General features: G+C 48.0%; 60 protein-coding genes, 1 pseudogene and 1 riboswitch (2 of these 62 cut by a window edge). Of the genes and pseudogenes, 3 read left to right on the plus strand and 58 right to left on the minus strand.

Annotated features, from left to right (window positions below):
• The 34 genes from flgG to smc form a co-directional block, all read right to left on the minus strand.
• Positions 1 to 659, minus strand: the 5' portion of a protein-coding gene (gene flgG / locus ACY2IG_RS10925; protein WP_035406998.1) for a flagellar basal body rod protein FlgG. Its footprint begins 193 nt before the window's first position; only the first 659 of its 852 coding nucleotides appear in the window; it begins with the start codon at positions 657 to 659; its stop codon lies beyond the left edge, outside the window.
• Positions 659 to 1,129 carry a flagellar hook capping FlgD N-terminal domain-containing protein gene (locus tag ACY2IG_RS10930; protein ID WP_035406995.1) on the minus strand — a complete coding sequence of 157 codons (471 nt, stop codon included), beginning with the start codon at positions 1,127 to 1,129 and terminating at the stop codon, positions 659 to 661. The genes flgG and ACY2IG_RS10930 overlap by 1 nt, the downstream gene beginning before the upstream one ends.
• Entirely contained in the window at positions 1,122 to 2,240 is a 1,119-nt protein-coding gene (locus ACY2IG_RS10935) for a flagellar hook-length control protein FliK (RefSeq protein WP_462617922.1), read from the minus strand. Before ACY2IG_RS10935 ends, ACY2IG_RS10930 begins: the two co-directional genes overlap by 8 nt.
• Positions 2,241 to 2,253: 13 nt before the next feature.
• A complete protein-coding gene (locus ACY2IG_RS10940; protein ID WP_056062230.1) occupies positions 2,254 to 2,796 on the minus strand; it encodes a magnesium transporter MgtE N-terminal domain-containing protein in 543 nt (180 codons plus the stop codon).
• Positions 2,793 to 3,227: a flagellar export protein FliJ gene (locus tag ACY2IG_RS10945; RefSeq protein ID WP_035406985.1), complete on the minus strand. Its 435-nt coding sequence runs from the start codon at positions 3,225 to 3,227 to the stop codon at positions 2,793 to 2,795. Before ACY2IG_RS10945 ends, ACY2IG_RS10940 begins: the two co-directional genes overlap by 4 nt.
• 12 nt (positions 3,228 to 3,239) lie before the next feature.
• Positions 3,240 to 4,535 (minus strand): flagellar protein export ATPase FliI, encoded by a 1,296-nt coding sequence (fliI, locus tag ACY2IG_RS10950; protein WP_290753250.1) that lies wholly within the window; start codon positions 4,533 to 4,535, stop codon positions 3,240 to 3,242.
• 10 nt (positions 4,536 to 4,545) lie between these two features.
• On the minus strand, positions 4,546 to 5,271 hold the full coding sequence (locus ACY2IG_RS10955; RefSeq protein ID WP_035406981.1) for a FliH/SctL family protein: 726 nt from the start codon (positions 5,269 to 5,271) through the stop codon (positions 4,546 to 4,548).
• Complete coding sequence (gene fliG, locus ACY2IG_RS10960; protein WP_035406978.1) at positions 5,255 to 6,262, minus strand: flagellar motor switch protein FliG; 1,008 nt, start codon at positions 6,260 to 6,262, stop codon at positions 5,255 to 5,257. Before fliG ends, ACY2IG_RS10955 begins: the two co-directional genes overlap by 17 nt.
• 4 nt (positions 6,263 to 6,266) lie before the next feature.
• Positions 6,267 to 7,802: a flagellar basal-body MS-ring/collar protein FliF gene (fliF, locus tag ACY2IG_RS10965; protein WP_462617923.1), complete on the minus strand. Its 1,536-nt coding sequence runs from the start codon at positions 7,800 to 7,802 to the stop codon at positions 6,267 to 6,269.
• Positions 7,803 to 7,863: 61 nt separating this feature from the next.
• Positions 7,864 to 8,151 carry a flagellar hook-basal body complex protein FliE gene (gene fliE / locus ACY2IG_RS10970; RefSeq protein WP_035406973.1) on the minus strand — a complete coding sequence of 96 codons (288 nt, stop codon included), beginning with the start codon at positions 8,149 to 8,151 and terminating at the stop codon, positions 7,864 to 7,866.
• 17 nt (positions 8,152 to 8,168) lie between these two features.
• Positions 8,169 to 8,567, minus strand: coding sequence for a flagellar basal body rod protein FlgC (gene flgC, locus ACY2IG_RS10975; protein WP_462617924.1), 399 nt, complete (start codon positions 8,565 to 8,567; stop codon positions 8,169 to 8,171).
• A gap of 3 nt (positions 8,568 to 8,570) precedes the next feature.
• On the minus strand, positions 8,571 to 8,933 hold the full coding sequence (gene flgB, locus ACY2IG_RS10980; RefSeq protein ID WP_035406967.1) for a flagellar basal body rod protein FlgB: 363 nt from the start codon (positions 8,931 to 8,933) through the stop codon (positions 8,571 to 8,573).
• A 251-nt stretch (positions 8,934 to 9,184) separates the two neighbouring features.
• Positions 9,185 to 9,964 (minus strand): GTP-sensing pleiotropic transcriptional regulator CodY, encoded by a 780-nt coding sequence (gene codY / locus ACY2IG_RS10985; RefSeq protein ID WP_023468725.1) that lies wholly within the window; start codon positions 9,962 to 9,964, stop codon positions 9,185 to 9,187.
• Positions 9,965 to 9,980: 16 nt separating this feature from the next.
• A complete protein-coding gene (gene hslU / locus ACY2IG_RS10990) occupies positions 9,981 to 11,354 on the minus strand; it encodes an ATP-dependent protease ATPase subunit HslU (protein ID WP_035406964.1) in 1,374 nt (457 codons plus the stop codon).
• Positions 11,347 to 11,898 carry an ATP-dependent protease subunit HslV gene (hslV, locus tag ACY2IG_RS10995; RefSeq protein ID WP_023468727.1) on the minus strand — a complete coding sequence of 184 codons (552 nt, stop codon included), beginning with the start codon at positions 11,896 to 11,898 and terminating at the stop codon, positions 11,347 to 11,349. The genes hslU and hslV overlap by 8 nt, the downstream gene beginning before the upstream one ends.
• A 14-nt stretch (positions 11,899 to 11,912) precedes the next feature.
• Positions 11,913 to 12,791, minus strand: coding sequence for a tyrosine recombinase XerC (locus ACY2IG_RS11000; RefSeq protein WP_023468728.1), 879 nt, complete (start codon positions 12,789 to 12,791; stop codon positions 11,913 to 11,915).
• 172 nt (positions 12,792 to 12,963) lie between these two features.
• Entirely contained in the window at positions 12,964 to 14,268 is a 1,305-nt protein-coding gene (trmFO, locus tag ACY2IG_RS11005; RefSeq protein ID WP_462617925.1) for an FADH(2)-oxidizing methylenetetrahydrofolate--tRNA-(uracil(54)-C(5))-methyltransferase TrmFO, read from the minus strand.
• A gap of 3 nt (positions 14,269 to 14,271) precedes the next feature.
• The gene (gene topA, locus ACY2IG_RS11010; RefSeq protein ID WP_035406961.1) at positions 14,272 to 16,368 is read right to left on the minus strand and encodes a type I DNA topoisomerase; all 2,097 of its coding nucleotides are present in this window, start codon (positions 16,366 to 16,368) and stop codon (positions 14,272 to 14,274) included.
• A gap of 47 nt (positions 16,369 to 16,415) precedes the next feature.
• Entirely contained in the window at positions 16,416 to 17,243 is an 828-nt protein-coding gene (gene dprA / locus ACY2IG_RS11015) for a DNA-processing protein DprA (protein ID WP_035406959.1), read from the minus strand.
• Between the two features lie 82 nt (positions 17,244 to 17,325).
• A complete protein-coding gene (sucD, locus tag ACY2IG_RS11020; RefSeq protein ID WP_035406957.1) occupies positions 17,326 to 18,243 on the minus strand; it encodes a succinate--CoA ligase subunit alpha in 918 nt (305 codons plus the stop codon).
• 13 nt (positions 18,244 to 18,256) lie between these two features.
• Positions 18,257 to 19,417, minus strand: a complete 1,161-nt coding sequence (gene sucC / locus ACY2IG_RS11025; protein WP_023468732.1) for an ADP-forming succinate--CoA ligase subunit beta — start codon at positions 19,415 to 19,417, stop codon at positions 18,257 to 18,259.
• Positions 19,418 to 19,504: 87 nt separating this feature from the next.
• Positions 19,505 to 19,765: an EscU/YscU/HrcU family type III secretion system export apparatus switch protein gene (locus tag ACY2IG_RS11030; protein ID WP_035406955.1), complete on the minus strand. Its 261-nt coding sequence runs from the start codon at positions 19,763 to 19,765 to the stop codon at positions 19,505 to 19,507.
• Positions 19,762 to 20,628 (minus strand): flagellar hook-length control protein FliK, encoded by an 867-nt coding sequence (locus ACY2IG_RS11035; RefSeq protein WP_290775243.1) that lies wholly within the window; start codon positions 20,626 to 20,628, stop codon positions 19,762 to 19,764. Before ACY2IG_RS11035 ends, ACY2IG_RS11030 begins: the two co-directional genes overlap by 4 nt.
• A gap of 12 nt (positions 20,629 to 20,640) precedes the next feature.
• Positions 20,641 to 21,393, minus strand: a complete 753-nt coding sequence (locus ACY2IG_RS11040) for a ribonuclease HII (RefSeq protein WP_462617926.1) — start codon at positions 21,391 to 21,393, stop codon at positions 20,641 to 20,643.
• Positions 21,394 to 21,444: 51 nt separating this feature from the next.
• The gene (gene ylqF, locus ACY2IG_RS11045; RefSeq protein ID WP_035409511.1) at positions 21,445 to 22,308 is read right to left on the minus strand and encodes a ribosome biogenesis GTPase YlqF; all 864 of its coding nucleotides are present in this window, start codon (positions 22,306 to 22,308) and stop codon (positions 21,445 to 21,447) included.
• Between the two features lie 147 nt (positions 22,309 to 22,455).
• The gene (lepB, locus tag ACY2IG_RS11050; protein ID WP_035406947.1) at positions 22,456 to 22,995 is read right to left on the minus strand and encodes a signal peptidase I; all 540 of its coding nucleotides are present in this window, start codon (positions 22,993 to 22,995) and stop codon (positions 22,456 to 22,458) included.
• A gap of 104 nt (positions 22,996 to 23,099) precedes the next feature.
• Positions 23,100 to 23,453, minus strand: coding sequence for a 50S ribosomal protein L19 (gene rplS, locus ACY2IG_RS11055; protein WP_023468738.1), 354 nt, complete (start codon positions 23,451 to 23,453; stop codon positions 23,100 to 23,102).
• A 112-nt stretch (positions 23,454 to 23,565) separates the two neighbouring features.
• Complete coding sequence (gene trmD / locus ACY2IG_RS11060) at positions 23,566 to 24,294, minus strand: tRNA (guanosine(37)-N1)-methyltransferase TrmD (protein ID WP_462617927.1); 729 nt, start codon at positions 24,292 to 24,294, stop codon at positions 23,566 to 23,568.
• Positions 24,291 to 24,800 (minus strand): ribosome maturation factor RimM, encoded by a 510-nt coding sequence (gene rimM, locus ACY2IG_RS11065; protein WP_462617928.1) that lies wholly within the window; start codon positions 24,798 to 24,800, stop codon positions 24,291 to 24,293. The genes trmD and rimM overlap by 4 nt, the downstream gene beginning before the upstream one ends.
• A gap of 62 nt (positions 24,801 to 24,862) precedes the next feature.
• A complete protein-coding gene (rpsP, locus tag ACY2IG_RS11070) occupies positions 24,863 to 25,138 on the minus strand; it encodes a 30S ribosomal protein S16 (RefSeq protein WP_023468741.1) in 276 nt (91 codons plus the stop codon).
• A 93-nt stretch (positions 25,139 to 25,231) separates the two neighbouring features.
• Positions 25,232 to 26,581 (minus strand): signal recognition particle protein, encoded by a 1,350-nt coding sequence (ffh, locus tag ACY2IG_RS11075; protein WP_023468742.1) that lies wholly within the window; start codon positions 26,579 to 26,581, stop codon positions 25,232 to 25,234.
• Positions 26,582 to 26,593: 12 nt separating this feature from the next.
• A complete protein-coding gene (locus ACY2IG_RS11080; RefSeq protein WP_023468743.1) occupies positions 26,594 to 26,914 on the minus strand; it encodes a putative DNA-binding protein in 321 nt (106 codons plus the stop codon).
• Positions 26,915 to 27,013: 99 nt separating this feature from the next.
• Positions 27,014 to 28,018 carry a signal recognition particle-docking protein FtsY gene (gene ftsY, locus ACY2IG_RS11085; RefSeq protein WP_035406938.1) on the minus strand — a complete coding sequence of 335 codons (1,005 nt, stop codon included), beginning with the start codon at positions 28,016 to 28,018 and terminating at the stop codon, positions 27,014 to 27,016.
• The gene (gene smc / locus ACY2IG_RS11090) at positions 28,015 to 31,578 is read right to left on the minus strand and encodes a chromosome segregation protein SMC (protein ID WP_462617929.1); all 3,564 of its coding nucleotides are present in this window, start codon (positions 31,576 to 31,578) and stop codon (positions 28,015 to 28,017) included. The genes ftsY and smc overlap by 4 nt, the downstream gene beginning before the upstream one ends.
• Before the next feature lie 126 nt (positions 31,579 to 31,704).
• On the opposite strand from smc, the gene ACY2IG_RS11095 reads away from it, so the two are divergent.
• Positions 31,705 to 31,905, plus strand: a complete 201-nt coding sequence (locus tag ACY2IG_RS11095; protein ID WP_023468746.1) for a DUF1128 family protein — start codon at positions 31,705 to 31,707, stop codon at positions 31,903 to 31,905.
• A gap of 70 nt (positions 31,906 to 31,975) precedes the next feature.
• On the opposite strand, the gene rnc is transcribed toward ACY2IG_RS11095, so the two are convergent.
• The 11 genes from rnc to ACY2IG_RS11150 form a co-directional block, all read right to left on the minus strand.
• Complete coding sequence (gene rnc, locus ACY2IG_RS11100) at positions 31,976 to 32,746, minus strand: ribonuclease III (protein WP_035406932.1); 771 nt, start codon at positions 32,744 to 32,746, stop codon at positions 31,976 to 31,978.
• Positions 32,747 to 32,802: 56 nt separating this feature from the next.
• Positions 32,803 to 33,042 carry an acyl carrier protein gene (gene acpP / locus ACY2IG_RS11105; protein WP_029342095.1) on the minus strand — a complete coding sequence of 80 codons (240 nt, stop codon included), beginning with the start codon at positions 33,040 to 33,042 and terminating at the stop codon, positions 32,803 to 32,805.
• Between the two features lie 70 nt (positions 33,043 to 33,112).
• Positions 33,113 to 33,844 carry a 3-oxoacyl-[acyl-carrier-protein] reductase gene (gene fabG, locus ACY2IG_RS11110; RefSeq protein WP_056062260.1) on the minus strand — a complete coding sequence of 244 codons (732 nt, stop codon included), beginning with the start codon at positions 33,842 to 33,844 and terminating at the stop codon, positions 33,113 to 33,115.
• A complete protein-coding gene (fabD, locus tag ACY2IG_RS11115) occupies positions 33,841 to 34,761 on the minus strand; it encodes an ACP S-malonyltransferase (RefSeq protein ID WP_214854551.1) in 921 nt (306 codons plus the stop codon). Before fabD ends, fabG begins: the two co-directional genes overlap by 4 nt.
• Before the next feature lie 16 nt (positions 34,762 to 34,777).
• A complete protein-coding gene (gene plsX, locus ACY2IG_RS11120) occupies positions 34,778 to 35,773 on the minus strand; it encodes a phosphate acyltransferase PlsX (RefSeq protein ID WP_035406922.1) in 996 nt (331 codons plus the stop codon).
• The gene (gene fapR, locus ACY2IG_RS11125) at positions 35,770 to 36,339 is read right to left on the minus strand and encodes a transcription factor FapR (protein WP_035406919.1); all 570 of its coding nucleotides are present in this window, start codon (positions 36,337 to 36,339) and stop codon (positions 35,770 to 35,772) included. The genes plsX and fapR overlap by 4 nt, the downstream gene beginning before the upstream one ends.
• Before the next feature lie 85 nt (positions 36,340 to 36,424).
• On the minus strand, positions 36,425 to 38,455 hold the full coding sequence (recG, locus tag ACY2IG_RS11130) for an ATP-dependent DNA helicase RecG (RefSeq protein WP_290775257.1): 2,031 nt from the start codon (positions 38,453 to 38,455) through the stop codon (positions 36,425 to 36,427).
• Positions 38,439 to 39,335, minus strand: a complete 897-nt coding sequence (gene sdaAA / locus ACY2IG_RS11135) for an L-serine ammonia-lyase, iron-sulfur-dependent, subunit alpha (RefSeq protein ID WP_023468754.1) — start codon at positions 39,333 to 39,335, stop codon at positions 38,439 to 38,441. The genes recG and sdaAA overlap by 17 nt, the downstream gene beginning before the upstream one ends.
• A 4-nt stretch (positions 39,336 to 39,339) precedes the next feature.
• Entirely contained in the window at positions 39,340 to 40,002 is a 663-nt protein-coding gene (gene sdaAB, locus ACY2IG_RS11140) for an L-serine ammonia-lyase, iron-sulfur-dependent subunit beta (RefSeq protein WP_023468755.1), read from the minus strand.
• Positions 40,003 to 40,102: 100 nt separating this feature from the next.
• On the minus strand, positions 40,103 to 41,776 hold the full coding sequence (locus ACY2IG_RS11145; RefSeq protein WP_375091899.1) for a DAK2 domain-containing protein: 1,674 nt from the start codon (positions 41,774 to 41,776) through the stop codon (positions 40,103 to 40,105).
• Positions 41,777 to 41,801: 25 nt separating this feature from the next.
• Complete coding sequence (locus tag ACY2IG_RS11150; protein WP_462617930.1) at positions 41,802 to 42,164, minus strand: Asp23/Gls24 family envelope stress response protein; 363 nt, start codon at positions 42,162 to 42,164, stop codon at positions 41,802 to 41,804.
• Positions 42,165 to 42,447: 283 nt separating this feature from the next.
• Between ACY2IG_RS11150 and rpmB the strand changes: the two genes are divergently transcribed.
• Positions 42,448 to 42,636 (plus strand): 50S ribosomal protein L28, encoded by a 189-nt coding sequence (rpmB, locus tag ACY2IG_RS11155; RefSeq protein WP_023468758.1) that lies wholly within the window; start codon positions 42,448 to 42,450, stop codon positions 42,634 to 42,636.
• Between the two features lie 140 nt (positions 42,637 to 42,776).
• Positions 42,777 to 44,180, plus strand: a complete 1,404-nt coding sequence (locus ACY2IG_RS11160; RefSeq protein WP_462617931.1) for an amino acid permease — start codon at positions 42,777 to 42,779, stop codon at positions 44,178 to 44,180.
• A 55-nt stretch (positions 44,181 to 44,235) separates the two neighbouring features.
• On the opposite strand, the gene ACY2IG_RS11165 is transcribed toward ACY2IG_RS11160, so the two are convergent.
• From ACY2IG_RS11165 to gmk, 13 genes and pseudogenes are all read right to left on the minus strand, one after another.
• Positions 44,236 to 44,838, minus strand: a complete 603-nt coding sequence (locus ACY2IG_RS11165; protein ID WP_462617932.1) for a thiamine diphosphokinase — start codon at positions 44,836 to 44,838, stop codon at positions 44,236 to 44,238.
• Between the two features lies 1 nt (position 44,839).
• Positions 44,840 to 45,400 carry an energy-coupled thiamine transporter ThiT gene (gene thiT / locus ACY2IG_RS11170; protein WP_056062289.1) on the minus strand — a complete coding sequence of 187 codons (561 nt, stop codon included), beginning with the start codon at positions 45,398 to 45,400 and terminating at the stop codon, positions 44,840 to 44,842.
• 59 nt (positions 45,401 to 45,459) lie between these two features.
• Positions 45,460 to 45,569, minus strand: a riboswitch (TPP riboswitch).
• 22 nt (positions 45,570 to 45,591) lie between these two features.
• Complete coding sequence (rpe, locus tag ACY2IG_RS11175) at positions 45,592 to 46,248, minus strand: ribulose-phosphate 3-epimerase (protein WP_056062291.1); 657 nt, start codon at positions 46,246 to 46,248, stop codon at positions 45,592 to 45,594.
• A 2-nt stretch (positions 46,249 to 46,250) separates the two neighbouring features.
• The gene (gene rsgA, locus ACY2IG_RS11180) at positions 46,251 to 47,156 is read right to left on the minus strand and encodes a ribosome small subunit-dependent GTPase A (RefSeq protein WP_035406891.1); all 906 of its coding nucleotides are present in this window, start codon (positions 47,154 to 47,156) and stop codon (positions 46,251 to 46,253) included.
• A 25-nt stretch (positions 47,157 to 47,181) separates the two neighbouring features.
• Entirely contained in the window at positions 47,182 to 49,116 is a 1,935-nt protein-coding gene (pknB, locus tag ACY2IG_RS11185) for a Stk1 family PASTA domain-containing Ser/Thr kinase (protein ID WP_308101764.1), read from the minus strand.
• Between the two features lie 2 nt (positions 49,117 to 49,118).
• Positions 49,119 to 49,853, minus strand: coding sequence for a Stp1/IreP family PP2C-type Ser/Thr phosphatase (locus ACY2IG_RS11190; protein ID WP_462617933.1), 735 nt, complete (start codon positions 49,851 to 49,853; stop codon positions 49,119 to 49,121).
• Between the two features lie 18 nt (positions 49,854 to 49,871).
• The gene (rsmB, locus tag ACY2IG_RS11195) at positions 49,872 to 51,203 is read right to left on the minus strand and encodes a 16S rRNA (cytosine(967)-C(5))-methyltransferase RsmB (RefSeq protein ID WP_462617934.1); all 1,332 of its coding nucleotides are present in this window, start codon (positions 51,201 to 51,203) and stop codon (positions 49,872 to 49,874) included.
• The gene (fmt, locus tag ACY2IG_RS11200) at positions 51,200 to 52,120 is read right to left on the minus strand and encodes a methionyl-tRNA formyltransferase (protein ID WP_035409509.1); all 921 of its coding nucleotides are present in this window, start codon (positions 52,118 to 52,120) and stop codon (positions 51,200 to 51,202) included. The genes rsmB and fmt overlap by 4 nt, the downstream gene beginning before the upstream one ends.
• Positions 52,121 to 52,192: 72 nt before the next feature.
• Positions 52,193 to 52,582: pseudogene (gene def / locus ACY2IG_RS11205) on the minus strand (peptide deformylase); the annotation flags it as partial.
• Positions 52,583 to 52,591: 9 nt separating this feature from the next.
• On the minus strand, positions 52,592 to 54,916 hold the full coding sequence (gene priA / locus ACY2IG_RS11210) for a primosomal protein N' (RefSeq protein WP_462617935.1): 2,325 nt from the start codon (positions 54,914 to 54,916) through the stop codon (positions 52,592 to 52,594).
• Positions 54,913 to 56,103: a bifunctional phosphopantothenoylcysteine decarboxylase/phosphopantothenate--cysteine ligase CoaBC gene (coaBC, locus tag ACY2IG_RS11215; RefSeq protein WP_035406877.1), complete on the minus strand. Its 1,191-nt coding sequence runs from the start codon at positions 56,101 to 56,103 to the stop codon at positions 54,913 to 54,915. Before coaBC ends, priA begins: the two co-directional genes overlap by 4 nt.
• A gap of 56 nt (positions 56,104 to 56,159) precedes the next feature.
• On the minus strand, positions 56,160 to 56,363 hold the full coding sequence (rpoZ, locus tag ACY2IG_RS11220) for a DNA-directed RNA polymerase subunit omega (RefSeq protein ID WP_029342114.1): 204 nt from the start codon (positions 56,361 to 56,363) through the stop codon (positions 56,160 to 56,162).
• A 1-nt stretch (position 56,364) separates the two neighbouring features.
• Positions 56,365 to 56,972 carry the 3' portion of a guanylate kinase gene (gmk, locus tag ACY2IG_RS11225; RefSeq protein ID WP_174316772.1) on the minus strand. 10 nt of this gene lie beyond the right edge of the window, so the window shows 608 of its 618 coding nt (coding positions 11-618); its start codon lies off the right edge, out of view; it ends in the stop codon at positions 56,365 to 56,367.

Consider the following 56,972-nt stretch of genomic DNA (forward strand, 5'->3'; position numbering starts at 1 on the left):
CCTGAGTTCTGTGATGCGGCGAATACGTTGACACCTGATTTTTCTAGACCACCCGGGTTAGCAAAGTTCGCGATCGTGATATAACCGACGTTTTGCAATGCTCCCGTCGTATCGACGTAAGTGACGAGACCGTCTTTACCAATCGATAAGTTACGTGCATCCGTTGGTACTTTTAGTTTTTGGAATCCTGCACCACCTGCTTCCGGGAGTGGTACTGGCGGAGTACCGTTTGCAGCTGCTTGTGTCCCGGTACCGATTAAGTAGTTTCCGTCACCTGTAACTAAGTTTCCATCAAGATCCGTATAGAAGTTACCTGAACGGGTATAACGAATCCCTTCCGCCGTGACGACCTGGAAGAATCCTTCCCCAGAGATCCCGACATCGAGGACGCGACCTGTATTCTGAAGCGCACCTTGGTTATACACATTATCGACTGTTGACATCGATGCTCCAAGACCGACCTGTTTCGGGTTCGTCCCACCGACATTGCCGCCTGCACCAGATGATGAGCCGACCGATTGACTGACGAGGTCTTTAAACGTCACCCGTCCTTTTTTATAACCGAACGTGTTGACGTTCGCGATGTTATTCCCGACGACATCCAGTTTTGTCTGGAAGTTCTTAAGCCCACTGATTCCTGAATACATTGAACGTAACATTATTTTTCCTCCTTTGATTGAATCTGCGTCAACTCGTAAACACTGATCTGTTTTCCGTTCGATAGTTCGGCCATGATATCCAGCCCATCCCGTTTTACACTAACGACACTGGCTGTCTCTTCGACGGTGGTCGTCTGCTCAGCACCTGAAGCATCCGTCGTCTTCGACTCCGCTTCATAACTGACTTTTTTACCAATCAGATTGCTGTAGGACAGCAATGCTGTTGCATGTTGGTTCAAGACCATCGTATCCATCGTCTTCCCGATTGCTTGCATCTGTTCCAGCGAAGAAAACTGGGCCATTTGAGCGATGAAATCCTTGTCTTCCATCGGTGCTGTTGGATCCTGATTCGAAAGCTGGGCAATCAGAATTTTCATGAACATATCCTTATCCATCGCTTTATTCGTCGGTACCTGTGATTTTTCAGGAAGCTGGTATGAACTACTATCCGTTTTGATTGCGTCAGTCATCGTCTTCCTCCTCTTCTTCGTCTACTGGAACGGGTGTCTCTTGATACGGTGACTCATGCTCCTGCTGATCACGTGTGAAAGATTGTTGGAACTCCCGCGCACTCGAAGCAATCATCCCCGTCTCGATCTTTACGACTGGTGTCTGTTGATGCAAGACGGTTTGTAATTTCCCAAGTTGTTGCTCGATTGATTGTTTTGCTTGCTCGGTGCTCGCAAATAGTTTGACAGTCAATGCCCCTTCTTTACGATCGAGTTGAACGACAACCTCACCAAGTTGCTCTGGGTACAGGCGAATCGACAATCGTGTGGACCCATCCGCACCTTTTATGAATGGTGCTTGCTGCAGTGCGGCTTCAATCCGTTGTTGAATCTGTTCTGAGACAGGTAGCGGCACTGGACGAATCGTTTGCAACGGAGTGCCTCTGTAAATCGGCATACTCATCGGAGGCGGTGCGGCTTTTCCTTCTGGATCAACGGGCATGGTCGCTTTTCGCATGAGTGAAGCGAATGCTAACGGAAGCGGTGTTTTTCCTTTTGCCTGCTCGGCTACAGCTACAATGTCCGGCTTGATCGTTTCGACAACAGAACCAGTTTGCGGGAGTGTCTGTTTCACTGGCATCGCAGAAACCACTCCGTCCATTGTTGAAACTGGCGACTGCTTTAACATGTTCGTGTCATAATCTTTTACTTTGATCGTATCATTCGTCATTGTCTGCAAGACGAACTGTTGAAGTGATGGTGGCAATTGATCGAACTGACCTTTCGCCTGCTCCATATTTCCTTCGAGCAATTGTTTGACGAACGCTAGAAGTTGCTCCATTTTCTTTGGGTCTTGTTTTAACGCCTCTACTTCTGGTTGTTTCAGTAAGGAGAGAATCTCATCCGGCTGGTCTACAAGTTGTTGCATCCAGTCCGGTAAGGGTTGCGTCTCCGTTTCCGGCTCGAGTGTCATCGCATCCGCTGAGACTGATGACGGTAACGCCGTCGGCAGTTTTGTCAGATAATCAAGTAATGAGGCGAATTGACCACCAACCGTAGTCATCTCTCCTTTTTTTCCTGATCCTGTATTTAAGGTCGGGAAGGATGGTTGTGTTACTTCCGTCATGTTCATCAGGCTTCCCTCCTTACTTCGTCGCGAGTAACTGTGTCAAGGCGGCTGCTTTCTTAGCATCCATCTTGGCAATGATCGCCGCCTGTTGTTCCGCATCGATGTCCTCGATGATTGGTACGACTTCGGTCGGACTGAGTTCATTTAAAATCAGCGCAGCATCCTTTGGTGCCATTTCAGCATATACATCCGTCACGGATGCTGTTTTTTTCTTCGTCGTTTTTGTTTGATCCGTTGTTTGCGCAGGTGTCTGTTTTAACTGATCCCTCTCAGCAATCAAACGTTCAACTTCCTGCTCTTTCGCTTTTAAGGTATCCGATTGTTCCTTACTTTGATTGCGTAATTTTTTGATTTCTTGATTCGCTACTTTCAGACGACGTTCGAGTTCTGCTGATGGATTCGCCTGATTCGTAGTCGTTTTTTCGGTTGCGAACGGTAAGGATAGTAGTGGACGTCCATTCGCATAATTCAATACGAAATAAGCCGTCAACAAGATTAAAATCAAAGGAATGACCAATAAAGGTAAAATCCACCCTTTTGATGTTTTATTTTCACTCATATCATCCGTCCTCTTCCAAACTGTAACAATGCCAGTTCATCTAATTGATTTTGTTCCGTCAATGCTTCGATTCGTTTCGTTTCGACTGTATGATTCTCTTGGAGACGACTAAATTTCTTCTCTTCGATTAACGCTCGTTCGAGTGCTTCTTGTGTACGTTCGTAACGATTTTTCGATTGTGTCACGTACAATTGCTGTCGTTCGATTTCCTGCTTCACGACATCCCGAGCGCGTTCTCGATATTGCGAAGACGTCAGTTCCACGACGCCAATCTCATCTTGTGCCTTCAGAAAGGACTCATATCGAACGAGCAGATGATATAATTTTTCGACTTCAAGCTCATATTGCTTTTTATGAAGGCTCAGTTCTTTAGCGACGCGATCCTTCTCCGCTTCAGCTAAAGGAATGATTCGTTCATAGATCGTCTTCATCATTCGTCCTCCTTACTGAATCGTTGCCATGAGTTGATGACAAGCCGCTTCGAAATCACTGTCTTCATGAATTTGTTGTTTCAAGAAACGAATCAGCTCCGGATATGTATCGACGGCACGGTCAATTTCCGGGTTCGTTCCTGTTTTGTATGCTCCGATATTGATTAAGTCCTCCGAATCGAGATACGTCGATAACAATTGTCGAAATGCGACAGCAGCGGTCTTTTGTTCAGATGTCGTAATTTGATTCATGACACGGCTGATGGACCGTAAGACATGAATCGCTGGGAACTGCCCTTTGTTCGCAAGGTTACGATCCAGAACGAAGTGACCGTCTAAGATCCCTCGTACGGCGTCGGCGATTGGTTCATTCATGTCGTCTCCATCGACGAGGACTGTGTAGAAAGCAGTAATCGAACCGTCTTGTGTTTTCCCGCTCCGTTCAAGTAGCTGAGGAAGCAGAGCGAATACGCTTGGTGTATATCCTTTCGACGCAGGGGGTTCACCTGTTGCAAGACCGATTTCCCGCTGTGCCATCGCAAAACGAGTAACTGAGTCCATCATCAAGACCACATTTTTCCCTTGATCTCGAAAATATTCAGCGATTGCCGTTGCCGTATAGGCACCTTTTAGACGAACAAGTGGAGGTTGATCGCTCGTTGCTACGACTAAAATAGATCGTTTCATCCCCTCTTCACCAAGTTCTGCCTCTACAAATTCCTTGACTTCACGTCCTCGTTCACCAATCAAAGCGATGACATTGATGTCTGCTGTCGATCGTTTCGCGATCATCCCGAGTAATGTCGATTTTCCGACACCTGATCCTGCGAACAAACCCACACGTTGTCCTTGACCGACTGTCAACAGTCCATCAATGGCACGGATGCCAGTCGAGAGAACATCACTGATGCGAGGACGTTCGAGTGGACTAGGTGGTTTACGAACGATCGATGTCGTGCGTAAATTTTCTAATGACTCACCATCTAGTGGTCTTCCTAGACCATCAAGCACCTTACCAATCAGTTCGTTCCCTACTGGAACGTGGAGTGGTTTTCCTGTCGCAAGAACAATCGAGCCTGGAGCAATCGATGTCGTTTCACCGTATGGCATGAGTAGGACATGCCCTTCTCTAAATCCGACGACTTCTGCTTCGATTGTCTGACGTTGTTGGATTTGGATTAAACACCGCTCACCGATTGCCACTGCTGTCGGTCCTCGCGATTCGATCATCAACCCGATCACTTGGACGACCTTACCAGAGTGCTGTACAAGTTCTTCTGAGCGAATTTCTCGAACCGCGGCCTGCATCGCATTGAGATTAAACATGATGTAAAACCTCATTGATTTTGGTTTGCAATGCTTCAAAGCCACTGGTTAAACCGCCAGTGATCGCTCCATTCTCCGAATCAATCCGATAATCACGTGCCTTTAACGCTGGATCAAATCGCAATTGAATCGTTGCGTTGGCACCTAGAACGCCTTGTAGTCGTTCTTCAAGTAACACGACCCGTTCAAAATCCGCCGGTGACGCATAGATGATGATTTTTTCACGATCGCGGAACTGAATGATCAATTGATGTAACAATTGGTATAACGCTTCTTCCTCTTCATCATGTAACTGTTCTAAAAATTGATGTGTCACTTGGAGTCCGAGGACACATAATTCATGTTCTAGTCGCATCAATCGTTCTTGACTCTGCTCTTCTAGGCGATCAGCAAACGAATTCGTTTTGGCAATCTGCTCTTCAAACGTTGCTTGTCCTTCCGCATGTCCTGTTTCAAATCCAGCTTGATACCCTTGTTGACGTGCTTCTTCTAACGCTTGAAGGCGTTCTTGCTCGAACTGCTGTTGACGCTGTTCGAAATCTAGGAGCATCGCCTGTCGAAGGCGCTCTAACTCAGCGTGTCCTTCTGCCATCTTCTCTTCGTAGAATGTATCTGGAACGATCGTAGGCTCTTCCTGACTGGTCCGAACCTGCACGAGCGTTCGCTCCTGTCGTTCAATTACTGCTTGTCTCTTGATGACGTTAGACAACAATATCATCTCCTCCACCACGAGCAACGACGATCTCACCCATGTCCTCTAAGCGGCGGATGATTCCGACGATTCGACTTTGAGCTTCTTCGACGTCTCGGAGACGCACAGGACCCATGAATTCCATGTCCTCTTTGAACGACTCGACCATCCGTTGTGACATGTTGCGATAGACCATGTCTTTGACATCGTCTGACGATACTTTGAGTGCCAATAGTAAATCCTCGTTTGAGACTTCGCGAATGATTCGCTGTATCGCCCGCGCATCGAGTGTGACGATGTCTTCGAAGACGAACATCCGTTTTTTGATTTCTTCCGCAAGTTCTGGATCCTGAATCTCGAGCGTATCGAGAATCGTTCGTTCCGTTGTGCGGTCGACGCCATTTAATACTTGAACGACAGCCTCGATGCCTCCCGATTGAGCAAAATCTTGCATCCCTGCTTGTGATAGATTCCGTTCAAGAATTTGTTCTACCTCGCTGATGATTTCCGGATTCATCCGGTCCATCGTCGCAATCCGTCTTGCTACATCGGACTGTGCTTCTGCCGGGAGCTCCGAGAGAATCTGACCTGATTTTGCAGGATCGAGATGGGCAAGAACAAGTGCGATCGTTTGTGGATGTTCATTTTGAATGAAGTTCAGAAGCTGTTTCGGATCTGCCTTGCGTGCAAACTCAAACGGACGGACTTGTAACGTCGACGTCAGGCGATAGATGAGTTCCATCGCTTTTTCTTCGCCAAGTGCTTTTTCAAGGACAGATTTAGCAAATCCGATTCCACCTTGCGTGATATAGTTCTGCGCCATCGCTAGTTCATGAAACTCATCAAGGACGACTAACTTCTCTTCTGGATCAATCCGTTTCATGCTAGAGATTTGAAGGGTTAACCATTCCATCTCTTCTTCCGATAAATGTTTATATACACTGGCAGCGACTTCAGGACCTAACGAAATCATGAGAATCGCAGCCTTTTCACGACTGTTCATTTCTAGCTTCTTCATCTCATCAATCCTCCGCTAACCAAGTACGTAATAATTTTGCGAACTCATCCGGATTAGACGCGGCGAGTTTCTCAAGCTGTTTGCGTTTGACTGCACCATCGCTTGTATCTTCTGTTGAGAGTTCAGGAATTTCGGTTTCGATCGGCGTCCATTCCTCAAGTTCTTCGATTTCATTCGCTCTCCGTCGACGCATGAGGAGAATGACTGCTCCAATGACGAGGATTGCTGCACCACCAAGTGCGAACCATACCCACATCGGTGTCGCCGTCGTCGTTTTCGTCGCCGTCGTTGTTTTAGCGAACGGTCGAGACATGACAACGACTTTATTAGCAAGTTCTGCATCCGTCAGCGTCGTTTTCGCATCCGTCTTCGTTAACGACGTCCGGATGATGGAATACATCATCGTTTGTAAATCCGTCTGTAATTGCGGATCGATTTGATTTTGACCTTTTGGCGGCTCGACGATGATTTGAATTCCTAAATCCCGAATTTCATAAGGAGCACCTGTAATCTGTTTCGTGATGCGATTGACTTCATAGTTGATGATGTCGTGCGTCTTCTCACTCGTATCACCGGTCGTTCCAGTACCTGCTGGGAAGTTCGTCGTCTCATTTTGTCCCGTACCTGCTGTTCCGGCATTCGCAGACCCTGTATACGCCTCTGCTACTTTTTCTGCCGATGTGACAATCCCTTCGATTTTATCGGGATCTACTGGTTCAACAAGCTTTTGTTCTTCCTGACGTTTCGTGACATCGACATCTGCCGTAACCGAAACGAGCGCTTTTTGTGGACCGAGAACGACAGACAACATTTGTTGAATCTGTTTACGTAAATCGTTTTCCGTCGTTTTTTTCAGCGCCATCGGATCTGTCCCGCCCGCTGTTTGCGTAGCGTTACCTGGCTCGTAGTACGTAAAGTACTGATCCATGATCGTAATATTTTCTTCTTTTAAGTTCGGGATACTCTTTGCAATCAGATGGTAAAGACCTTGGACTGTTTGATTGTTCAGATTACTACCCGCACTAGAAGTCAAGACGACAGAAACCGTTGAAGATTCTTTTTCATCGGAGAGAAAGACGCTCTTTTCTGGAAGAGTAATCATGACTTTTGCAGACTCGATCCCGTTAACTTGTGTAATCAAGTTTTCAAGTTCTGTCTGCATCGTATCGCGTTCAAGAATATTCATTTCTTTATCTGTCGTACCAAATCCAGCATTCTCACTAAAGAAGGAATAATCAATCTGACCAGACTTCGGAATACCTGCCGTTGCTAATTCGACTTTCAAGTTTTCCACGTTTGCTTCCGGAACGAGAATCGTCACACCGTTTGCTGAGCTGACGACTTCCGACGCGATTCCATCCTCATTTAGCTTTTCTGTTACTTGCCCTGCCTCTTGAGGTGACAATTTCGAATAAAGTGGCGTCATCGTTGGTTTAGATAACCAGATAATGGCGACAATCAACGCTGCTAAAACGACGACGATGCTTCCAAGAATCATCGCTTTTTTCGCAAGTGACCACTCTTTCCATGTCGTATTCATAGCTCCGAATCGAGCTTTTATTCGTTCGTTCATTCAACATCTCCCACGCTTTCCTTAACAGTCACAGTTGCATACGCATCATTTCTTGGTATGCTTCGATGCCTTTGTTTCGGACTTCAAGGGCGAGTTGCATAGAAAGCGATGCCTCTTCTGTTTTAATCATGATGTTATGTAGATCCGTCGTCTTCCCTGTCGCTAGGTCGACACGCGCTTGAGATGAGGCTTGCTGTGTTGCATTCAGTCCGTTCATCGCCTCGCTGAGCACCTCACTGAAATCACTTGGTGTCGTCTTCGCGATTGTCTGAGTGGGTAAGACCATTTGCATGTTTTGAATAGGTTGAATTGCCATCCCGTCATCTCCTCTATTTATTTACCGATCTCCATCGCTTTGACGAGCATCGCTTTTGTTGCATTTAAGGCCGTTACGTTCGCTTCGTAAGAACGTGTCGCTCCCATCATGTCGACCATTTCTTTCAATAGATCGACATTCGGCATCTTGACGTATCCAAGTTCATCCGCATCTGGATGCGTCGGATTATATTCTAATTTGAACGGTTCAGGATCTTTCTTCAATTCGCTGACCGTGACCCCATTAGCAGTTTCTTTTAAAACAGCAAGTTTCCTCGCATAGGGTTGCCATTGACCGTTGACAAGCTCACCACGTGTCGTTTGAGCATTGGCGATGTTTGCTGAGACAGTATCCAGTCGTAAACGCTGGGCAGTAAGCCCAGACGCAGATGTATGAAAGTCATTGAACATACTCATCGATTATTTTCCTCCCCGGATGACAGACTGGATACCCGAGAACTTACGATTTAATTGCTCCACGAGCGCCTCATACTCAATTTGATTGCGTGATAATTCAGACATCTCAAGATCGATATCGACACCGTTTCCATCATTACGCATCGTATTTGGTCGATCGACGATACTACCAGTCGTTCCGATTGTTGCATGACGTTTTAGGCTCATCTTCATCTCTGAATCGAGAACATCTCCAAACGCCACTCGCTTCGCCTTATAACCCGGTGTATCGACATTCGCGATATTTTTAGCAATAACTTCTTGTGCCATGACCGTTCGATTGACGGCTTGCGTCATCAAACTGTAGTCAGACCCTAACCAATTCATGTTCTTTCCTCCACTCATGGAACTAGTATTCGAATTTGCGACAAATATTAAGTCATTAGTAACACATCTGAAATAATTGAAACAAATAGGTCAATGTTTGAAAAGAAGTTTTTTGAAAAATAGGGTAATGAGATGCTAATATTCTGTTTTTTATTCCCTTTTCTTATAAAAATGATAAATAATACCTAGTCAAACAAAAGAGACCTAGTACTTTACTAGGTCTCTTATTTATTAATAGCCATTTTCTATTTTTAGTTTGATTTAATTCGCTCTAATTCATATAGGAAGTTATCATTTAAGATTTTAATATACGTTCCCTTCATACCAAGCGAACGTGACTCGATGACTCCTGCACTTTCGAGTTTACGAAGTGCATTGACGATAACAGAACGCGTAATACCAACACGATCGGCAATTTTTGAAGCGACAAGTAGTCCTTCATTACCCTCGAGTTCTTCAAAGATATGTTCGATTGCTTCGAGTTCTGAATAAGATAACGAATTGATCGCCATCTGAACGACTGCTTTCTTACGTGCCTTGTCTTCCGCTTCATGAGCCTTCTCACGAAGGATTTCCATCCCAACGACTGTCGCCCCATACTCTGCAAGCACGAGATCTTCTTCGTTGAAATCTTCTACCATACGGCCTAGGACAAGCGTACCAAGGCGTTCTCCACCACCGATGATTGGTACGATCGTCGTTTTCGACGTTTCGAACGTATCACGGTTGTCGACTGGGAATGCCGTGTGTTCGCTATCGATGGCAATGTTTGCTGTCGTTTCAGTGACGTTAAATAATTTTTTCGTGTAATCTTCCGGGAATTGGCGTTCTTCCAAGAAACCACGGACCCGGTCATTTTCGATTTGTTGCTTAATTGCGATACCTAGTAACTTACCGCGTCGACTTACGATGAATGTGTTCGATTCCATGACTTCGCTGAGCCGATCAGCCATGACCTTGAAATCAACATGTGTGCTTGCTTCTTGTTGTAACATCGTATTCAGCTTCCGCGTTTTCGCCAATAAATTCATTTTTTCTTCCTCCACTTTATAAGATGAACTGACTTAAGTCTCGATCATCTGCTACTTTTCCAACACGATCCGTCACGTATTGTGGCGTGATCGTTACATCCGTTTCAGGCATGTCTGCTGCTTCGAAGGATAATTCTTCAAGTACGCGCTCCATGATCGTATACAAGCGCCGCGCTCCGATATTATCCGTCTCATCGTTTACCTGTGCAGCAATCCGTGCAATTTCACGAATGGCCTCTTCTGTAAAGGTGACATGAACGTGCTCTGCCCCTAGTAATGCTTTATATTGTTTGAGTAATGCTTGATTCGGTTCAGTTAAAATTTTAACAAAGTCATCTTCCGTCAAACTGTCGAGTTCGACACGGATCGGGAAACGACCTTGGAGTTCAGGAATTAGATCAGACGGTTTCGCCATATGGAATGCACCGGCAGCGATAAACAAGATATGATCCGTCTTGACTGGTCCATATTTCGTGACGATCGTCGATCCCTCAACGATCGGCAAAATATCTCGTTGAACACCTTCTCGTGAAACACCTGCTGAATCATGTCCCTTTGTCGCAATCTTATCAATCTCATCAACGAAAATGATGCCCATTTGTTCTGCACGGCGGACCGCTTCGTCATGAACTTCATTTAAGTCAAGCAATCGTTCCGCTTCTTCTGCGGTCAAAATCGGACGTGCTTCTTTAACCGTGAGCTGGCGCTTCTTCGTTTTCTTCGGCATGACTTGTCCAAGCATATCCTGAAGATTTGCGAGCCCCTCCATGCCTTGTTGTCCGGAGAATAAATCAACTTGACGTTCTTCAACATCGACCTCGATCATTCGATCTTCGAGTTGACCTGTCAGCAATTGCTGACGGAGTAGCGAACGATCAGCTGTTGCTTCCGATGTATCTGGCTCTTGCTGCTTTTGGTTCCCACCGAACAACATCTCAAACGGATTCGTTCCACCACCGAGACCAGATGACGCTTTTTTGCCAGACAACGCATCAACGATTCGTTCGTTCGCCACTGCCTCCGCCCGATCTTTAAGCGCTTCTTTTTTCTCATCTTTGACAAGACGTAGAGACGCTTCCACAAGATCTCGTACCATCGATTCTACGTCGCGACCGACATATCCTACTTCCGTGAACTTCGTCGCTTCGATTTTGACGAACGGCGCTCGGACGAGTTTCGCGAGACGTCGCGCAATCTCTGTTTTTCCGACACCGGTAGGTCCGATCATCAGGATATTCTTTGGCGTGACTTCATCCCGCATCGATGCATCGAGTAATTGTCGACGGTATCGATTACGTAAAGCGATCGCCACCGCACGTTTAGCATCAGCTTGTCCGATGACATGTTCATTCAACTTCTCGACGATTTGTCTTGGCGTCAATTCATGCATGGTCATTGCCTCCGATCGTTTCTAAGATGATTTGATCGTTCGTAAAGACACAGAGTTCTCCAGCCGTCTCAAGCGCCGCACGAGCGATTTCTTCTGCCGTGAGATGACTTGCGTGTCGAGCTAACGCGCGACCTGCAGCAAGCGCATAATTACCACCTGAACCGATCGCAAGAATGCCGTCATCCGGTTCGATGACTTCTCCGTTTCCGGATACAAGTAACAGATGTGTTCCATCCATGACGAGTAAGAGTGCTTCTAGTTGACGCAACATCTTATCGCCTCGCCATTCCTTCGCCAGTTCAACAGCTGCCCGTTGTAAGTTCCCGTTATACATTTCAAGCTTCGCTTCGAATTTTTCAAAGAGTGTAAACGCGTCCGCGACACTTCCAGCAAATCCGGCAATGACTTTGCCACCATAGAGGCGCCGTACTTTTTTCGCACTTTTCTTCATGATGACTTGGTTTCCGAAAGTCACCTGTCCGTCTCCACTCATCGCGGATTGTCCGTTATGTTGAATCGCAAAAATCGTCGTTGCATGAAACATCAATGTTTCCTCCCTTAGGCACGAGGATGTGCTTGTTGATAAACATGTCGTAATCGTTCCGTTGTTACGTGTGTATACTGACCGGTCGTCGAAAGAGATGCATGTCCAAGTAGCTCCTGGACCGCTCGCAAATCGGCTCCTCTTTCTAGCAGATCCGTCGCGAAACTATGACGAAGCGCATGGGGTGTCACATGTTTCCCAACGAGTTGTTCCCCTTTTTTCATGATTTTCCGAATCGCATCCGTCGTCAATCGACGTCCTGAATGAGACAAGAACAATGCTTGCTCATGACCTGCAACTGGATCTCGTGATGGTAAGTACAGTTCTAATGCATCTTTCGCAAAGGTTCCAATTGGCGCAATGCGCTCTTTCCCACCTTTTCCATACACATGGACGTAGGAATGATCAGTTGCGAGATCACGAAGATCCAGTTGAACGACCTCGCTGACTCGCATACCCGTCGCATATAAAAGTTCCACTAACGCGACATTCCGGTTACCAAGCGTATCACTCGATCGAAATGCATCGAGGAAACGTTCATATTCCGTTGGGACAAGGAATGTCGGAAGTCCTTGTTGTCGTTTTGGTGCTTTTAATCCATCGAATGGATTAGGTTCATCGGTGTCACGTGTCAAAAAACGACCAAATTGTTTGAGGCAGGAAACTTTTTGCGCAATCGTTGCTCGCGCCAGCTCCTGATCGTAAAGAGCATACAAATAACGCCGTGCACTTGCCAATTCAATCGATCGTAATTGATGATCGCGGCAAAAAGCGGCGTATTGTCGAAGTGTTTGATCATAAGAGCGACCTGTATTCGGAGATAATTGACGTTCAATATGAACATACCGCATGAAATCTTCTAGCAGTCGCTCAAAAGCAGTGTCTATCCCCATGAATGCGCCCCCTTCTGACCATTTCATTCTCGAATCGCCCTTAGCATAGCACAGACCAAGTAGTCTGACAATAGACCAAAAACCGAAAAATTAACGAAATTATCACGCTTTTATGACAAATTAAGAAATGGGGAGAAAGAGCGCTGAATCACGCCTTTCTCCCCATCAACAATCACATATCCGTGAAATCTTTGATCGCTTCAAGCGCTCGCTCTGCATAGAGCGCATACTTCTCTGGTTTTTTCATCCGAACCGGGTGACCGACAAGTGCCGGAACCAAACCGAAGTTGGCATTCATTGGCTGGAAATTTTTCCCCTCCGTCGTCGTGATGTAATGCGACATTGCACCCATCATCGTCTCTTGCGGGAATGCAACCGGTTCTGCCTCGTTAACAAGACGCGCCGCATTGATTCCGGCAGTCAAGCCGGATGCTGCTGACTCGACGTATCCTTCGACCCCTGTCATTTGACCAGCAAAGAACAAGTCGTCACGCGTACGTGTTTGATACGTCGGTTTCAACAAGTTCGGTGAGTTGACGAACGTGTTACGATGCATAACACCATAACGGACGATTTCTGCATTTTCAAGACCCGGAATCAAACGAATGATCCGCTTTTGTTCGCCCCATTTTAAATGTGTCTGGAAGCCGACGAGATTAAACAGTGTCCCTGCTGAATTGTCTTGACGCAGTTGAACGACAGCATATGGTCGTTTTCCTGTTTTCGGATCTTCGAGTCCGACTGGCTTCATTGGTCCGAATAAGAGCGTTTTCGGACCACGAGAAGCGAGTACTTCAAAAGGCATGCATCCTTCGAAGTAAATCTCTTTTTCGAATTCCTTCAACGGAACGACTTCCGCATTGATTAGCTCGTCATAGAAGAGTTGGAATTCTTCTTCCGTCATTGGGCAATTCAAGTAGGCAGCTTCCCCTTTATCGTAACGCGATTTTAGGTACACCTTCTCACGATCGATTGTATCCCCGTCGAGAATCGGTGCCGCTGCATCGAAGAAGTACAGGTAATCTTCGCCTGTGAATTGTTTAAGTGATTCCGATAATGCCGCACTCGTCAACGGACCCGTCGCAACGATCGTCGGACCATCTGGAATCGCTTCGATTTCTTCATGGTGGACTGTAACGTTCGGATGGTTTTTCAACGTTTCCGTCACGTATCCTGCAAAGTCATGCCGATCGACAGCAAGTGCTCCACCTGCTGGGACGCTCGCTAAGTCTGCCGCCTTCATGATCAAGGAATCGAGCTGACGCATTTCTTCCTTTAATACACCGACTGCGTTCGTCAGCTGATTTGCCCGAAGTGAGTTCGAACAGACGAGTTCTGCGAATTGGTCTGTATGGTGCGCGGGTGTCTGTTTGACTGGCCGCATTTCATATAAATCTACTTGTACGCCGCGTTTTGCAAGTTGCCATGCTGCTTCAGAACCTGCAAGTCCCGCGCCGATTACCGTTACACGTTTCAACGGTCATTCCTCCTCTTGCTCCTGATCGATGCGTGTTTCATGATGTCCACAAGATGTACATTCTACTTTCACACCGTTCTTGATTTTCTTTTGTACCATCATACTGCTACATACCGGACATGGTTCTTCGACCGGTTTATCCCACGAAACGAACTCACATTCCGGATAGTTCGAACAACCGTAGAACAAACGTCCTTTTTTACTTCGTCGTTCGACGATATCACCGGTTCCACATGTCGGACACTTCACACCAATCTCGACTTGGATCGGTTTCGTGTTACGACACTCTGGGAAATTCGAGCACGCCATGAACTTACCATAACGTCCCATCTTTATGACCATCGGATGACCACAGACTTCACAATCTTCTCCAGCTGGTTCATCTTTGATTTCAATCTTCTCGATCTCTGCTTCCGCTCGTGTCAGACGTTTCGCAAAGGATTTATAGATTGGATCGACGACTTCCGTCCACTGCATGTCGCCTTTTTCGATCGCATCGAGTAAAGCTTCCATGTCTGCCGTGAACTGGACAGTGATGAACTCTTGGAAATAGTCGCTGATCATATCGATGACGAGTTCACCAAGTTCCGTTGGTAAGAATTTCTTCTCTTCAAGCGTCACGTAACCCCGTTTTTGAATCGTATCAAGTGTCGGCGCATACGTCGACGGACGACCAATTCCGAGTTCTTCCATCGCCCGGACAAGACGCGCTTCCGTATAACGTGGTGGTGGTTGAGTAAAGTGTTGCTTCGGTTCGATTGCTGATTGTTTCAACTCTTCCCCTTTATCAAGTGGAGGAAGTAATCCTTCCTTGACGTCGGTGACGGCCTCATCATCGGTATCTTCGATGTAAACCTTCATGAAGCCTGGGAATTTAACAGTTGATCCGTTCGCACGGAACATAACATCGTTTGAGACAAGGTCGATTTTGACGGTATCGAGAATTGCTGGCGCCATCTGACTTGCGACGAATCGTTCCCAGATCAGTTTATATAAACGGAATTGGTCACGCGATAGATACGATTTAACGAGTTGTGGTTCACGCATTGTCGAAGTCGGGCGAACCGCTTCGTGCGCATCCTGTGAGTTCGCTGATTTCTTTTCTTTGCGTTTTTCACTTGCGATGTATTCTTTTCCATACGCCTGCTCGATGAACCCGTGTGCTTCGAGGTTCGCCGATTCAGACGTCCGTGTTGAATCGGTACGCATATACGTGATCAAACCGACCGTACCTTCTTTTCCGATCTCGATTCCTTCGTATAGCTGTTGTGCGATCATCATCGTCTTCTTCGCTCGGAAATTCAGTTTACGTGCTGCTTCCTGTTGCAAAGAACTAGTCGTAAACGGTAACGCTGGATTCCGTTTCCGCTCTTTTTTCGTGACGGAATCAACTGTGAAGTCTTCTGAGAGTTGATTCAAGATTTGATCGACTTCTTCTTGCGAATGAAGTTCACGTTTCTTACCATCGACTCCGTAGAAGTTTGCTTCGAGCTTTTCACCGTTTGCATCGAGTTCGAGTTTGATCGTCCAGTATTCTTCTGGCATGAACGCATTGATTTCTTGTTCCCGGTCGATAATCATCTTAACGGCAACCGATTGTACACGTCCTGCAGATAAACCTTTTTTGATCTTCTTCCATAATAACGGACTCATGCTATAACCAACAAGGCGGTCCAAGATACGACGTGCTTGCTGTGCATCCACAAGATCATAATTGAGCTTGCGTGGTCGCTTGAACGAATCCTTGATGGCATCTTTCGTGATTTCATTGAAAACGACGCGGCACTCTGTTGATTCATCAACGCCTAATGCTTTGGCTAAATGCCATGCGATCGCTTCCCCTTCACGGTCGGGGTCGGCTGCGAGATAGATTTTTTGTGCTTTTTTCGCAGCTGTCTTGAGTTCTTTTAAGACCGGACCTTTACCACGGATCGTGATATATTTCGGTTCATAGTCATGTTCGACGTCGACTCCCATTTGGCTTTTCGGCAAGTCAATGACGTGCCCCATCGACGCTTTCACGGTATAGTTGGATCCGAGATAACGTTTAATGGTTTTTGCCTTAGCGGGTGACTCGACGATTACTAGATATTTTGCCATTGCAATCGCTCCCTATTAGAGGCGTACTCGTATTTTAATCTCACTTATCATAGTAGTCTCGATTCCCATTTGTCAACGTTCAGCCGAATAGTTTTTGAAACTTCTTCCGGATCAAGGAGTGGAATCGCTCCTTCTGCGATCAATTGATTCGTTCCGGCAAAGAACGTTTCAGTCGGACATCCCGGTAAACAATAGACATCTTTTCCTTGATCGAGTGCGTGACTTGCTGTGTTCATCGTACCACTTCGTTTTGCTGCCTCGACGATGATCAACGACGAGGACAATCCGGCAATAATCCGATTTCGTTCTAGAAATTGAAATTTTTGAATGGGTGTGCCAGGTGGATATTCGGAGAGAAGAAGACCATTCGAGAAGATACGTTCAAAAAGAGCAGCATGGGAAGTAGGATATAGACGATCAAGTCCGCCGGCAAGAACCGCAATCGTTGTCTGTTGATGTTTTAAGGATAGACGATGGACGAGGGCATCGATGCCATATGCGCCTCCGGAAACGGTGGCGAGATCTGGATGAAAGAAGGGTTGTAGAAAATGCATGCGGGAAAGGTGTTGCGGTGAGGGAGTTCGACTACCGATGATACTGATGCGTGGAAGAGTTAGGCGGGACGGATCACCGCGGTAAAAGAGGGCATAGATAGGTTGAGGAATCGTCAGTAGTACGGTTGGAAACAGTGGATCTCCTTTGACTAGAATCGACTCTTCGATCCGATCAAGTTGCAGTGCCTGTTCATATCGTTTTCGAAGCCGATTTGAAACGGGTAATTCATGACTTGGAACGATTCCGAACCGTTCAATCAATTGAACAATCGGATATGGTACCTGACACATGGCGAAGCGGACATACAGTTCTCGATTCATGAGATCAACGCTCCTTCTTTAAGCTTCTTATTTATATAGAAGAAAGCCGTCCTGATTTGATCAGGACAGCTCTTTTTTTGATTTATTTGACTGTGCTGTTCGTCACGCACTCGTCATAGATCCCTGCTTCTTTGATGACACGGATTAACGTCTCACCAATGACAGCTGGTGTTTCTGCCACTTCAATTCCGTTTGCACGGAGTGTCTTGATTTTTTCAGCAGCTGTTCCTTTACCGCCGGAAATGATCGCACCTGCGTGACCCATCCGTTTACCGGCAGGAGCCGTTTGACCACCGATGAAACCGATGACTGGCTTCGTCATGTTCGCTTTGACCCACTCAGCCGCTTCTTCTTCCGCTGTTCCACCGATTTCACCTAACATGATGACGGCTTTTGTTTCTGGATCTTCATTGAACGCTTTTAGCGTATCGATGAAGTCTGTTCCATTGACTGGGTCGCCCCCGATACCGACAGCTGTCGATTGACCGATGCCTGCCGTCGTCAATTGATGAACAGCTTCATACGTCAACGTTCCAGAACGCGAAACGATTCCGACATGTCCCGGTGTATGGATGTATCCTGGCATGATACCAAGTTTTGCGACACCTGGAGTGATGACGCCTGGGCAGTTTGGTCCGATAAGACGAACTGGCTTGCCCTCAAGGTAACGTTTTACTTTAACCATATCAAGAACTGGAATACCTTCCGTGATACAGATGATCAATGCGATGTTCGCATCTGCTGCTTCCATGATCGCATCTGCTGCGAATGCTGGTGGCACGTAGATAATCGATGCGTTCGCACCTGTTTTGTCGACCGCTTGTGCGACCGTATCGAAGACCGGAACACCACCAAGTACTTCCGTACCGCCTTTTCCTGGTGTGACACCACCTACGAGGTTTGTTCCGTAGTCGATCATCTGTTCACCATGGAACATCCCTTGATTACCTGTAATCCCTTGAATAATGACTTTCGTCGATTCGTTCACCCAAATACTCATCTTTAGCTCCCCCTTACTTCACGAGCGCAGCAATTTTTTCTGCGCCGTCTGCCATTGATGTAGCTGCTGTAATCGCTAGACCTGAATCTTTGAGAATTTGTTTTCCTGCATCAACGTTCGTCCCTTCAAGACGAACGACGAGCGGCAATTCGAGACCGACTTCTTTTGTCGCCGCAACGATACCTTCTGCGATGACGTCACATTTCATGATTCCACCGAAAATGTTAACGAAAATCCCTTTAACGTTCTCATCCGACAAGATCAGTTTGAAGGCTTCTGTTACCTTCTCCTTCGTCGCACCACCACCGACATCAAGGAAGTTCGCAGGATCACCACTGAAGTGTTTGATGATATCCATCGTTGCCATGGCAAGACCAGCACCATTGACGAGGCAGCCGATATTTCCATCGAGCGCGATGTAGTTCAAATCACTCTTCGATGCTTCGACTTCGCGTGGATCTTCTTCTGTTTCATCACGTAACGCCACGATGTCCGCATGACGATATAATGCGTTCGAGTCGAAGTTCAACTTCGCGTCCAGCGCGAGAACTTCGCCATCCTTCGTCGTAACGAGTGGGTTAATTTCTGCGATTGAACAATCCTTGTCGACGAAGAAATTATAAAGTTTCGTGACCATACCGACGAACTTGTTGACGAGCTTCACAGGAACACCCATTGCGAACGCAAGTTTACGCGCTTGGAATCCTTGAAGACCAACTGCAGGATCGACGACTTCTTTAATGATTTTTTCCGGTGTCGCTTCCGCCACCTCTTCGATGTCCATACCACCTTCGCTTGATCCCATGATGACGACACGTCCTGTCACACGATCAAGTACGATTCCAAGATAGTATTCTTTATCAATCGCACAGCCTTCTTCGACGAGAAGACGTTGAACGACTTTTCCTTCGGGACCTGTTTGGTGCGTGACGAGCGTTTTGCCGAGTAACTCCGTCGCATATTCCTTCACTTCTTCTTGCGATTTCGCAAGCTTGACGCCACCTGCTTTACCGCGTCCCCCCGCGTGAATTTGAGCTTTGACGACTTTAATCGGGCCTGACAATTGTTCTGATGCATCGACCGCCTCTTCGACGGTGAAGGCTGCGATTCCGTTTGGTACGGGTACCCCGTACGAACGAAGTAATTCTTTTGCCTGATACTCATGTACATTCATGAAAAAATCCCCCTTAACCCCTTTAGTTTCGGCTCTTTCATTGTAGTTAAAATTGGAAGCGCTGTCTATCGTTATCGACCGAAAGCTTTATTTTTTCAGAATTCCATCTTGATCAAGACGATATAAAAAGGCGAATAATTCGGCAATGACACCGTATAGTTCTTCTGGGATCTGTTCTGATACTTGAACAGCATCCAGTAACGTCATCAGCGTTTCGTCCTGCCGGATCGGAATATCGTGCTTTAATGCCTCTTCTAAAATCCGTTCCGCGATGTGTTCTGATCCCTTAGCGACGACTTTCGGCGCATGCATTTGTTCTTCGTATGATAGAGCAATCGCTTTTTTCATATATGGAGATCCACCCTTCCATTACGCGTCGAGATATCATGTGGTATGCGTTCTTTCGTCTGTTCGACCCAATCGAATCGCGTCAACGCATAGCCCTGTTCCTCGAGTCGTGCTTGAATCTGAGGCGTATAGGCTTGCATGAACGTATTGACGTGTGCGTTTGGATGAAAGACGGAAATCGAAACGTTCCGGTCTACGATCAAGACATCAATTGCGACCTCACCAAGCGTCGGTAATTGTAAGTATAAGACGATACGGGCATGATTTGGATCAAACGTTCGTTCGAACGGTGCTTCCATCATGAGATCAACATCTTCGAAAGGTCCGAATTGAGGTAATTGAAATAAATATACTCCTTTTCCTACTTCATTTGTTGCTTGAACGAGTTGTTGCGCTAAAATTTGATCACTCGTCTTTCGATCAAGCGATCGACCTGCCTCGTCGCCCTTTGCCAATTGAACGAGTTCAGTAAGAGCGTGTTTTAACTGCTTCGCTTCTCCTTCCGTCACGGGTTGACCGATTTGCCTTAGTAGTTCCCGTGTTTCCGCAGTCGGTACCGTCTGGCGCTGTAAAAAGGAATCGAGTAACTGGGGTAATGCTGATTTTTGCGGGACAGACTCAGTCGAGATGATTTTTAAGACCGGTTGTCCTTCTGCTGAAACGACTTGAAAGCGATACATGCTCCCTTCTTTTAGTTCAGCCGTCGTCCCTGCCGTCAAGACGCGTTGACCGACCTGTAGTTCCATTAATCCGTCCGGCAACAGTTTTAAGACTTTGCCGACGATGTTTGCGCCTTCCCGTAACGGTAAGTTCGCATGATCGATGATTTTAAATGGTAGTAAGGCACGATGTTCGATGTGCATGCTCGATCCCTCCTAGAGACGTTCTTTGACAGGACGGAATGTTTTTCGGTGAATCGGTGTGACGCCCAGTGTATCAAGCGCTTGTAAATGCGTCGCAGTCCCGTAACCTGCGTGTGTTTCAAATCCGTATCCCGGATACTCGATCGCGTATTGTTCCATCATCACATCTCGTGTCTCTTTTGCGACGACGCTTGCTGCAGCGATGGAGACACTTCTCGCATCTCCTTTGATGAGAGAGAGTTGTGGTGTGTCGTCGTCGAGTGTCATCGCATCAACCAGCAAGGCCTCAGGTTTGAGTTGACGAACCGCGACTTGCATTGCCCGTTTCGATGCTTGATAGATGTTGATCTCGTCAATTTCAGCTGGTTCGATGATGCCGACCGCAATCTCTGCAACGTCTTGTAGGTGTTTAAATGCCGCTTGTCGTTGTACTTTACTCATTTGTTTTGAATCCGTTAGGCCTGGATGATAGAACCCTTCTGGTAAGATGACAGCTGCCGCGACGACTGGACCAGCAAGCGGTCCCCGTCCCACTTCATCCACTCCGGCAATCCGTCTATATCCTTGCTGATGATACTGTTCTTCAAACGTGAACCGCTCCTTGAAATCGATCCGTTGTTGCTCTTCGAGGGCAAATCGTCGTTCTGTCTGACGAAACAGTGTATGCACCCCTTTTCGCGCGTCCGATGCGAGTTCCTGCTTCAATTGTGAAAACTCCTCGATCGTGATGTTGTGTAGACGTTCCTTTAATTCCGTAATCTTCATCTGTTTCGCTCCTTTGAAAAAAACTTGGACATCGAAGGATGTCCAAGTCCGTTATGCATGCGTTTCCCATTCTTCCACTGTTTCGAGCGTCACACGCCCTAGCTTTTCCGTCCGTAGTTCATGCAGAAGCATTTCACTCGTCCGTTCGAAATCGACGTAGCCACCTGAAACGAATCCGCGCTTTTTACCAATGGCTTCGAGTACATCAACCGCTTCTCCTGATACTTCGTCGAGACGATAACGCTCACGTAACTGCTCCGGATAACGCGTCTTTAGCTCACGAAGGGCAAACAGCGCAATATCATCGATGTTTAAGATATCATCCTTGATCGCTCCTGTCGCTGCCAACCGATACCCGACGACTTGATCGTCGAACTTCGGCCAGAGGATACCTGGTGTATCGAGTAATTCCATCTCGCCTGTCTTCATCTTGATCCATTGCTGGCGTTTCGTCACACCTGGGCGGTCACCCGTGATCGCAATGTTCCGACCGGCGAGTCGATTGATGAGTGTCGACTTCCCAACGTTTGGAATGCCGATGATCAAGGCACGAATCGCACTCGGATTCCGACCTTTCTCCCGCATTCGTGCATGTTTTTCTTTCATTAGTCGTAAAGCACCTTCATGAATTTGATTCAATCCTTTATTGTGCTTCGCGTCGACCGCGACGACATCAACACCATCTGCCCGTAATGCGTGCATCCACTGTTCTGTCACTCGTTTGTCCGCCATATCCGCTTTGTTGAGGACGATCAATCGTGGCTTACCTGCCGTGATTTGTTCGACCATCGGGTTACGGCTCGACATTGGAAGACGTGCATCGACAAGTTCGATCACGACATCGATCAACTTTAATTTTTCTGTAACTTCCCGCCGTGCTTTGGCCATGTGACCGGGGAACCATTGAATCGTCATATCCTTCACCTCGTTCATATATTCCTGGACTTCTTGCTGATCATACGATACTTGAAAAAACATCCACTCTCTAGTATACGCAACTTAAGACAAGAAAAGAAGATGAGGTACTTACTTTTCACGGTAAGCGTCTCATCTTCTTTCGTTTTAATCGACAGAGCGTACATCATTGAATGGATAGAATACGAAGTTCGTCGTTCCGACGATTTGATCCTCATCCACAAAACCGATATCACGACTATCTTTTGAATTTTGACGATTATCTCCCATGACGAATACCTTCCCTTTTGGAACAGTCGTTTTTCCTGTCCGTTCCTCAAGTGTAAAGTCCTCCGTCAATGGAACACCATTCATCTGAGCTTTGTACTCTTTTAAATACGGTTCAGCTACTTTCTTATCGTTGACGTACAACGTATCGTCTTTATAATACATCGTATCTCCCGGAACAGCGATCACTCGTTTGATATAGTCGCGTGTTTCCGTTGCATGAAAGACGACGATATCGCCTCTTTCTGGTTCATTAAAATAATACGGAATCTTATTGACGATCATCCGATCCGCATTGTGTAAGGTCGGCATCATCGATTCCCCATCGACGATGACGGGTACGAACAGGAACGTTCGAATGATGAACGCGATGACAAGCGCTACGACGAGCGCTTTTACCCAACTGAATAACTCCTTCACGAATTCCACTCCCTTGATTAACGCAATTTCTTCCTATGGACTAGTATACGCATAAACAACAAAAAAAAGAAGCTTGTCCGGAGACAAGCCACTTTTTCACATGATTAACGACGAATTTCTTTAATACGCGCCGCTTTACCACGAAGGTTACGGAGGTAGTAAAGTTTCGCACGACGGACTTTACCGTAGCGAACAACTTCGATTTGTGCAACACGTGGTGAGTGGAGCGGGAAAGCACGCTCAACGCCAACTCCGTAAGAAATTTTACGGACTGTGAATGTTTCACTGATGCCGCCACCGTGACGTTTGATGACTACGCCTTCGAAGAGCTGAATACGCTCACGCGTACCCTCGACGACTTTAACGTGTACACGGACTGTATCCCCAGGACGGAACGCAGGGACGTCTGACTTGATTTGTTCTTGTGTAAGTTCACGGAACAATTGTTGTGTGTTCATGAATGATTTCTCCTTTTTTCACCAATGTTCTTATCTTCATTTGCTTTCAGCATCCGACAGCGGAACATCGTTAATGGGTGGCTTTTGCCACATGTTTTAACTTATCATAGATTCAATCGTTTGACAATCCTGAAATCGATTCTAAATAAAGACGATCATCCTCGGTTAATGGAGCATCAGCCAACAGATCCGGACGACGCTCAAATGTCCGCTTCAGCGACTGTTCCCGCCGCCATTTTGCAATCCGGGCATGGTTGCCTGATAACAAGACGTCGGGTACCTGGTATCCGGCATATTCAGCAGGACGTGTATAGTGTGGATATTCAAGAAGTCCCGTCGAGAAGGAATCGTCTTCGTGACTCGCAGACGCACCGAGGACGTCTGGTAAGAGACGGACGACAGCGTCAATCATTGTCATCGCAGCCAGTTCCCCTCCCGTCAAGACGAAGTCCCCAAGCGAGACCTCATCCGTTACAAGGTGATCATGAATCCGCTGATCAAATCCTTCGTAATGACCACATAGGAAGACCAGTTCTTCTTCTTGTGCCCACTCTTCTGCCATCCGTTGCGAAAAACGTTTACCGGTCGGTGTCATGACGATGATTCGTCGTTTTCCTTCCGGCAGACTCGCCATCGCGTCGAAGACGGGTTGAGGGGTCAACAGCATGCCTGCTCCCCCACCATACGGATAATCATCGACTTTACCATGACGATTCGTCGAGAAGTCTCGAAAATTGATTGTTTCAAGACTGACACGTTCATCATCTTGCGCTCGTTTGACTATTGAATGATCGAGCGCTGAAAACATTTCCGGAAACAGCGTCAACACTCGGATGTTCATTCTTCAATCAATCCTGGAAGCGGTGTGATTTGGATACGTTTTTGCTCGACATCGACGGAAGCAACGACTTGCTCGATATACGGGATCAGGACATCCTTTTTCCCATCGCGTTTGATCGTCCAGACGTCGTTTGCACCTGTTTCAAGAATGTCGGATACGACTCCGATTCTCGTCTCACCGTCATAAACCGTACAACCGATGATCTCATGATAGTAAAATTCATGCTCGTCTAAGTCTTGCAAATCTTCTGCGTGGACATAGAGTTTCAATCCTTTATACTTCTCGACTTCATTGATATGGTGCATCCCTTTGAACGTCACCATGATGAATTGTTTGTGTTTTCGGTAACCACTGATTGTCACCGGTGTGTACGTTCCGTCAGATCCAAGAAAAACTTCCTTCCCGACTTTAAAGCGTTCCTCCGGAAAATCCGTGCTCGCGAGTAACTTTAATTCACCTTTTAGACCATGTGTATTGGCGATTTTCGCAATTTCCAACCATTCCATTCATTTCACTTCCTTTCTTGAATTAAAAAAAGGAGGTAAGCTTTTGCTCACCTCCTAACGTCTTACTTCGCGAGTTTCGCGTTGTGGAATTTCTCCATGATACCAGCTTGTGAGAAGAGGTTACGAACTGTGTCCGAAGGTTTAGCACCTTCAGAGAGCCATTTAAGAGCTAGCTCTTCGTTGATTTTAACTTCTGCTTCTGGTTTAGCAACTGGATTGTAGTATCCGATTTGCTCGATGAAACGACCATCACGTGGTGCACGTGAGTCTGCTACTACCACACGGTAGAAAGGTGATTTTTTTGCGCCCATGCGCTTAAGACGAATTTTAACTGCCATTCGTAAGTCCCTCCAAATAATAGATGATTTTTTCGTTTAGTCAAATTGACAACTTCATTAGTATACAACGTTACAGCAAAAGAGAAAAGACTTTTAAAAGAATGGAAGGCCAAAGCCTTTCTTTTTCCCTTTGCCCATCTGTCCGGAAAATTGTTTCATCATTTTCCGCATGTCTTCGAACTGTTTAATGAGACGGTTGACTTCTTGGATACTGCGTCCGCTACCACGGGCAATCCGCTTCCGACGACTCGCATTCAAGATTTCAGGTTCAGTCCGCTCTCGTTTCGTCATCGATTGGATAATCGCTTCGACATACACGAGTTGCTTCTCATCGATTTGGGCGTTTTTCAACCCCTTCATCTTCCCTTTACCTGCCCCAGGGATCATTCCCAACAGTTCGTCGAGTGGACCCATCTGTTTCACTTGCTGCAACTGCTCGATGAAATCATCGAATGTAAACGATGCATCGCGCATTTTGCTTTCTAACTCTTTGGCACGCGTAGCGTCCATTTGTGACTCTGCTTTTTCAATCAGTGTCAGCATGTCTCCCATGCCTAGAATCCGAGACGCCATCCGCTCGGGATAGAATGGTTCGATGGCATCGAGCTTCTCTCCAAGACCGACGAACTTAATCGGTGCTCCGGTGACTGCCTTGATGGAGAGTGCTGCACCACCTCGCGTATCTCCGTCGAGCTTCGTCAGAACAACCCCCGTCACGCCAAGCTTCTCGTTGAAGCTTTCTGCGACGTTGACGGCGTCCTGACCCGTCATCGAATCGACGACAAGGAAGATTTCATGCGGTTTGGCGATCTCTTTAACATCAACGAGTTCCTGCATTAGTTCCTCATCGACGTGCAGACGACCTGCCGTATCGATCAACACGATATCGTGATGATGCTCTTTTGCATAATCGAGTGCACCGGTAACGATTTCTTGCGGACTGACCTGATCTCCCATTGAGAAGACCGGCAACTCCAATTGTTTCCCGAGTGTCTCTAATTGTTTGATTGCTGCCGGACGATAAATATCCGCCGCAACAAGCAAAGGACTACGATTATGTTTTTTACGTAAATGATTGGCAAGCTTACCCGTTGTCGTTGTTTTACCTGCCCCTTGCAGACCTGTCATCATGATGACGGTCGGAGGACGGTTCGCAAGCGTCAATGGTGACACTTCCGCACCCATCAGATTCGTCAATTCATCATGGACGATCTTGACGACTTGTTGCCCTGGCGTCAAAGATGTCATGACGTCCTGTCCGACGGCACGTTCCTTTACATCATTTACGAATTGTTTGACGACCTTGAAGTTGACGTCGGCTTCGAGTAGCGCTAAGCGAACTTCGCGCATCATCTCTTTGACGTCTGCTTCAGAAATCTTACCTTTACCTCGCATTTTAGCGAGACTGGCTTGAAGCCGTTCCGATAATCCTTCGAATGCCATTAAGAATGCCTCCTACTCTAATTGCTCCAATGTCTCAATGATCACTAGGGCTTCACCCGGAAGGTCGCATTGCTTCAGCTGATCGAGTAACTGCTTTCGCCGTTCGTGTTTCTTGAACAGGGATAGTCGTTCTTCATACTGCTCGAGCATGGCTTCCGTGCGTTTTATGTTGTCGTAGACTGCTTGTCGGCTGACTTCAAACTCATCGGCGATCTCACCTAAGGAAAAGTCATCTAAGTAATAGAGTGACATGTAATTCCGTTGTTTTGGTGTCAAAAGCTCCTGATAAAAGTCAATCAGATAGTTCATCCGGTTCGTTTTATCAAGTGTCATCCGAGCACCTCCGCAATGTTAAGTGAAATTCCTTTACAGATAGTATAGTACAGCCCTCACAGTGTGTTGTCAAGTTTTTTTCTTTACATGAAACGTCGCTTATTCTGCGCTTTCTTCCGTGTCAACGTTTTCTTTTTCTTCAAAGACATCACCGAACAATCCATAAACGAATTGTTCTGCATCAAACGGTTGTAAATCATCGATTTTTTCACCAAGACCAACGAACTTGACCGGGAGGTTCAATTCGTTCTTGATCGCAAGGACGATTCCACCTTTTGCCGTTCCATCAAGCTTCGTCAAGACGATCCCGCTGACGTTCGTCGCTTGTTTGAAGGCTTTCGCCTGCACCATCGCGTTTTGTCCTGTCGTCGCGTCAAGCGCCAGCAATACTTCGTGAGGAGCACCTGGAATTTCACGTTCGATGACACGTTTGACCTTTTCAAGTTCGTTCATCAGGTTGACCTTGTTTTGAAGGCGTCCTGCCGTATCGCAAATCAGGACATCGACCTTACGTGCTTTAGCTGCTTGGACAGCGTCGTAAACAACAGCGGCCGGATCCGATCCTTCTCCTTGACGGATGACCGGTACACCGGAGCGTTCGCCCCAGACTTGCAGTTGATCGATTGCACCCGCACGGAACGTATCACCCGCTGCTAACATGACGCTCTTGCCTTCTTGTTTCAAGCGGTTCGCAAGTTTCCCGATCGTCGTCGTCTTCCCGACCCCATTAACACCGACGAAGAGAATGACGTTCAGCTCATGATCGAGATCGAGTGCTGTCTCTTCCTCTTCAACTAACATCTTCGCGACGACTTCAACGAGGACATCACGTACTTCTTTTGGATCCTTGACGTTACGTCGTTTAACTTCTGTCTTTAACTCCTCGACCAAATCCATTGTCGTCGTCACGCCGACGTCGGCTTGAATCAATACTTCCTCTAATTCTTCGAAGAAATCCTCATCGACTTCGCGGAAACGATAGACGAGATCATTGACGGCACTTGCCAGTCCATCGCGTGTCTTTGTCAGTCCTTGTGTGAATTTCGTCGTGACTTCTTGCGTCGAAGTCGTCAAGCGGTCTTTCAGTTTTTTAAAGAAACTCATTGTTTAATCTCCTTTGGTTCTTCACTTAATGTACGTCGTGCCTCTTCTAGTTTAACGGATAACACTTCAGATATCCCGTTTTGCTGCATCGTGACGCCGTACAAGACGTCTGCCGCCTCCATCGTTCCTTTCCGATGGGTGATGATGACGAACTGTGTCTCGCGCGCTAGCTGATGGACGAATTCGCCGAATCGCGCAACGTTCGCTTCATCAAGTGCCGCCTCGACTTCATCGAGGACACAGAATGGGACAGGACGGGTCTTTAGAATCGCGAACAAGAGAGCGATCGCCGTCAAGGCACGCTCTCCACCTGACAAGAGCGACAAATTTTGTAGCTTTTTGCCTGGCGGTTTCGCGACGATATCAATTCCGCTCGTCAGTAGATCAGTCGGATCGACGAGTACAAGGTCGGCTTCTCCACCCCCGAACAACTCCCGGAACGTTTCTCGGAAATGCTCACGGACGGCATCATACGTTTGTCGGAACAATCGAATGACTTCCCGGTCCATCTCTTCAATGACACCATAGAGATCCGTTTTAGCGGCGACGAGATCATCTCGTTGCGCCGATAGGAACGTAAACCGTTCATCGACTTCCGCGAATTCTTCGATTGCACCGATATTGACGATGCCGATTTCTTCGAGTTGACGCTTGAGCAGATGAATTTCCTCTTTTGCCTCTTCATACGATAGATCAAGTGGTGCAATCAGTTCGAGCAGTAATCCCATCTCTTCGAGCATTTCTTGTCTTGTCTCAAGGCGTGTACTCGTTTTCCCTTGTGAGAGTCGTAATTGCTCAAGTGCCTGTTTCGTCGTTTGTTGATCGTCCTTCGTCTTCGCTTCGCGAATTCGAATTAAGCGCAAGGATTCTGCCTGCACTTGAATCCGTTGCCCGATCGCGACGAGTTCGGTCTCGACCCGCTTCTGCTCCTGTTCCTGTTCGCGCTGCTCGCCGTGCAAGGCATCGATTTTCGCTTCATCGAATCCTTCAAGGACATGACGCAAGTCACGGCGTTTATGACCACGTTCAAGCTTCGCGTGACTGACCTGTTCCGTCAGACGCTCGATCTCTTGCGTGAGTTGCGCTTGTTTCATTTGAATCGTCCGCTCTTCAAGAACTGCTTCTGCTTGTTCCTTCTTTAGTTCGTCCATCGTGACGGCACCACGAGCTTGAGCATCCTTAAGACGATCAAGTGCTTGTCTGAGCTCTGTTTGACGTTCCGTCCATTTCGCGATCTCGACTTCTGACATTTCGATGATACGGCGTGCTTCCTGTTCTTGTTCGAGCACACGTGCCATCTGCCGGTCTTCAACCGATAATTCGGACGTCATGACGGCGAGGTGACGCTTCGCATCTGCCAACGTATCCCGCGATTGCTCGAGTTGTCCTTGTAATTCTTGAATCGTTTCTGTCCGCGTCCGAGCAGTAGCATCAAGCGTCTGAATCGCCGCTCTTAGATCTTCCAAGCGGCGCATCTGCTCTCGAATGACCGCTTGCCCTCGCGTCAGTCCCTCTTTTAACTCGTCGAGCTCGCGCGATTGACTGAACAATGGTGTGCCTTTTTTCCGACTTCCGCCGGTCATCGTTCCACCGACGTTGACGACATCTCCTTCGAGCGTGACGAGACGATAGCGATGTCCTGTCGAACGGGCAATTTGGTTCGCTTGTTCAAGTGATTCGACGACGAGTGTCGTACCGAGTAAGTTCATCTTTAATTTCGTCAGCGTCTCGTCTGTCGTCACAAGATCACTTGCGATCCCGACGAATCCAGACATCCCCCCGACTTGTTCTCGCACCGAACGGTTGACTTCACGTGTTTGGAGTGAGGCGAGCGGCATGAACGTCGCTCGACCGGCATTTAAGCGTCGCAGTTCCTGGATTAGACGACGTCCTGTCGCATCGGTATCAACGACGATGTTTTGCATTGCCCCACCAAGCGCCGTCTCGATTGCCGCTTCAAATCGCGCAGGGACCGAAATCAACTCCGCGACCGCTCCGTGAATACCTGGGTAATGATCTCGTTGTTTTAATATCGTCTTAACGGCACCGAAATAACCGCTATAGTCGGCTTTGACGGATTCAAGAAATTCAATCCGATCTTCCGTCTTATGACGACGTCGCTCTAAATCCGCAACGGACTGTTCAACTTGGCGTAACGCATGTTGTTGTTCGTCTCGTGCTGCGAGTGCCGTTGCCTCTTCCTCAGTCACTTGATTTAATTCTGTCCGGATCGAAGCAACGTCCGCTTCTAATCGAGCGACGTCTTCCTCAAGTTGACGACGGGTCGACTGCTTCGTACCGCTATCCACCGTAAAGGAACGTTGTTGTTCTTCTGCCTGCATGAGATCTTGCTTCGCCCGATTATAGGCATTATTCGTCGCAGCCAATCGGCTCGCCACTTCAAAGGCTTCCGAACGTAATGCTTCGGCTTCCTTATCAAAATCACGATCAGTTTGTGTCAACGCTTGATCAGCTCGTTCTCGCTCAGCCGTAATCCGTTTTGCTTCCTGATCGACTTCTGCTTGGCGTTCCTGTAAAGCGGTTAGTTCGAGTTCTAGTTCCTTGACGCGTTCTTCGACGATCGCGACCTCTTGTTCGAGTCGCTCTTTCGTCTCGGTCCCGTGTTTTTCACGTTCTTTTGCTAGGTTAAGGGCACCTTGGATCTCAACAAGTCGCGTCGAGACATGTCGAAGTTGCTCCTGCAAAGCGTTTTCTTGTTGTCGTTCTTCTTCAAGCGTCGCTTCTTGTTTCTCCCGGGACACGACGGTCTCTTCGTGAGTCGTCTTTTGAGATGCAAGACGTTCTTCACATTGTGCGATATCACGCGCCAGTGTTTCGAGCTCCGTCTGATACGTCGTGATTTCATGCGCCAAGATGCCACGTTCCAGTACATCATGCCGTTCTCGAGCGACGAGATACTCTTTCGCGAGCGCCGCTTGTTCACGTAACGGCTCGATTCGTCCACCAAGTTCATATAAAATATCATCGACACGCGATAGATTCGCTTCCGTATCACTTAATTTCCGCTCGGCTTGCTTCTTGCGATGACGATACTTCAAGACGCCTGCTGCTTCTTCAATGACAGCACGACGTTCTTCCGGTTTTCCGGAAATGACTTGTTCGACCCGACCCTGTCCGATAATCGCAAAGGCGTCACGCGACAAGCCTGTGTCCATGAACAAATCAAGGACATCCTTCAGGCGACATGGTTTTTTATTTAAAAAATAATCGCTATCGCCATTACGGCTGACACGACGTGTAACACTGATCTCCTGATAAGGTAACGCGACCGTTCCCGACTCGTTATCTAAGACGAGCGTCACTTCTGCAAATTGTTTTCGGTGTTCAGACAAACTGCCGGCAAAAATGACGTCTTCCATCTTCGCCCCACGTAGTGACTTCGCAGATTGTTCTCCGAGCACCCAACGGACAGCGTCCGATATATTTGATTTTCCACTTCCGTTCGGTCCGACGACTGCCGTGACACCCGGAAGGAATTCTAGTTCAGTTCGATTGGCAAATGATTTGAAGCCATTGATTTCAATTCGTTTTAAGTACATCTTGATCACCCGTATGTTTAAATTTCTTTTGAATTTCTTTCAGTTTACCATAGCCGAAACGCTAGCAACATGATAGGTTTTAAGGTAGTATCATGCGAAACAAGAAGAAGAGGAGCGAATAACACGATGACGATTGAACAAATGATTGAAGCAATCTTAGATAAATTGAATATCATCAACAAAGGGGTCATTAAAGCAGAACAGTTCGATGGCTCAAAAAATGAGGACTTAAAAGAGATTTATGAGTTCGTCATGATGCGAGACTCGCTATCACTTGCAGAGGTCGACGCGATCGTCGACGAACTGAAATCCCTTAAGACTGTTTAATCGAGTAAGCACCACACGATAAAAGCCGATCATCTCTTGTGCGTTCGAGAGATGGTCGGCCTTTTGTTGCTTAAAACTGTTTCTTTAATTCAAGTAAGGCTTGTTTTGCCGCTTGTTGTTCTGCCTCTTTTTTCGAACGCCCCGTTCCAATCCCTTCGAGCTCATCCGCGACTTGAACACGAGAGATGAACTCCCGACTATGCGCCGGACCGCGTTCCTCGATGATTTCATACTCGATGACACCTAAACCGACACGTTGAATCGCTTCCTGTAATTGACTCTTGAAATCTGTCTGTTCTTCGAAAAAGCCTGTCGCCACTTTCGGAAAAACCGCTTCGGCGAGGAATCGTTCGGCTGCTTCGATGCCTTGGTCAAGATACAAGGCGCCAATGAATGATTCGAAGACATCCGCAAGTAAGGCTGGACGATTCCGACCACCGGTCAGTTCTTCCCCCTTACCTAACAGAATCATATCGGAAAACTGATAGTGATTCGCAAATTGGACGAGTGACGGTTCACAGACGATCGCCGCTCGCAATTTCGTTAATTCCCCCTCGGAACGTTCCGGGTAGTGTTCGAATAGATAGCGTGACACCGTCAACTCTAAGACAGCGTCCCCTAAAAATTCTAGGCGTTCGTTATCCCCTTCCGACTCTCGTTGTTCATTGACGAACGAAGAGTGCGTGAAGGCTTGTTTCAATAGCTCAACATTAGAAAACCTGATATTCAGACGCTCTTGTAACGCTTCGAATTTTTGCTCGATCTGAGCGAGCGTCCGAGCATCCTTGCGTCGTTTTACATAGGGTCCTTTTCGGACACGACGTCCTTTTTGATTCGTCATAGTTCCTCCTAAACAGCTAAAGCCCACCGCAAATTGCGGTGGGTCAGCTTCAATGATCAGACTTGTGTTTCGATGTAGTTGACGACATCGCCGACAGTCTTCAAGTTTTCTGCTTGCTCATCTTCGATCGTGATTTCGAACTTGTCTTCTAAGTCCATGACGAGTTCCATGACTTCAAGAGAGTCAGCTCCGAGGTCGTCTTTGAACGACTTATCAAGTGTGATTTCACTTTGTTCTTTACCTAATTTTTCTGCGATTGCTTCTTGTACGTCTACTAAGATTTGTTCTTTTGTCATTTTAAAATCCCTCCATGAGTTGAGTATATAAGATGATTGCCGATTTGGCAAAGTACTACCGTTAGTTGTGTTACATTGTCATGCCGCCATCGACGGCTAGAGTTTGACCTGTAATGTATCGTGCTTCATCTGAAGCAATGAAGCTGACGAGTGAAGCGATATCGTCGGTTTGACCGAAGCGTTTCAACGGAATTTGCCCGAGTGACAGGTTCCGCTGTTCTTCTGTCAATTCATCCGTCATGTCCGTCTCGATGAAGCCTGGACAGATGGCATTGACTGTGACACCCTTACTAGCGAGTTCACGTGCGACGGATTTCGTCAGCCCGATCAGACCCGCTTTCGCTGCGACATAGTTCGCTTGCCCTGGATTTCCAGAAATACCGACGACTGATGCGATATTGATGATACGACCGCTTGTTTTTAACAATGGACGTGTCGCGGCTTGTGTGACGAGGAATGCCCCTTTCAGGTTCGTATCGACGACGGCATCAAAGTCTGCTTCCTTCATACGCATCAGTAAACCATCGCGCGTGATGCCGGCATTATTGACGACACAATCCAGTTGACCGAACGCATCAATCGTTTGTTTGATCATCTGTTTGACAGCATCCGCTTCAGCGACATTCGCTTGAATCGCGAGTGCTTCACCGCCTGCTTCCTTGATTTCACGGACGACAGCTTCCGCCTTGTCCGTGCTTCCTGCATAGTTGACGACGACACGGAAACCATCTGTTGCCAATCGCTTTGCGATGGCAGCTCCGATACCGCGTGACGCGCCAGTGACGAGTGCTACTTTACTCAACGAATTCCCTCCGCTTCCAATTGCTCAAGTGTCGTGATGCTGATGATTTTCGCATCTTTTTTGATTCGTTTCACGAGACCGCTCAGCGGAGATGACGGACCGAACTCGATGAACGTATCCGCACCCTCTTCGATGAGACGCTCGACGCATGATTCGAACCGGACCGGCGAATAGAGTTGCTGAACGAGCAAACGAATCAATTCGTCTGGTTGATCGTGAAATGCACAATCAACGTTCGAGATGAATTTCGTCTTCGCCGCTTTAAACGGTGATGATACGAGAATATCTTCGAATCGTGGTGCGAAAGGTGTCATGAGCGACGAATGGAACGCACCCGAGACATCAAGTGGTAAGACTCGTTTTGCTCCGAGCTCTTTTAACTTCGCTGTGGCAGATTCGACCGCCGCGATTTGTCCAGAGATGACGAATTGTCCAGGACAGTTGTAGTTGGCGATTTGAACGATTTCTCCCGTTGCCGCAATTGATTCAACCGCGTGATGGGCTGCCTCGACATCATTCATGCCAATGACTGCTGCCATCGTTCCACCCGTGACTTGATTCATGAGTTTTCCGCGTTCGCGGACGAGATAGACGGCTTCAGACGGTGTGATGACAGAAGCTGCGACGAGCGCGCTATATTCTCCAACACTGTGTCCGAGTACGAAATCAGGTGTATGTCCTTGTGCTGCGTACTGCTGTGCGAGTAATGCACTGTGTGCGACGATGGCTGGTTGAGCGATATCCGTCGCTTTCAATTCATCCTTCGTCCCTGTCGTCATCAGCGTCGTCAGATCCAGACCAATTCGCGTTCCGAGGTCAGCGAGTGCTTGGCGTGTCTCGTCTTGCGTGATGAGCGTCTGTCCCATTCCAGGCGTCTGTGACCCTTGTCCCGGAAACATCCAAACTGTTTTCCCCATCTCGTCTCACTCCTTCTTAACGTGCTTCAGTTGCTTTCGCCTGAACGATTTTGGCAACGACTTCTTGTTCGACCATCTTTTCAGCTTGAACGAGCGCTCTGCTGAATGCATAGGCATTACTTGATCCATGCGCCTTGATGACCGGAGCCGCAATACCGAATAGTCCGGCACCACCATATTCTTCATAGGCGAGCAACTGCTTCATTTTTTTCAACTTCGGTTTAAGTACGAGAGCGGCGAGCTTTGATGTCCACGAGCTCATGAATTGTTCTTTCATGACACCCATGATCATACTGGCTGCCCCTTCAGTACTCTTAAGTAACGTGTTGCCGGCAAAACCTTCCGTAACGATGACATCGACGTCACCGCTCATCGCTTCTCTCGCCTCGACGTTCCCAACGAAATGAATCGGTGCTGTCTCAAGTAGCGGATACGTTTCCTTCGTCAATGCATTCCCTTTACCGGCTTCTGATCCGATATTCAGGAGCCCGACTTTAGGACGTGTGATACCGCGAACTTGTTCTGCGTAGACAGACCCCATGATGGCATAATCGAGCAAATGCTCTGCCTTCGCATCCGGGTTGGCGCCGACATCTAAGATGACGACACCCTTCCCATTACGTGTCGGGAAAGTCGGGGCCAGTGCAGGACGGTCAACTCCTTCGATCCGACCGATGACGAACAATCCGGCAGTCATGAGCGCTCCCGTGTTGCCTGCTGAAATCAAGGCATCTGCTTCTCCTGATTTCACCAGGTTTGCAGCCACAACGAGTGAGCTATCTTTCTTGCGGCGAATGGCACGTACCGGTTCATCTTCTCCGGTGATGACGGATGCTGCGTGGACGATCGTCACGCGCGGATCCTCGATTGTGTATGAGCGTAACTTCAACTCATCTCCGACTAGTCGGATATCGATGTTGTCGTTTGGACGTTCTGCCAGATAGGCAACGACCCCTTCTACGATGGCACGGGGTGCATGGTCGCCCCCCATGGCGTCAACTGCTAAAATCATTTCGATTCCTCCTTACTACTTCGATACACTGTGAATTCGCCGATAAAGACACATTCTTCACCGACATAACTCTCTACCGTGATGTCAGAACGCCCATCTTGGCGATGGGAACTGACGAATGCCTTCGCGACGACGCGTTCTCCGACGTGGACGGAGCGTGTGAACTGAACGTTCGCACGGGTCGTTAACGCGAGTTCATCATCGATGAGCGCAATCGCAAGCGAGTTCGCCTGTGCGAACAAGATATGTCCACGGGCGATTGCATTTCGACTAAACGCATGTTCCGGCAAAACCTCAAGGATCGAGATGGCAGATGTATCAAGTTTCAGGTCAATCATATCACCAATGACTTCATTTTCAGTCAACGTACGCACATCATCCAGGCGTTCAGTCGCGACATGTTTAATTCGCTCCCGTAATTCCGGAATTTTTAATTCCATCCGGTCCAGACGAATCGTCTGGATACTGACACGAAATCGTGTCGCCAGCGCTTCATCCGTGATGAACGGATTTTGCTCGATCGTCTGTAATAATTCTTGTTGTCTCTGTTTTTTAGGTACCCGCATGTACGTTCCTCCCACAAGAAGGATGACTACTATTATTACCTGGTACTAACAGTAGTATATATCCCTTGTTGTTCACTTTCAAGTATTATTCGATTCTTTCTCCTTCAAGAAGCCCTTGCCGTTCGATATATTCACGTAAGACATCGTATTCCGGCGCTTGCCAAAAAGCATCCGATCGCAGTAATCGGACTGCATCTTGTCGGGCCGTTTCCATGACTTGAATATCAAGTGCTGGATCGGTTAAGACGAATCTCGGTAATCCACTTTGTTCGGTACCAAAGAAATTTCCGGCTCCGCGCAGTTTCAAATCCTTTTCCGCTAGCTTGAAGCCATCGTTCGTCTCCGTCATCGTCTTAATCCGTTCTTTTCCGGTATCGGAAGAGGGATCAGCAATTAGAATACAGTACGACTGAGCATCGCCTCGTCCGACGCGTCCTCTTAATTGATGTAATTGAGCTAGCCCAAAGCGTTCTGCATCATGAATGACGATGATCGATGCATTCGGAACGTTCACGCCGACCTCGACGACAGTCGTCGAAACAAGAATTTGAACGGTGTTGTCCTTGAACGCCTGCATGACCTCGTCTTTTTCTGAAGAAGTCAAGCGCCCATGCATCAAACCGACATGATAGGGCTTGAACCGTTCGGTCAATGTCGCATGTAATTCGATCGCATTTTGAACTTCGAGTGATTCGGATTCCTCGATCAATGGCGTGATGACGTAGGCTTGTCGACCTTGCGACAATTCTTTCTCGACGAACCCGAAAACGCGTTCCATCTGTTGCGGTTTCGCCCAGTAGGTCTCGATTTCCTTTCGTCCCGCCGGCATCTCATCGATGATCGAAACATCCATATCTCCAAAGACCGATATCGCAAGCGTACGCGGAATCGGTGTCGCTGTCATATATAATACATCTGCCTGTTCGGCTTTCGCGCGCAATCGTTTCCGTTGTTCGACACCGAAGCGATGTTGTTCATCGGTGATGACGAGGTGTAATGCCTTGAACTGGACGGTGTCTTGAATCAGCGCATGTGTTCCGACCAAGACGTCGATTTCTCCTGTCACGAGGGCTTCTAGCAAGTGCGCGCGCGCTTTTCCTTTGACTGAACTCGTCAGCAGACCGACACGAATCCCAAGTGGTTCAAGCAATGGGGCAAGCGACGCTGCATGCTGTTCCGCTAAAATTTCGGTCGGCACCATCAAAGCGCCTTGTCTTCCCGCACGAACCGTCGCGAACAAGGCGATGGCAGCGATGACGGTCTTCCCGCTTCCGACATCCCCTTGCAGCAACCGATTCATTCGTTCGCCGCGACCGATGTCGTCTAGGATCTCTTTTGTCACACGTTGCTGGGCACCTGTCAGCGGAAACGGCAGGCTCTTGATGAAATTCGCGATATCCGTTTCATGTAAAGGCAAGGCCATCCCTCGACCTTTCCGTCGTCCAAGACGTAACGCCTGTAATTTCAGCTGGAAATAGAGGCACTCCTCGTAGACATAACTGCGACGAGCAGCCGTCAACTCTTGTCGATTCGTTGGGAAATGAAGCGACTTCAACATCGTCATCCGGTCTTGCAACCGATACGTCTTCCGGATGCTATCCGGGATTCGTTCAGCTAATGCCTCAGTCTCCTTGAACGCCAAGTCGACGACGCGTCGGAATGTCTTCATCCGCATGTCACCCCGGAGCGAGTAAACGGGTGTCAATTCGCCTTCGATTGCCCCGAATTGCAATTCCGTCGCAGAGATCGTCATCCGGTGTAAATCCCACTTGCCACTTACAGTCACTTCTGCTCCGAGTTGCAATTGGTCTTTGTAGAATGCCCGGTTGAACATCGTTACGGTCACACTATACCGTTCTTCAACGAGCAGACGGAACGTTAAACGATTCTTTCCTTTGCCATAATAGCGCACAAGTGGTTCAGACTGGACTTGACCCGTGAACTTGACTTTATCCTCATGGATTGCTTCCGTTAGACTTCCCGTCACGAAGTCGTCATAACGAAACGGGACGTGCTCGAGCACGTCCGCAACGGTGAGAATATTCATCTCTTCTAGTTTTTTCGCCAAATCCCGTCCGACACCTTTTAATGTCTTGACGTCACGTGATGGATTCATTCGATAACTCTCCGAAGATTTTCGCTTCGAGCCAGCGACCCGTCGGCGTATTCGCGAGTCCACCTTTTGCTGTCTCGCGAAGCGCAGACGGCATCATCTGACCAATCTCATGCATGGCTGAGATGACTTCATCACACGGAATCCGTGACGTGATTCCTGCGAGTGCCATGTCGGCAGCGACAACAGCATTCGCCCCGCCCATCGCATTGCGTTTCACGCATGGCACTTCGACGAGTCCTGCGACAGGATCACAGACGAGTCCGAGCATGTTCTTCAGTGCGATCGCAAAGGCATGTGCTGACTGATCCGGTGTTCCGCCCGCCATCTCAACGATGGCAGCAGCTGCCATCGCTGTTGCTGAACCAACTTCTGCCTGACAGCCACCAGCCGCTCCGGAGATCGACGCATTGTTCGCGACGACGAAGCCGAACGCACCGGATGTGAATAAGAAGCGTAGCATTTGCTCACGCGTCGGGTTTAAGCGATCTTTGACCGCAAATAACGTACCTGGCACGACGCCGGCACTCCCTGCCGTTGGTGTCGCACAAATTTTTCCCATCGCAGCATTGACTTCATTCGTTCCGATCGCCTTACTGACAGCATCGAGTAGCAGATCTCCTGATAATCCTTTGCCTGAAGCACGGTACCGCTGGAGTAAGACAGCATCTCCACCAGTTAAACCTGTCACCGATTGGACACCGTCGCCATCAAGTGAACGAGCAACTGCTTCTTCCATCACTTGTAGGTTTCGTTCCATCATCGCATAGACTTCATCTCGTTCTAAATGACGAACCGTCATCTCTTGTTCGATCATGACTTCCGAAATTGGAATATTTCGTTCCGTCGCGATGGCGACGAGTTCTTTAACGGATTTGAACATTTCTTCACTCTCCCATCATGACGGCACGCTCGACTTGAGGTAACCGATCGATTTCTTCCAACACTTCTGCCGTTATCCGGTCATCAATCTCAATTGCCATGAGTGCTTGTTTTCCTTTTTCGTGCCGTGATACTTCCATATGCCCGATGTTGATTTCGTAATCAGCCAAAATGCTCGTCACGGCTGCAATTGCTCCGAACCGGTCATGGTGTAAGACGACAAGTGCCGGTCCCCCACCGGACAAACGAAGCGGTACGCCATTTAATTCCGTGATTTCAATCGTTCCCCCACCAATTGAAATACCGACCAATTCAAACTCTTCTACTCCATTCGTCAAATGGACACGAGCCGTATTCGGATGATCCGTCAACGCTTCACTCGTCTCGAAATGAATCTCAATCCCTTTCGACTTCGCGATATCGATCGATTGCGGAATCCGGTCGTCAAACGTATCGTATCCGAGAACACCGCCGATGATGGCGACATCCGTTCCATGTCCACGATACGTATCAGCGAATGAACCGTAAAACGTGATGTGGATGACAGTAGGCGTTTCCCCGAATAATTTACCCGCCATCAATCCAATCCGTGCAGCCCCTGCTGTATGCGAGCTCGATGGACCAACCATGACTGGTCCGATGATGTCAAAAACGCTACGATATTTCATTTCTTTTCCCCTCTCTATGAAACAAACGAAATCCCACCTCTATTATCGCAGATGGTGGGATTCGTGAAAAGGCTAGTCGCCCTTTTTCAGTATGATGGTTTTATTCGACGCTTAAAATGTACGAATAAAGTGGTTGTTTGCCGTCGTGGACTTCCACTTCAGCATCCGGATTAACCGATTCGATGTACGCGACGAGGTCGTCGACTTCTTCTGTTGAAACGCCTTCACCGTAAAGAACTGTGATGATTTCGTCGTCCTCTGTGACGAGTGTATCGACCAGTTTCTTGACAGCACCAAGACTCGAAGTGTCCGTAGCAACGATTTGTTTTTCAGCAATCGCCATGTGATCGTCTTTCTTGATTTCAACACCATCAATATTCGTATCACGAACGGCATATGTGACTTGACCCGACTTCACAGCTGCGATCGCATCCTCCATGTGTGCTTCGTTCTCTTCAACAGTCGCTTCCGGATTATAGACGATCGTCGCCGCCAAACCTTGTGGGACTGTCTTTGATTTCACGACTGTTACGCCACAATTCGCAACAGAAGCTGCTTGTTCAGCGGCCATGATGATGTTCGAGTTGTTCGGATAAACATAGACATGTTCAGCGTGTGCATCCTCGATCGCCTTGACGATGTCTTCCGTTGACGGGTTCATCGTTTGTCCGCCTTCGATGACGACACTGACACCGAGTGATTTAAAGAGTTCACTGATACCTTCACCCATTGCGACTGTCACGAGGGCTGCTTTCGCTTTTGTCTTCGGTGCAGCGACTGGAGTGACTTGGTTCGCGCCCTCTTCTTCGAGGATCGTCGAGTGTTGTTGACGCATATTTTCAATCTTAACAGCAACGAGCTCACCGAAACGTTGTCCTTTTGTAATGACTTCTCCTGGCGTTTCAACGTGGACGTGAACTTTAAGGAGCTCTTCATCCGCGACGACGAGCAACGAATCACCGAATTCCGCTAATTCGTTCCGGAATGCTTCTTCACTGAACGGCGCATTTGCTAACTTGTCATCTTGGAAGCGAACCATGATTTCCGTACAGTAGCCGTAATGGATCTCTTCTGTCGACATGAAGCTTTGAGCCGATTTATGATGCTCTGCTTCGACGAGTGCTTCCATGACTGGCGCATGTGGCTTATCAAGTTCTTTTCCTTCGAGTGTCGCGAGGAATCCTTCATAGATACAGACGAGACCTTGACCACCTGAATCAACGACACCAACTTCTTTTAATACAGGAAGAAGGTCAGGAGTTCCGTCAAGCGATACTTTCGATGCTTCGACGAGTTGACGCATCAACTCTAAGAAATCCGTCGTCGTTTCAGATTGTGCGATAGCAGCGACAGCTGTCTCACGGGCAACTGTCAAGATCGTTCCTTCGACCGGTTTCATGACTGCTTTGTATGCTGTATCGACACCTTTTTGTAACGCATCAGCGAACTCTTTCGTATCAATCGTTGCTTTTCCTTCGATTGATTTCGAGAATCCACGGAACAATTGACTTAAGATGACGCCAGAGTTTCCGCGCGCCCCCATCAATAATCCACGTGCGAAGACGTTTGCGACTTCCGATACAGAATCCGAAGTGGACTTACCTGCTTCTTTTGCACCTGAAGTCATCGTCAAATTCATGTTCGTTCCCGTATCACCATCTGGCACAGGGAAGACGTTCAATGAATCGACGAAATCTGCGTTTTGATAGAGATTCGCCGCGCCATTTTGAATCATCTTGACTAACTGCGCTCCTGTTAAACGATCTACACTCACTAAAGTTTCCTCCTCTATTCCCGCCTTAGACATTCGTCAAGCGGACTCCTTGGACAAAGATGTTCACAGATGTCACGTCAAGACTTAGTGCCTGACTGAGCGTGTATTTCACGCGACTCTGTACGTTGTTCGCCACCTCTGAGATTTTCGTTCCATAGCTTACGATGATATGCATATCGATATGGACCTGCTCTGAAGCCTGTCGAACGATGACACCGCGTGCAAAGTTCTCACGTTTTAAGAGTTCAGCAAGACCATCCTTGATTTGAGACTGGGATGCCATACCAACGACACCAAAACATTCCATTGCTGCGCCGCCCGCAAGTTGCGCGACGACATCATTATCTACATCAATCTTTCCATAGGTCGTTTTCATCTCGATCGCCACCTGAGTAGCCCCCTTTGAATATTGTATTCTTCTCATAATTCTACTATAAGGACCTACTATTGAAAAGTCGCCGTACTGACTATACAATGAATAAGTGAAAAATAGTAGCGGTCAAATGAACTTTTACCATCATCCTCATCCATTATTTTAAATTTCGAGGTTGTCTGTCAAGTTTTTTTCTTGTCAGCTACTTTTTTTATGTTGCAACCGCCCTGACACCATGCTAAGATAGCAAAGTGTCTATTAGGACGAACGCAAAACAACATAAAAGGAGGCGGAACGCATGGCACGTAAATGCTACGTTACTGGGAAATCGCCAAAGTCGGGTAACAACCGTTCACACGCATTGAACAAAACAAAACGTACTTGGGGAGTCAACGTACAAAAAGTACGTATCCTCGTCGACGGTAAGCCGAAAAAGGTTTGGGTTTCAGCTCGAGCTCTTAAATCAGGTAAAGTCGAACGCGTATAAGGCGCAACCACCGGATGGGAATCTTCCCTTCCGGTTTTTTTATGCCCTCATTTATTTTTCTCATAAACTAATTGTCGCTTTTATTGAAAACGCTTACAATAGGAACGTACTTTATTTTGTCAGAATTGGGGGAAGTCATCATGCAACTCAAACGAGAGATGACGAGTCGACACCTGTTCATGATTTCACTCGGCGGAATCATCGGAACAGGCTTATTTTTAGGGTCAGGGTTAACGATTTCACAAGCAGGACCTCTCGGGGCGGTCCTCAGTTACATCGTGGGTGGGACCATCATGTATCTGACGATGTTATGTCTAGGAGAATTAGCGGTCTATCTGCCGGTCTCGGGGTCATTTCAGACCTATACGACCCGCTTCATCGGACCAGGAATCGGCTTTGCCGTCGGTTGGATTTATTGGCTCGGCTGGGCCGTGACGGTGGCACTCGAAATCACAGCTGCCGGCAGTTTGATGGATCGCTGGTTTCCGAATGTACCCGTTGTCGTCTGGTGTACCATCTTTACGGTCTTGTTGTTCGGTCTGAACGCCGTCTCCGCCAAAGCATTCGGTGAAGCCGAATTCTGGTTCTCGAGTTTGAAGGTCCTCGCGATCCTGTTCTTCATCATTCTAGGTGGCGCTGCCTGGTTCGGCTGGTTACCGATGGAAGCAGATCGCCCAACATCGTTATTCGCGAACTTTACGGCAAGCGGTTGGTTTCCGAACGGGATTCTCGGTGTCTTGACGACGATGATTGCCGTCAACTTCGCCTTCCAAGGAACGGAATTGATCGGTGTTGCGGCTGGGGAGTCCGACACGCCCGAAAAATCGATTCCAAAAGCGATCCGCAATACAGTCTGGCGGACGTTCATCTTCTTCGTCTTATCGATTACGATCGTTGGTGCATTGATTCCGTATGAGACGGCTGGCGGAGTCAGCAGTCCGTTCATCATGGTCTTTGATGCGATCGGTATTCCGTACGCTGCTGATTTGATGAACATCGTCGTCTTGACGGCACTATTGTCCGTCGGAAACTCCGGATTATATGCGGCGACTCGGATGTTATGGGCAATGGCGCAAGAAGGGATGATTTCAAAGAAATTATCTTACGTCAATGCACGTGGTGTGCCGATGCGGGCGTTGCTCTTTACGATGATGTTTGCGATGTTATCGCTTCTGACCGCATTTTTCGCAGAAGATACCGTCTTCATTTGGCTCTTGTCCTTAGCCGGACTCGGGGCTCAAGTCGGCTGGATTTCGATCTCCGCTTCGCAGCTCGCGTTTCGTCGTCAGTTCGTCCGAAACGGACACGATCTATCCGAACTGAAATTTAAGACACCACTCTATCCGGTGTTACCCCTGATTTCGTTGACACTTAACGTCGTCGTCCTCGTCAGTCTTGCGTTTCAAGCGGATCAACGAATCGCTCTATACATCGGTGTTCCTTTCTTCCTTGTCATGTGGGGAAGTTATCATCTCTTCGTCAAAGGAAAACATCTATCCGCTCAAAGCGACATCCGTGTCGCCCCTTCTCAACTCGAAGAATAATTTCATCTAAAAAGAGGCCGCGGAGTCATCCACGGCCTCTTTTTGTATGATTGTTCTATTCCTTAAGCGTCCGCATCATCAATAGTTCTCCTTGATGGAGCTCTACCTTCGCTTCTGACGTACTCCATTCATTACTGACGGTCAAGGAACCTCCGACCGGAACAGGATGCATATCAAGTGGATATTTGACTCCAGCTAAACTCAAGATTGACGGCACAAGTGGAATGAACGAAAGATAATAATAGCTTTCGGCTTCGACTGCATACGTTCCCTCAGCCAAGTATCGTACCTCTTCTCGTTTCGTCACGAGTCGTGCCTCTGGGTATCGCTTCAATAGATATACATTTTGGACGGTCATGTCGAGCCGCCCACCTGTCGCCCCGATAATGAAGGTATCCTCAAACTGTTTCTTCTCTGAAACTGTACGAAGTGCCAGTTCGAGATCCGTTTCATCTTTCTCGGCCGGATGAACGATTGCCCCTTCAGGTACATAACCAAGCGAATCAAAATCACCAATCGTCAGGTCGCATGTCAGCCCAAACAATTCAATCGTCTGAACACCACCGTCGACACCGACGATAAAGTCACCTGGCTGACAAAACGTCCGTAAATCCGGCACTTCTTCTTGAGGACCGGCGCACACGAGAATCGCCCGCATCTCAGACGCCTCGTGCTGAATAACGTAGTAAACGTGGCGCAGTTGTAAAGAGGAGACCCGCGACGACACCGCATAAAACATAAGATGGTACCATGTATGTCGCGTTATAAACTAATGAATATGGCACGACTGGACCTTCTGCATATTTCGCGAAGAACACGATTCCGCTGATGACATGACAGATATAACGGAGTCCTGCGCCTAATAGTGTTGCAAGGAGAACGAACGCCATCAAACGTTTCTTTTGTCCGTTACGTGCAGCTTGTCTAACCTGACGCGCGAACAGACCGCTCAGTCCGACGACACCGTATGCAATCGTGTAATCGAGTAATGGTTGGACGATCGTCAAGACTTGTGGGGCGAACATCAGTTGGATCGTACCAACAAGCGCTCCTGTGACGACACCCCCGATGACACCGTGGCGAAATGCCATGACAAAGATCGGTAACATCGCTAAGCTGATTGAACCGCCTTGTGGCATTTTAAATGGAATCAGTAAATCAAAGACGACCCCGAGACTTGCGAAGATGGCAATTTCCATCATCATTTGTAACCGTTTCATGCTATTTCCTCCTTCATTGTACGAGAGGACGCAAAAAGGCAGTACGACGAACGCCGTACTGCCTGCGTGCGCCACATCCCTACGTCCGTTTGAACGGAACAGGTTCGAAGGGTTAAAGTCTAAAAGACTCCTCTCAGCCGCTTTTCAAGCGACACCCCTTGCGGTCATCATATTTCGTTTTCTCGTTCTTATTATACGGCAGCCCCTTGACGAATGCTAGTGATCGCTTCCGCATAATCTGGTGCATTGTAGATTGCTGATCCCGCGACAAGAACGTTCGCACCGTTTTCGATGCAAAGTTTTGCTGTTTCCGGGTTGACGCCACCATCAATCTCGATTTCAAATGTCAGATCACGATCTGCTTTCATTTGTGCAAGTGATGCGAGTTTTGGCATGACACTCTCGATGAAGGCTTGTCCACCAAAGCCCGGATTGACCGTCATCAATAAGACCATATCGACATCCTCAAGGACGTGTTCAATCGTTGATAATGGCGTGTGAGGATTCAAGACGACCCCTGCTTTTGCACCAGCTAGCTTGATTTGTTGTAAAACACGATGGACGTGGTTCGTCGCTTCGACGTGGAACGTCACGATATCTGCCCCTGCCTTAACGAAATCTTCAACGAAACGTTCTGGCTGGTCAATCATTAAATGGACATCAAGGACCATATCCGTCTTTTGACGTAAACTGCTGAGCACAGGTAGTCCAAACGAGATATTCGGTACGAACTGACCATCCATGACATCGAAATGGATATAGTCCGCGCCTGCTGCCTCGACTGCCTTGACATCACGCTCAAGATTCGCAAAATCTGCTGATAAGATAGATGGTGCAATTTTAATCATCTTCAATACCTCCGGGCTCGATTCTTGATTTCGTCTATAAACATACCATAGTTCTCATAACGAGAGGACATGATTTCTTGTGCTTCGACGGCTTCCTTGACGGCACATCCGGGTTCATTCAAGTGCAAACATCCTCGATACTTACATTCGTCCTGTACAGCCACGAATTCAGGAAAACTCCACCGTACATCCTCGATTTCCATATCATACGGAAAATCAAGGTTCGAGAACCCTGGTGTATCAGCAATCAAGCCTTCGGCAAGTGGCATCAACGTGACGTGTCGTGTCGTATGCCGCCCACGTCCGAGTGATTTCGAAATCGCACTCGTCTCTAAGTCGAGTGTTGGTTCAAGTGCGTTCAAGAGCGAACTTTTCCCAACACCGGATTGTCCGGCAAGAACGCTCGTTTTCCCGGCCAGTAACGGACGGACTTGTTCAACACCTGTCAATGTCTCACTTGATGTCTCGATGACCGTATAACCAATCTTCCGGTAAGCGGCAATTGCCTCTCTAACTGCAGGACCTTTGACATCATCAAGCAAGTCCATCTTCGTTAACAGGATGACGGGTTGGATTTCCTTCGCTTCGATCAAGACGAGGAAACGATCGAGCAAGTGCGCTGAAAAATCAGGTTCTGCGGCCGAGACGACAAGCAACGCTTGATCGATATTCGCGACAGGAGGGCGTACTAAAAAGTTGTCTCGCTCCTTCACTTCGAGAATATATCCCGTCTCACTTTCGATATGAAGCACGACTTCGTCTCCGACGACTGGACTGATGCCGCGTTTCCGGAAATTTCCTCTTGCCCGTGAACGAACCTCTCCTTCTGGTGTCATGACATCATAAAAGCCGCCCTGCAGGCGTATGATCGTTCCTTCTCGATTCTCTTCGATGCGTTGTTCCGTCATCCTATGCACTCCTTTTTCATCATATTCATTGTGCGTCCTTTGCCTGATTGTACGTGATGGTTTTTGAACGATACACGGTATCATCTTTATAAATCGTAATCTTTCCTTCTTCTCCCGGATCGATCGTCACCGGCACGTCGAATGTCTCATCTTGATCAATCGATTCCTCGATGACGGTCCGCTTCCCTTTTGCATCTTCCGTCTCAATCCGGATGACTTGTTTCGGCGGTTCCTCGTCCTCATTCTCGCTGACCGCATCATAGACGACCTTTTCAGGGAATGTCGCTGTCACTGTCTTTTCTTCCTCACCTTTTGAGATAAAGACAGTCACGGAGTCATTCGGTTCGACTTGAGCCCCTGCTTGTGGGAATTGACGGATAACTTGATCGAGTTTCACGTCGCTAGAAAATTCTTGCTCGAACGTTCCGTCGAGCCCTTTTTCGTCCAGGTAGGCTTTTGCTTCGTCACTCGATAAGTTCGTCAAATCCTTCAACTCGAAAGAAGATGTCCCTTCCGAGACGGTGATCGTAATCGTTTGTTCTTTCGCGATGACCTCCGTACCAGCCGAGATTGATTGCCGGATGACGTTACCTCGCGTGACCTCATCAGATTTCTCACGTTCGACCTCGACTTTAGCAAATCCAGCTTCTTTTAACGTCGCAATTGCTTCTTTTTCAACATCATCCGTTACATCTGGCACTTCGACCGGAGCACTGCCGGTTGAGACGACCAAATTGACTGTTGAGCCCTTTTTCACCTGCGCGTTTTCACGCGGTGTCTGACTGATCACGTCTCCTTCATCGACCGTATCACTGTTTCGTTCTGTCGTCTCAACGACGAATCCGAGTTTCTCTAGCTTCGTTTCCGCTTCATCTCCATCCGTTTTGACGACGGACGGTACCGTAACGGTAGGATCCGGCCACATCGCAAACGTCGTAGCCGCTCCACCGAGTAATACCAGTAATAATAGGATGACCCACCAGCGTTTTTTCTTTTTCTTTTCTGACGATTTCGGTTGAACGGTCGTGACGACAGGTGTGCCCGGTTCTGCTTTTGATTCTTCTGGAACTTGTACAGGTGATAAGACCATCGTCTTTTCCATCTCATCCTCTTCAGCGCCTCGGATGCCTTCACTTGCTCGTTCGTCAGATAATGCGGTTACCATATCTTCCTTAAACGCTGCGACGGACTGTTGGCGGTCATGCGGTGCTTTTGCAAGCGCCTGCATGATGCAGTTCTCAAGCGCTTGTGGCACTCTTGGATTCAAGACGGATGGACGACGTGGTGTATCTTGCAGATGCTTCAGCGCGATAGCGACCGGTGAATCACCTTCAAACGGCACTTGTCCTGTAACGAGTTCATATAAGACAGCACCAAGCGAATAGATATCCGACTTCTCATCGGCAAATTTACCTTTAGCTTGTTCTGGCGAGAAGTAATGCACGGACCCAAGGACAGACATCGTATGCGTCAACGTCGCATTCGACATCGCCACAGCGATTCCGAAATCCGTTACTTTGACGGTACCATCTTCTCGGATCAACATATTTTGCGGTTTAATGTCGCGATGGATGATCCGGTGTGCATGGGCGTGATCGATCGCATCACAAATTTGAGCAATGATATCGACGGCCTGTGGCACAGGTAATGCTTGATTTTCACAAAATGTCTTCAATGTCATACCATCGATATACTCCATGACGATGTAATAGATGGCATCTTCTTCGCCTACATCATAGACGGCAACGATGTTTGGATGATTCAAGCTGGTAGCAGCATGCGCTTCACGTTCGAATCGACGAATGAACTGTTCGTCATGCGAAAATTCAGTCCGTAAAATCTTAATGGCAACATGACGCTTTAAAATCTCATCATAGGCTTGATAGACATTCGCCATCCCGCCACTTCCAACTAGCCGTTCTATGCGGTAGCGGTCATTTAATCGATCTCCGTATCGCATATTCAGACCCTCTTTCTTTCTTTGAACCGGATGGCGGCAATCGTAATATTATCCGCGCCTCCTCGAGCATTCGCTTCTTTCACCAATCGTCCGACGATCTCATCAAGCGGATCATCTCGTAAGATGATTTGTTCAATGACATCATCTGGCACTTCATCGGTCAACCCGTCGCTACACACAAGTACGAGGTCATAGTCTGGAGCATCTCTTACTTGAATGTCGACTTCGACCGTTTCGTTCGAGCCGACCGATCGTGTGATGACATTTTTACGTGGATGATTTTCGACTTCCTCGTCCGAAAGCTCTCCCATTTGTCGTAACATGTTGACGTAAGAATGATCATCCGTCAATTGTTTTAACGCCGTACCTTCAAGAGCATAGACCCTACTGTCTCCAACATGACCGATGACGAGCAAATCCTCCACCCAGCACACACAGGCAATGGTCGTTCCGACGATCGCAAGTTGTTCTTCTTTTGAAAACTGAAGAATCCGGGCATTCGCTTCGGCTACACGTTGTTCTATCCATTCGGACAATTCCATCGGACGATTTGGCATGAGGGAAAAGGATGCTTCAAATACCTCGCGAACGATCGCACTTGCGATATCGCCAGCAGCGTGACCTCCCATACCATCCGCAACGACAGCAATACCACGTTCAGCGTTCCCGATGAGTAATACCGTATCCTCATTTTTAGTCCTGACTTTCCCAGTGGTCGAAAGGTGAGCTAACTCCATGACAGTCCTCCGTTCGTATCAATCTTCTCGTTTCTTAAACGCGGCAATGTAGAAGCCATCCGTTCCGACTGTCGTCGGTAACAACTTGAGTTCTGCTCGATCTCCGATTAGATGCCGCACGGATTCTGGCATGCGTTCCGCGAAAGATGCATCAAAGTCAAAACCCTGATCGAGAATGAACGCTGTCTGCTCCTCGTTTTCGGTCGGATCAATCGTACAAGTCGAATAGACGAAGATTCCACCTTTTTTAACGAGTGGTAAGACAGATGTCAAGATGTCTCGTTGAATTTTTGGGAGTTGCTCGAGTTGTTCTGGACGTTTCGTCCATTTGATATCCGGTTTTCTTCGAATGACACCAAGTCCTGAACAAGGTGCATCGACAAGAATCCGGTCAAAGGATTCGCTTTCGAAGCGTTCCCCTGCTTTACGGGCATCTAACGCTTCTGCTCGAACAGTCGTAAGACCTAATCGTGTCGCTTGCTGTTCAATCAATTTAATCTTATGTGGATGAAGATCAAGTGCCTGTAGTGTACCCGTCGTCAAACCTTCAGCAATATGCATCGCTTTCCCACCAGGTGCGGCACAGCTGTCGAGTACATGATCGGATGCTTCTGCACCAAGCGCACGGGCGACGAGCATTGAGCTCTCATCCTGAAGAGAAAGATACCCACGGTCAATCAGATCAGTTTTTTGGACGCTTCCTCGTTCGATTTCGAGACCGTCCGGCGCGACCGTGGATGGTTTTGCCGTCACACCTTGATCGAGTAGAAGCTCGATTGCTTCCTCCCGCGTCGTTTTCGTGCGATTGATACGGACCGTGACCGGTGCCGGTGTGTTATTCAATTGACAGATCTGAAGCGTTTCTTCCGGACCAAACAGTTCGATCCAGCGTTCGACGAGCCACTGCGGGTGACTCGTTTCGATGCTGATTCGTTTTGCAGCAGGCTCAATCTCAGCGAAATGAGGCATTCCCGCCCGTAATACATTCCGTAGCACTCCGTTGACGACTTTCGAGACATGGACTTTCCCACGTTTTTTAGCAATTTCAACGGCTTCATGAATGACGGCATGATCCGGTACACGATCGAGATAAAACAACTGATAGACACTCATTCGTAACAATGGGCGCATGAATGGATCAAGTTTTTTCTGTTTCGCTAAATATGGTTCTAAAATATAATCAAGCGTCAATTCACGACTGAGCGTCCCGTAGACGAGTTCCGTGAACAAGCCGACATCTGACGCCGAGATGGCGCGTTTTTCAAGCATTTGGTGGACCGTAATTGTTGAGAAGGCGCCACCTTGTCCGATTTTCATTAATGTCGTTACTGCTGCGTCGCGTACATTCATGCGTTCTCACCTACTTGTTGTCCGAGTTCAAGCGATTGACCAATCCCGCGCATGAACGTGGCACCATCCATCCGTTTTTTGCCGGACGGCTGTAAGTCGATCAGCTTCAACGCTGTTTCGGAACCTGTCGCGATGACGGGACCATCCGCTTCTAATGCGATGATTTCACCCGGTCGTCCCGTTCCTGAGACTTTCGTTGCGAAAAAGACTTTTAAGCGGTCGTTCCCAAGCATCGTATACGTACTCGGGAATGGATTCATCCCACGAATTTGATCGTAGAGTGTCTCACCCGGTAGCGTAAAATCAAGTCGTTCCCGCTCACGTGAAATGTTCGGCGCAAATGTCGCTTCTTCCTCGACTTGTGCTTCCGGTGTCAATTCACCTGCTAACAGACGTGGTAACGTTTCAAGTAACAGGCGCGCTCCTGCGTCCGCTAACTTCTCAAACATCGAACCGGCTGTATCGTTCTCTTCGATTGGAACGATGATTTTTGACAACATATCACCTGCGTCTAGCCGATCGACCATATACATGATCGTCACACCTGTCTCTTTTTCTCCATCGATGATCGCTTGATGAATCGGTGCACCGCCACGATATTTCGGTAAGAGTGACGCATGGACGTTGATTGCCCCAAAACGTGGTGCTTCGAGAATAGCGGTCGGTACGATCTGACCGTAGGCTGCCGTGATAATGAGATCTGGTTTTAAATCAAGAACATCTTGATAATCCTCTCGAATTCGTTTCGGTTGCAACACAGGAATATCGTGTTCCATCGCGACGAGTTTTACAGGCGTCGGTTTGACTTCCCGTTTTCGTCCGACTGGTTTATCTGGTTGTGAGACGACACCGACGACGTCATACCCGGCATCGATGACTTCACGTAGCGTTCCTGCCGCAAACTCAGGCGTCCCCATGAAGACGACGCGCGGCTTTTCTTGCTCGACGAGTTTATCCGTGAACAGGACACCATCTAAATGATCCATCTCGTGTTGGATGGCACGTGCAAAAAAGCCGTTTGCTTTGATTTTAACCGTCCGCCCGAGACGATCTTGAGACTTGACGACGATTCGGTCGAACCGTTCAACCGGTCCGAAGATGCCCGGCATACTGAGGCAGCCTTCGTCATCGATTTGCGAACCGTCCGCTTCGATGATTTCCGGATTGATCAGCTCGATTGGTCCCGTCTCATCATCGGTATGAACGACGGCTACACGAATCGGCTGGTTGATTTGCGGTGCGGCTAAACCAACCCCGTCATATTCGTACATCGTATCGAACATCCGGTCGATCATTTTACCGAGTTTTTTATCAAACTTCGTGACAGGTTCACACACCTGTCGTAATACATCATTTGGTACTTCTACTACTTTATACATACAGACACCTCACATGAATACAAATGGATTCAAGTCAATCGCGACTTGTGTTTTTGATTTTTGACGACGGGATAAGATATCACGGAGATGTGTCCGGACATCCTCCTGTCCTTTATGTTTAATTAAGACCTGTTGCCGGTACATATTTTTGAGTCGAGCGAGTGGTGCATCAAACGGTCCATTGACGACTAAATCCTCAGATTCAAAGGCACGAAGCTCGGAAGCGATTTGCTGCGCTTCTGCTTGTGCTTCGAGCGGATGCGCTGCTGAAACTGTAATCAGACCAAGGAACCAAAATGGTGGGTGCCCACCGAGCTTTCGCAATTGCATCTCTCGCTTATAAAACGTTTCGAAATCATGCTGTTTGGCCGTTTGAATGACGTAATGCTCCGGGTTGTAGGTCTGGATAATTGACTGACCAGCGAGTTGACCCCGTCCGGCACGACCGGACACTTGGGTGATCAACTGAAACGTACGCTCACTTGCTCGAAAATCCGGAATACCAAGCGTCGCATCGGCAGCAATCACTCCGACGAGTGTAACGTTCGGAAAGTCGAGACCTTTTGCGATCATCTGTGTTCCGAGCAGAATGTTTCCTTCCTTGCGTTCAAAGGCATCGAGTAATTTCTCATGCGCACCTTTACGCGACGTCGTATCCTGATCCATCCGGATGATTCGCGCCTCCGGAATCAAGTGTGCCAATTCTTCCTCAATCTTTTGCGTACCCGTTCCGAACTGACGAATTTTCGTCGATTCACAGGACGGACAAGTTTTCGGCATTGCGGCTTCAAACCCACAGTAGTGGCATTTCAAGCGATCTTCATGTTGGTGATAGGTTAAATTCACGGCACAATGCGGACATTGTAGCGTCTCCCCGCAATCCCGACATAAGACGAAGGTCGTATATCCGCGACGGTTCAGGAGTAAGACGGTTTGTTCCCCACGTTCGATGCGTTCTTTGATGCCTTCGACTAGCGCGAGGCTGAACGGCGTACGATTGTCCCGTTCGAGTTCCTTACGCATATCAACGATGTCGACTGGAGGCAGTTCCCCACCGAATCGTTCACGAAGCGGTAAGTAACGATAAACCCCTTTTTGTGCCCGTGCATACGTCTCGAGTAACGGTGTTGCACTTCCGAGCACGACGGGACAACGATGATAGGCTGCCCGCCATTTTGCGACGTCGCGCGTATGATAGCGCGGATTCTCTTCCTGCTTATAAGTTGTTTCATGTTCTTCATCGAGAATGATGATTCCGATGTTCGTCAGCGGCGCAAACACAGCAGACCGTGCACCGACGACGACATCGACCTCGCCTTGGGCGATTTTGCGCCACTCATCATACTTTTCTCCGAGCGATAGACCGCTATGCAAGACAGCGACCCGTTCTCCGAAACGGCGTTTAAACCGTTTGACCATCATCGGCGTCAGACTGATCTCTGGGACGAGCAAGATCGCTTGTCTACCGCGTTCGAGTTGTGCATGAATCGATTCAAGATACACTTCCGTCTTACCGCTTCCTGTTACGCCATGTAACAAAAACGTTCCGGTCTCAGCTTCGGCCGTAATCGCCGAGACAGCTTCCTGTTGCTTTTCCGTCAAAGAGGACGGCACAAAGATGTCTTGGACGAGATGTTCATAAGGATTTCGCCGAACATCGATCGTCTCGACTTGAATGATGCTCTTTTTCTCGAGAGCGTTCAACGTCGCGCTCGTTGCGCCCGTTGCCTGCTTGACTTCACTCCAAAGCGCATCCGGAAATTCTTGAATATACGAGTAAAGTGCCGCTTGTTGGCTCGCTTGTTTCGTAAAAGTTGCTTGCTCCTCTAGAAGACGAATCCGTTTATCGATCTTAGACGTCTTTTTCTCGCGAATGACCGGTTGAAGCGTCACGTCAGCTTGTTTCGCCGCTGTTAAGACGATTTGTTGGACTTCCGTTGGCAATTGACTCATTTTCTTGCCATGATATGCCCGAAGTGGGCCCGACTCGACTATGACCAGTTTATCATAACTCACCTTTAAGGCAGCCGGCAGCATCGCAAGCAATGCCGTCGCTTGAAAACACAAAGTCGTTTCCGATAGATACGCCGATAACTCGAGTAATTCCTGTGTATAGGTCGGGGTCTCATCTAAGACACGGACGATCGATTTGACGTTCGTCAGATCAGACGTTGCTTTCGTTCCGACGACGATTCCAAGCAACGCCCGTGGACCAAATGGTACTTCGACGCGCATACCGGGAACGATCAGCTCTTGCCAGAGTTCTGGAACGGCATAATCGAACGGACGATTGACCGTTGCTGCTGCGACGTCAACGATGACTTCGGCTATCATGCCAATGCCTCCGCGAATTGGCGCATGAGCGATTTGGCGAGCGTCGATTTCAATTGTTGATCGTATCGCGTGACGGAATCGTTCTTTCCAAAAACGACGACTTCATTTTCATCACTGACGAATCCGATATCAGATCGTGACACATCATTCGCGACAATGAAATCGGCTTTCTTTCGGACGAGTTTTTGTTTAGCGAACGTCTCGACATCCGTCGTCTCAGCCGCAAATCCGACTAATAGCTGATGTTGTTTCTGCTCACCAAGCGTCTTCAGAATATCGGTCGTCTCTTCGAGTTCAATTCGAAGTGGTCCGTGGATTTTTTTCTGCTTCTGATCGTACTGGATAGACGGTCGATAGTCAGCTACGGCAGCGGACATGATGACGATGTCTTGCGTTTCATAATCACGTAACATGGCTTCAAGCATCTCTTCTCCTGATTCAACAGCAATCGTCGCTATCCCGGTCGGTAATCCGATCCGAAGTGGTCCATGGACGAGCGTGACATCGGCACCTGCGTCTCTTGCCGCCTCTGCTAGCGCAATTCCTGTCTTTCCGGAAGAATCATTCGTCAAGTAACGAACCGGATCAATCCGTTCCACGGTCGGTCCCGCACTGATCAAGACTTTTCGTCCGGCTAGATACTTCTCTTCAAAGAACGTTGAGAGTGTTGCGACTAAGTCTTCCGGTTCAGGTAAACGACCTTTCCCGACCCAACCACATGCGAGATTTCCGACTCCCGGTGCAATCACCTGGACACCGTCCTGCTTCAGTTGTTCGATGTTGCGGACTGTCGCCGGATGTTCGAGCATGTTGACATTCATCGCTGGTGCGACGATGACGGGACATGTCGCTGCAAGGATCGTCGTCGTGATGAAATCATCCGCGATCCCGTGCGCGAGTTTTGCAATTAAATTCGCGGTCGCTGGTGCGACGACGATCAGGTCCGCTTCGTCCGCTAAATCGATATGGGCGATCTTTGACGGATCATGCTCGATGAAGACGTCATCATAGACCGCTTTTCGCGTCAGTGCTTCAAACGTCGTCTTACCGACGAATTGTTGCGCATTACGCGTCATCGCGACTTGAACGTGTGCGCCTGCTTGAACAAGCTTTGAAGCGAGTGCTGCTGATTTGTAGGAAGCGATTCCACCGCCGACACACAGTAGAATGTTTCGGTTGGTTAACATGTAGGTGTCCTCCTTATTGAAAAAAACAGCCACGATGACAAGTGGCTGCTTCAAAATTAGTCTTGCGGTTGGTTCGTGACGGATACTTCTTCGAAATAAAGCTCTTCTAAAGCTTTCCCGACCGGTTTATGCGATTTTGGGTTCGTGACTTTCACGCGTTTCCCGTCTTGGATTTGACGCGCACGCTTAGCGGCAACTGTAACGATTGTATATTTCGACGGTACTTTCTTTTGAAGCTTATCAACTGATGGATATAACATATCACTTAACCTCCATGGCTTTTTTATATAGGGACGCGACACGTTCCCGACTGCAATGTTCCGCTGTGACGATTGCTTGGATCCGGTCACAGGCTTTATGAATTTCGTCGTTCGTCACGACATAGTCATAGGCATCCATCATCTCGATCTCTTCCTTAGCGACGAGAAGACGTTGCTTAATGACTTCCTCCGATTCCGTTCCACGCCCTACGAGGCGGTTCCGTAATTCTTGGAGGCTTGGAGGTGCAAGGAATAAGAAGACAGCTTCCGGAAAATGTTCTTTGACCTGCATGGCCCCTTGAACTTCGATTTCGAGAATGACGTCTTTTCCTTCATCTAGGATCTGGTTCACCCATTCGACAGGTGTTCCATAGTAGTTCCCTACGAATTCAGCATATTCCAAGAGTTGATTGTTCGCAATCATCTCTTCGAATTCTTCACGCGATTTAAAGAAATAGTGGACACCATCTACTTCTCCTTCACGCGGTTGGCGCGTCGTACAGGATACCGAGTAATGCAGATCGTTATCCTGATCTTCGCGCAAGGCACGACAGACCGTTCCCTTTCCGACACCACTTGGACCAGATAATACGAGTAATAAGCCACGCT

This window comes from Exiguobacterium sp. EF_C8, from assembly GCF_054956715.1.

What these genes read in the sequence shown, in the direction of transcription:
- ACY2IG_RS10930 (WP_035406995.1), bottom strand. Translation starts at nt 1,129, where the DNA reads ATGACTGACGCAATCAAAACGGATAGTAGTTCATACCAGCTTCCTGAA.
- ACY2IG_RS10935 (WP_462617922.1), bottom strand. Translation starts at nt 2,240, where the DNA reads ATGAACATGACGGAAGTAACACAACCATCCTTCCCGACCTTAAATACA.
- ACY2IG_RS10940 (WP_056062230.1), bottom strand. Translation starts at nt 2,796, where the DNA reads ATGAGTGAAAATAAAACATCAAAAGGGTGGATTTTACCTTTATTGGTC.
- ACY2IG_RS10945 (WP_035406985.1), bottom strand. Translation starts at nt 3,227, where the DNA reads ATGAAGACGATCTATGAACGAATCATTCCTTTAGCTGAAGCGGAGAAG.
- fliI (WP_290753250.1), bottom strand. Translation starts at nt 4,535, where the DNA reads ATGCAGGCCGCGGTTCGAGAAATTCGCTCAGAAGAACTTGTACAGCAC.
- ACY2IG_RS10955 (WP_035406981.1), bottom strand. Translation starts at nt 5,271, where the DNA reads ATGATATTGTTGTCTAACGTCATCAAGAGACAAGCAGTAATTGAACGA.
- fliG (WP_035406978.1), bottom strand. Translation starts at nt 6,262, where the DNA reads ATGAAGAAGCTAGAAATGAACAGTCGTGAAAAGGCTGCGATTCTCATG.
- fliF (WP_462617923.1), bottom strand. Translation starts at nt 7,802, where the DNA reads ATGAATACGACATGGAAAGAGTGGTCACTTGCGAAAAAAGCGATGATT.
- fliE (WP_035406973.1), bottom strand. Translation starts at nt 8,151, where the DNA reads ATGGCAATTCAACCTATTCAAAACATGCAAATGGTCTTACCCACTCAG.
- flgC (WP_462617924.1), bottom strand. Translation starts at nt 8,567, where the DNA reads ATGAGTATGTTCAATGACTTTCATACATCTGCGTCTGGGCTTACTGCC.
- flgB (WP_035406967.1), bottom strand. Translation starts at nt 8,933, where the DNA reads ATGAATTGGTTAGGGTCTGACTACAGTTTGATGACGCAAGCCGTCAAT.
- codY (WP_023468725.1), bottom strand. Translation starts at nt 9,964, where the DNA reads ATGAATTTATTGGCGAAAACGCGGAAGCTGAATACGATGTTACAACAA.
- hslU (WP_035406964.1), bottom strand. Translation starts at nt 11,354, where the DNA reads ATGCATGAATTGACGCCAAGACAAATCGTCGAGAAGTTGAATGAACAT.
- hslV (WP_023468727.1), bottom strand. Translation starts at nt 11,898, where the DNA reads ATGTTTCATGCAACGACGATTTTTGCGATTCAACATAACGGACAATCC.
- ACY2IG_RS11000 (WP_023468728.1), bottom strand. Translation starts at nt 12,791, where the DNA reads ATGGGGATAGACACTGCTTTTGAGCGACTGCTAGAAGATTTCATGCGG.
- topA (WP_035406961.1), bottom strand. Translation starts at nt 16,368, where the DNA reads ATGGCAAAATATCTAGTAATCGTCGAGTCACCCGCTAAGGCAAAAACC.
- dprA (WP_035406959.1), bottom strand. Translation starts at nt 17,243, where the DNA reads ATGAATCGAGAACTGTATGTCCGCTTCGCCATGTGTCAGGTACCATAT.
- sucD (WP_035406957.1), bottom strand. Translation starts at nt 18,243, where the DNA reads ATGAGTATTTGGGTGAACGAATCGACGAAAGTCATTATTCAAGGGATT.
- sucC (WP_023468732.1), bottom strand. Translation starts at nt 19,417, where the DNA reads ATGAATGTACATGAGTATCAGGCAAAAGAATTACTTCGTTCGTACGGG.
- ACY2IG_RS11030 (WP_035406955.1), bottom strand. Translation starts at nt 19,765, where the DNA reads ATGAAAAAAGCGATTGCTCTATCATACGAAGAACAAATGCATGCGCCG.
- ACY2IG_RS11035 (WP_290775243.1), bottom strand. Translation starts at nt 20,628, where the DNA reads ATGCACATCGAACATCGTGCCTTACTACCATTTAAAATCATCGATCAT.
- ACY2IG_RS11040 (WP_462617926.1), bottom strand. Translation starts at nt 21,393, where the DNA reads ATGAAGATTACGGAATTAAAGGAACGTCTACACAACATCACGATCGAG.
- ylqF (WP_035409511.1), bottom strand. Translation starts at nt 22,308, where the DNA reads ATGACGATTCAATGGTTCCCCGGTCACATGGCCAAAGCACGGCGGGAA.
- rplS (WP_023468738.1), bottom strand. Translation starts at nt 23,453, where the DNA reads ATGAACACACAACAATTGTTCCGTGAACTTACACAAGAACAAATCAAG.
- trmD (WP_462617927.1), bottom strand. Translation starts at nt 24,294, where the DNA reads ATGAACATCCGAGTGTTGACGCTGTTTCCGGAAATGTTTTCAGCGCTC.
- rimM (WP_462617928.1), bottom strand. Translation starts at nt 24,800, where the DNA reads ATGGAATGGTTGGAAATTGCGAAAATCGCCAATACACATGGTCTAAAA.
- rpsP (WP_023468741.1), bottom strand. Translation starts at nt 25,138, where the DNA reads ATGGCAGTTAAAATTCGTCTTAAGCGCATGGGCGCAAAAAAATCACCT.
- ffh (WP_023468742.1), bottom strand. Translation starts at nt 26,581, where the DNA reads ATGGCATTCGAAGGATTATCGGAACGGCTTCAAGCCAGTCTCGCTAAA.
- ACY2IG_RS11080 (WP_023468743.1), bottom strand. Translation starts at nt 26,914, where the DNA reads ATGACACTTGATAAAACGAACCGGATGAACTATCTGATTGACTTTTAT.
- ftsY (WP_035406938.1), bottom strand. Translation starts at nt 28,018, where the DNA reads ATGAGTTTCTTTAAAAAACTGAAAGACCGCTTGACGACTTCGACGCAA.
- smc (WP_462617929.1), bottom strand. Translation starts at nt 31,578, where the DNA reads ATGTACTTAAAACGAATTGAAATCAATGGCTTCAAATCATTTGCCAAT.
- ACY2IG_RS11095 (WP_023468746.1), top strand. Translation starts at nt 31,705, where the DNA reads ATGACGATTGAACAAATGATTGAAGCAATCTTAGATAAATTGAATATC.
- rnc (WP_035406932.1), bottom strand. Translation starts at nt 32,746, where the DNA reads ATGACGAATCAAAAAGGACGTCGTGTCCGAAAAGGACCCTATGTAAAA.
- acpP (WP_029342095.1), bottom strand. Translation starts at nt 33,042, where the DNA reads ATGACAAAAGAACAAATCTTAGTAGACGTACAAGAAGCAATCGCAGAA.
- fabD (WP_214854551.1), bottom strand. Translation starts at nt 34,761, where the DNA reads ATGGGGAAAACAGTTTGGATGTTTCCGGGACAAGGGTCACAGACGCCT.
- plsX (WP_035406922.1), bottom strand. Translation starts at nt 35,773, where the DNA reads ATGATTTTAGCAGTTGACGCCATGGGGGGCGACCATGCACCCCGTGCC.
- fapR (WP_035406919.1), bottom strand. Translation starts at nt 36,339, where the DNA reads ATGCGGGTACCTAAAAAACAGAGACAACAAGAATTATTACAGACGATC.
- recG (WP_290775257.1), bottom strand. Translation starts at nt 38,455, where the DNA reads ATGAATCCATCACGTGACGTCAAGACATTAAAAGGTGTCGGACGGGAT.
- sdaAA (WP_023468754.1), bottom strand. Translation starts at nt 39,335, where the DNA reads ATGTTCAAATCCGTTAAAGAACTCGTCGCCATCGCGACGGAACGAAAT.
- sdaAB (WP_023468755.1), bottom strand. Translation starts at nt 40,002, where the DNA reads ATGAAATATCGTAGCGTTTTTGACATCATCGGACCAGTCATGGTTGGT.
- rpmB (WP_023468758.1), top strand. Translation starts at nt 42,448, where the DNA reads ATGGCACGTAAATGCTACGTTACTGGGAAATCGCCAAAGTCGGGTAAC.
- ACY2IG_RS11160 (WP_462617931.1), top strand. Translation starts at nt 42,777, where the DNA reads ATGCAACTCAAACGAGAGATGACGAGTCGACACCTGTTCATGATTTCA.
- ACY2IG_RS11165 (WP_462617932.1), bottom strand. Translation starts at nt 44,838, where the DNA reads ATGCGGGCGATTCTCGTGTGCGCCGGTCCTCAAGAAGAAGTGCCGGAT.
- thiT (WP_056062289.1), bottom strand. Translation starts at nt 45,400, where the DNA reads ATGAAACGGTTACAAATGATGATGGAAATTGCCATCTTCGCAAGTCTC.
- rpe (WP_056062291.1), bottom strand. Translation starts at nt 46,248, where the DNA reads ATGATTAAAATTGCACCATCTATCTTATCAGCAGATTTTGCGAATCTT.
- rsgA (WP_035406891.1), bottom strand. Translation starts at nt 47,156, where the DNA reads ATGACGGAACAACGCATCGAAGAGAATCGAGAAGGAACGATCATACGC.
- pknB (WP_308101764.1), bottom strand. Translation starts at nt 49,116, where the DNA reads ATGCGATACGGAGATCGATTAAATGACCGCTACCGCATAGAACGGCTA.
- ACY2IG_RS11190 (WP_462617933.1), bottom strand. Translation starts at nt 49,853, where the DNA reads ATGGAGTTAGCTCACCTTTCGACCACTGGGAAAGTCAGGACTAAAAAT.
- rsmB (WP_462617934.1), bottom strand. Translation starts at nt 51,203, where the DNA reads ATGAATGTACGCGACGCAGCAGTAACGACATTAATGAAAATCGGACAA.
- fmt (WP_035409509.1), bottom strand. Translation starts at nt 52,120, where the DNA reads ATGGGGACGCCTGAGTTTGCGGCAGGAACGCTACGTGAAGTCATCGAT.
- priA (WP_462617935.1), bottom strand. Translation starts at nt 54,916, where the DNA reads ATGATAGCCGAAGTCATCGTTGACGTCGCAGCAGCAACGGTCAATCGT.
- coaBC (WP_035406877.1), bottom strand. Translation starts at nt 56,103, where the DNA reads ATGTTAACCAACCGAAACATTCTACTGTGTGTCGGCGGTGGAATCGCT.
- rpoZ (WP_029342114.1), bottom strand. Translation starts at nt 56,363, where the DNA reads ATGTTATATCCATCAGTTGATAAGCTTCAAAAGAAAGTACCGTCGAAA.